The sequence below is a fragment of the Streptomyces sp. NPDC052773 genome (genome assembly GCF_044547145.1).
GTDB lineage: Bacteria > Actinomycetota > Actinomycetes > Streptomycetales > Streptomycetaceae > Streptomyces.
In genome coordinates, this window is record NZ_JBITZX010000013.1 from 1 (window position 1) to 54,275 (window position 54,275).

The following is a 54,275-nucleotide window of genomic DNA, read 5'->3' on the forward strand; positions in this document are numbered from 1 at the left end:
CTCCGGCTACGAGCTGTGCGAGAACACCCCGCTCAGGGAGGGCAGCGAGGAGTACCTCGACTCGGAGAAGTACCAGCTGCGGCCCCGCGACTGGGCGGCGGCCGAGCGCGAGGGGCGCACCATCGCACCCCTCATCACCCGACTGAACGACATCCGGCGCCGCCACCCCGCGCTGCACCGGCTGCGCACGCTGCACTTCCACCGGACCGACAACGACGCACTGATCGCGTACAGCAAGCGGTCCGGCTCCGACACGGTTCTGGTGGTCGCCAACCTCGACCCTCACCACACTCAGGAGGCCACGGTCACGCTGGACCTGCCGCAACTCGGCCTGGACCCGCACGCAGCCGTGTCGGTGCACGACGAACTGACGGGTGAGACCTATCACTGGGGCAGCACGAACTACGTGCGTCTGGAGCCGGGCCGCGCGCCGGCCCATGTGCTCCACGTCCAGCGGTCCCCCGCCGCGCCGCAGATCGGAGGGTCAGCAGCGTCATGACTGTCAACGAGCCCGTCCCGGACACCTTCGAGGACACACCCGCCCAGGACCGTGACCCCGAGTGGTTCAAGCGCGCCGTCTTCTACGAAGTGCTGGTGCGCTCCTTCCACGACAGCAACGGTGACGGCGTCGGTGACCTCAAGGGTCTGACCGCCAAGCTGGACTATCTGCAGTGGCTCGGCGTCGACTGCCTGTGGCTGCCGCCGTTCTTCAAGTCCCCGCTCAGGGACGGGGGTTACGACGTCTCCGACTACACCGCCGTGCTCCCCGAGTTCGGTGACCTGGCGGACTTCGTCGAGTTCGTGGACGCCGCCCACCAGCGCGGCATGCGGGTCATCATCGACTTCGTCATGAACCACACGAGCGACCAGCACCCGTGGTTCCAGGAGTCCCGCAAGGACCCGGACGGCCCCTACGGCGACTACTACATGTGGGCCGACGACGACAAGAAGTACCAGGACGCGCGGATCATCTTCGTCGACACCGAGACGTCCAACTGGACGTACGACCCGGTCCGCGGCCAGTACTACTTCCACCGCTTCTTCTCCCACCAGCCGGACCTCAACTACGAGAACCCCGCGGTCCAGGAGGAGATCCTGGCGGCCCTGCGCTTCTGGCTGGACCTGGGCATCGACGGCTACCGCCTGGACGCCGTGCCCTACCTCTACGCCGAGGACGGCACGAACTGCGAGAACCTGCCCGCGACGCACGAGTTCCTGAAGCGGGTCCGCCGCGAGATCGACGCGATGTACCCGGACACCGTGCTGCTGGCGGAGGCCAACCAGTGGCCGGAGGACGTGGTCGACTACTTCGGCGACTACGCCAGCGGCGGCGACGAATGCCACATGGCCTTCCACTTCCCCGTGATGCCGCGCATCTTCATGGCCGTGCGCCGCGAGTCCCGCTACCCGGTCTCGGAGATCCTGGCCAAGACGCCCGCGATCCCCTCCGGCTGCCAGTGGGGCATCTTCCTGCGCAACCACGACGAGCTGACCCTGGAGATGGTCACCGACGAGGAGCGCGACTACATGTGGGCCGAGTATGCCAAGGACCCGCGGATGCGCGCCAACATCGGCATCCGGCGGCGGCTCGCGCCCCTCCTGGACAACGACCGCCACACCATCGAGCTGTTCTCCGCCCTGCTGCTCTCCCTGCCCGGCTCGCCGATCCTCTACTACGGCGACGAGATCGGCATGGGCGACAACATCTGGCTCGGCGACCGGGACGCCGTACGCACCCCCATGCAGTGGACGCCCGACCGCAACGCGGGCTTCTCCACCTGCGACCCGGGCCGCCTCTCCCTGCCGACCATCATGGACCCGGTCTACGGCTACCAGGTCACCAACGTCGAGGCGTCCATGGCGTCGCCGTCGTCGCTGCTGCACTGGACCCGCCGCATGATCGAGATCCGCAAGCAGAACCCCGCCTTCGGACTCGGTTCGTTCCGCGAGCTCCAGTCGTCGAACCCCGCGGTGCTCGCGTTCCTGCGCGAGTACGAGGACGACCTGGTGCTCTGCGTGAGCAACTTCGCGCGTTTCGCCCAGCCGACCGAGCTGGACCTGCGCGAGTTCGCCGGCCGCCACCCGGTCGAGCTGTTCGGCGGGGTCCGCTTTCCCGCCATCGGCGAACTTCCGTACCTGCTGACCCTCGGGGGCCACGGCTTCTACTGGTTCCGGCTCGTCCGAGTCGCATCTCGCATCGGCCGCCGGCTGTGAGGCCGACGACCGTGAGCGTGCGCCGACGAAAGGAGGCGTCACCATGACGAAGACCGCATACCTCCGACCGAGTGGCAGCGGCAGGGCCGGGCTCACCCGGCCCATGGCCTCGCTCGACGGCCTGCTGCGGGCGTGGCTGCCGAGGCAGCGGTGGTTCGCAGGGAAGGACCGTCCCGTCACGGACCTGCGGCTGCTGTCCCTGACGGAGCTGTTCCCCGGCTGTCTGCACCTGCTGGTGCACGCCGGTCACGCGGGCGGCCACGGGGGTCACGCGGGTGTGCCCGCGCCCGGCGGCACTCCACCTCCGGGGGACATCTACCAGCTCATCCTCGGGGTGCAGGAGCACCCGTCGCCACGGCTGGGCCGGGCTCTGATCGGGCGCGCCCAGGAAGGCCCGCTGGCCGGTCTGACGATCTACGACGCTCTCCTCGACCCCCGTTCGGCGCAGCTGCTGCTGGAGCGGCTGCGGCACCCGGGCTCGGCGGGCCCGCTGCGCTTCGAGGCCGACCCGGCCCAGCCGGTGCCGGCCGGGCTCGTGCCGCGGGTGCTGGACGCCGAGCAGTCGAACTCCTCGCTGGTCTACGGCGACGAGTTCATCCTGAAGGTGTTCCGGCGGATCCAGCCGGGCGTCAACCCCGACCTGGAGGTGCCGGTCGCGCTGGCCGGACAGGGCTGTGCGCGGGTGCCCGCGCCGGTGGCATGGTTCCGCACCACCCAGCCGCAGCCCGCGACGCTGGGCGTGCTCCAGCCGTTCCTGCGGGACGCGGCCGACGGCTGGACGCTGTCCCTGAACGCCCTCGCCACCGGCGCCGACTTCACCCCTCACGCCCGCGAGCTCGGCCGGGCCACCGCCGACGTCCACCTGGCGCTGGCCGCAGCGTTCCCGACCGGCGCGCCCGGCGAGAACGCACGGACGGCGGCGGCGATGGCCGAACGGCTGGACGCCGCCGCGCACAGCGTGCCCGCGCTGCGGCCGTACGTGCCGGGGCTGCGCGGCGCGTTCAGCGCGCTCACGACCTGTGATCCGGGGCCGCCGGCCCAGCGGATCCACGGCGATCTGCACCTGGGTCAGGTGCTGCGCGCCGGCCGCGAGTGGTTCGTCATCGACTTCGAGGGCGAGCCGTCCCGTCCGCTCGCCGAGCGGCGCAGCGCCCAGTCCCCGGTGCGGGACATCGCGGGCATGCTGCGTTCCTTCGACTACGCGGCCCGGCAGCGCCGGCCCTGGCGCCCCGAGTGGGCGCGCCGCTGCCGGGAGGCGTTCTGCGCGGGTTACGCGGCGCGCGCCGGCTGGGACCCCCGCAAGAAGCACGGCCTGCTGCGGGCCTACGAGACCGACCGGGCCGTCTACGAAGTGCTCTACGAGGCCAGACACCGTCCGGACTGGCTCCCCGTGCCGATGGCGGCGATCGAACGACTCGCCGTGAGAGGAGACTGACACCGTGGCGCTGCCCGACACCTCACTCCCCGAGAACCCCGCACTCCCCGAGAACTCGGCCCCGCCCCCGGCCGCGCACCGGCCGGGCGGGGCGGCTCCCCCGCTGGACCCGGCCGACCGGGACCGGCTGCTGTCCGGGTCGCATCACGACCCGCACGCCCTGCTCGGCGCGCACCCCGTGCCGGGCGGGGTCGCCGTGCGGGCGCTGCGCCCGTTCGCCGAGTCGGTGACCGCCCTGGTCGACGGGGTGCGGCACCCGCTGGTCTCGGAGGGCGACGGCCTGTTCTCCACCGTCCTGCCCTGTGCGGAGATCCCGGCGTACACGCTGCTGATCTCCTACGGGGACGGCGAGCGGGAGACGCACGACCCGTACCGGTTCCTGCCGGCGCTCGGCGAGCTGGATCTGCATCTGATCCGCGAGGGCCGGCACGAGCAGCTGTGGAAGGCGCTCGGGGCCGAGCCGATGACCCACGAGGGCGTGGCCGGCACCCGGTTCACGGTGTGGGCGCCGAACGCGCGCGGGGTGCGGGTCGCCGGGGACTTCTGCCACTGGGACGGGACCGCGTTCCCGATGCGGTCGCTGGGCGCGTCCGGGGTGTGGGAGCTGTTCCTGCCGGGCATCGGTGAGGGCACCCGGTACAAGTTCGAGATCACCTCCCAGTACGGGGGCCGGTTCCTGAAGGCGGACCCGATGGCCCGCGAGGCGGAGCTGCCGCCGGACACGGCGTCGGTCGTCACGAGGTCGCGCTACGAGTGGGGCGACCAGGAGTGGCTGGCGCACCGCGCGGACACGCCGGTGCACGAGGCGCCGTTCTCGGTGTACGAGGTGCACCTGCCGTCCTGGCGGCCGGGGCTGACCTACCGGCAGCTCGCCGAGGAGCTGCCGGCGTACGTGAAGGACATGGGCTTCACGCATGTGGAGCTGATGCCGGTGGCCGCGCACCCGTTCAGCGGGTCGTGGGGCTACCAGGTGACGTCCTACTACGCGCCGACCCCGCGGCTCGGCAGCCCGGACGACTTCCGGTACTTCGTCGACTCCTGTCACCGGGCGGGCATCGGCGTGATCATGGACTGGGTGCCGGCGCACTTCCCGAAGGACGACTGGGCGCTGGCCCGCTTCGACGGGGACCCGCTGTACGAGCCCGGGAACGCGCAGCGGGCGGAGCACCCGGACTGGGGCACGTACGAGTTCGACTACGCGCGCACCGAGGTGCGCAACTTCCTCGTCGCCAACGCCGTCTACTGGTGCGAGGAGTTCCACATCGACGGGCTGCGCGTCGACGCGGTCGCCTCGATGCTCTACCTCGACTACTCCCGCGAGGACGGCCAGTGGTCGCCGAACGCCTACGGCGGCCGGGAGGACCTGGCGGCGATGGCGTTCCTCCAGGAGATGAACGCGACCGTCTACCGGCGGGTGCCCGGCGTGGTGACCATCGCCGAGGAGTCCACCGCCTGGGGCGGGGTGACGAAGCCGACCGAGTGGGGCGGGCTGGGGTTCGGGCTGAAGTGGAACATGGGCTGGATGCACGACTCGCTCCAGTACATGAGCAAGGAGCCGGTGCACCGCAAGTACCACCACAACGAGATGACCTTCTCGATGGTGTACGCGTACAGCGAGAACTACGTCCTGCCGATCTCCCACGACGAGGTCGTGCACGGCAAGCAGGCGCTGGTCTCGAAGATGCCCGGCGACTGGTGGCAGCGGCGCGCCAACCACCGCGCCTACCTGGGCTTCATGTGGGCCCACCCGGGCAAGCAGCTGCTCTTCATGGGCCAGGAGTTCGCCCAGGGCGGCGAGTGGTCGGAGGCGCACGGCCCCGAGTGGTGGCTGCTGGACGAGGGCTACTGCGCGGCGGGTGACCACCGCGGCGTCCAGGACCTGGTGCGCGACCTCAACACCCACTACCGGGGCACCCCCGCCCTGTGGCAGCGCGACACCGACCCGGCCGGTTTCCGCTGGGTGGCGTGTGACTCGGCCGACGACAACGTCTTCGCGTTCCTGCGTTACGCCGCCGACGGCAGCCCGCTGCTCGCGGTCAGCAACTTCTCCCCCGTCGTCCGCCACGACTACCGCCTGTGGGCCCCGGACGACGTGGTCGCCTGGCAGGAGATCCTGAACACCGACGCGGCCCGCTACGGCGGCAGCGACGTCACCAACCCGGGTTCGGTCAAGCCCGAGGACGACCACATCCGGCTCACCCTGCCGCCGCTGGCCACGGTCTGGCTGACGCCCGTGCCGGTGTGAACCGCCGCCGCCGGGGCAGTCGTGGCCTACGGGAGGAGGGTCCTCCCACCTAGGCAAGGCGTCGGAAAGGCGGGCACAAGTGCGCACCGTCGGTGTGGAGGAGGAGCTCCTCCTGGTGGATCCGGAGACCGGCGAGCCACGGGCCCGCTCGGCGGCCGTACTGGCCCGCGCGGTCCAGGAGGATGCCGAACAGGATGTGTTCGAGAAGGAACTCTACGATCAGATGCTGGAGTTCGCGACGCATCCGCAGTCGGACATGGCGGCGCTGGGCGCGGAGATCGTCCGCTGCCGCCGGGAGGCCGCCCGGCACGCGGAGGGGATCGGCTGCGCGGTCGCCGCGCTGGCCACCTCCCCGCTGCCGGTCAGCCCGTCCGTGGGCGCGAACGAGCGCTATCAGTGGATGGAGCGGGAGTACGGGATCGCCACCCGCGAACAGATGGTCCTGGGCTGTCATGTCCATGTGGCCGTCGACTCGGACGAGGAGGGCGTGGCGGTCGTGGACCGGCTGCGGCCGTGGCTCTCGGTGCTGTCCGCGCTGAGCGCCAACTCGCCCTTCTGGCAGGGAAAGGACACCGGTTACAGCAGCTACCGCAGCCGGGTCTGGCAGCGCTGGCCGTCGGCCGGCCCGACCGAGCTCTTCGGCTCGGCGGAGCGCTACCGGCGGCGCGTCGCGGACATGATGGCGACGGGCACCCTGCTCGACGAGGCGATGGTGTACTTCGACGCCCGGCTGTCCGAGCGCTATCCCACGGTGGAGATACGGGTCTCCGACGTCTGTCTGGAAGCGGACACCGCCGTGCTGATCGCCACCCTCGCCCGGGCTCTGGTGGAGACGGCGGCCCGGGACTGGCGGGCGGGACGGCCGCCGGCCGATCTCGGGGTGAGCGTGCTGCGGCTGGCCGGGTGGCGCGCCGCCCGCTCCGGGCTCACCGGCGACCTGCTGCTGCCCGCCGGGATGCATCCCGCTCCGGCCGAGACGGTCGTCGGGGCCCTGCTGGAGCACGTCGAGGACGCGCTCAAGGACAGCGGAGACCTGGACCGGGCGCGCGAGACCTGCGCCCGGCTGTTCCGGGAGGGCAACGGCGCCCGCGTGCAGCGGGAGCTGCTGGAACGGACGGACAGCCTCCGCGAGGTCGTCGCCGAGTGCGTGCGCCGGACCCAGGGCGAGACGGGCTGAACGCGGGCAACGGGCTGAGGTCGCCGCGGCGCGCCATGACGTGAGCGCGCCGCGGCGCGTGCGGGCACGACCCGGCGTGTGCGGGCACGGTTCCAACACGGCTCGCGGACACCACTCCGGTCACGGCACGCGGACGTCACTCCCCGGCACCGCGCGCGGACCCGGTCCGGGCGTGGTGCGCGTGGTCGATGCCGCGGACGCCGTGGGCTAGAGCATCAGCGTCAGGGCGTAGGCCAGGAAGAACGCCGCCACGAGGACCACCAGCACGATGATCACCGTCAGCGGGCCCTTGGCCCAGCCTTTGGGTGGGTTGTGCGTCTCCCGGGGGCCGGCCTCCGGCATGCTGCTCTCCGCGGGCGGGGTCTCCCCGGGGGGTACACCGCCACCCGGTTCGAGGCCTGTCGTCCGCTCGGGTTCTGGGTCTGGGTTGACATGACTCATGTGCTCCGAGTCCCCCGATCCCGCCGAGATCATCAAACGGGTCCCACTTCCGCGGACCGGCCACCATGCGGGCCCGCCGACCGCTAGATTCGACCAGCGCCGATAACGGTTCTCGTCGGCGACGTCACGGCCCGTACACCCCAGGAGCAGCGCATGCGCGATGTCGCACTCGCTCGCCCGACCATGCCGCCCGCGCTGACCGGCGGGCTCGCCGACAGCCTCTTCGAGAGGGCCGAACGCGACCCGGCCCTGCCCCTCGCCGCGTACCGTCCGGATCCGTACTCCGAGCACTGGGAGGAGGTGACCGCGGTGGAGCTGCGGGACGAGGTGGTCGATCTGGCGCGGGGGCTGATCGCCTCGGGGATCTCCCCCGGCCGGCGCGTCGCGGTCATGGCGCGCACCCGGTACGAGTGGACGGTGTTCGCCTACGCGCTGTGGGCGGTGGGCGCCGAGGTGGTGCCGGTGTATCCGAGCGCGTCCCGTGAGCAGGTCGAGTGGATCCTGCGGGACTCGGCGTGCGCGGCCGTGGTGGTGGAGGACGAGCACGGCGCGATGACGGTCGGCTCGGTGTGCGCGGGGCTGCCGGCGCTGCGGCATGTGTGGCAGCTCGACGCGGGCGGGATCGCGCAGCTGGCCAAGCGGGGCGAGGTGATCCCGCCGGAGACGGTCGACTCGCTGCGCCGGATCGTGCTGCCGGACGCCACCGCGGTCATCGCCTACACCTCGGGCGCCTCGGGCCGCCCGCTGGGCTGCGCGCTCAGCCACCGCGGGCTGGCGAGCGTCTGCGACACCCTGCTCGCGGGCTGGGGCCACACGGCTGCGCCGCCGGGCCGGCAGGGCCGGATCCTGGTCTTCCTGCCGTTCTCCCATGTGTACGGCCTGATGGTCCAGGGCCTGTGCGTGCGCGGCGGGATGGTGCTGGGCCATGAGCCGGAGATGAGCGAGGCGGCCCTGAGCAGCGCGCTGCGCTCGTTCCGGCCGACGTACTTCCACGCGGTGCCGTCGCTGTTCGAGAAGCTGTACAAGACGTTCCTGCGGACGGCGCAGCAGTCGGGCCGCGGGGCGCTGTTCGAGCGGGCCGCGGAGACGGCGCGGGCGTTCGCGGCGGCCGCCGAGCGGCAGCGGCTGGGCCGGGGTTCGGGGCCGGGCATGGAGCTGCGGCTCCAGCACGCGGTGTACGAGCGGGCGGTGTACCGGCGGCTGCGGGCGGCGCTCGGCGGCCGGGTGGGGCGGGCCACTTCGGGCGGCTCGCCGCTCAGCCGCGAGCTGTCGCTGTTCTTCGAGGGCATCGGCATCTATGTGCACGACGGCTACGGGCTGACCGAGACCAGCGGCGGGATCACCATGCAGCCGCTGGGCCGGGAGAAGTCGGGCACGGTGGGGCAGGCCCTGCCGAGCACGGAGATCCGGGTGGCCGCCGACGGGGAGATCCTGGTGCGCGGTCCGTCGGTGTTCCAGGGCTATCTGGGTGATCCGGCGGCGACCGTGGCCGCGCTGCGCGGCGGCTGGCTGGCGACCGGGGATCTGGGGCATCTGGACTCCGAGGGCTATCTGACGATCACGGGGCGCAAGAAGGACGTGATCATCACCAGCAGCGGCAAGAGCGTCGCCCCGGCGGCGCTGGAGCAGCGGCTGCGGATGCATCCGCTCATCCATCAGGCGGTCGTCGTCGGCGACAACCGGCCGTGTGTGGGCGCCCTGATCACCCTGGACCCGGAGTTCCTGGTGCACTGGCGGGCGGCGCTGGCGCTGCCGGGGGACGCGCCGTTGCGGGAGGCGCGGGAGGAGAACGCGCTGCGGGAGGAGGTCGCGCGGGCGGTGGCCGCGGCCAACAGCGCGGTGTCCCGGTCGGAGTCGATCCGGGTGTTCCGGGTGCTGCCGGAGCCGTTCGACGTGGCGAACGGGCTGCTGACGCCGTCGATGAAGCTGCGCCGGGACGCGATCGTGCGGCACTACGCGGCGGACATCGACGCGATGTACGCGGCGCGGGCACCGCTGCCCCGGCTCGCGGCCGAGGAACCGGCGCTCTGGGACGAGGCGGACGACGTGTTCCGCTGAGCCCGGCGCTCCCGGTTCGCATGGGCCCGGCGGCGGGGGGAACTCGCCACGTGGCGCACCTGGAAGAGGTGGCGACAGGCCTGCGAACCCTACGCGGGAATGGCGACATGACGACCGAGCCGGGATGGGACGACAGACTGGCTGCCCGAGGAATCCCCAGCCGCACGATCGGCTTTCCGGGCGAGCCGCGCGACGTTACGGGTGCGCGGCTCGCGGCCGAGGCGTTCTTGCGGGACCTCGCGCGGGTGGCGCCGCCCGCTCTGCCCGAGCACTGGGACGACGTCCTGCTCGTGGTCACGGAGCTGGCGGCGAACGCGGTGCAGTACGCACCGGGCCCCTTCGAGCTGCGGCTTCGCCGCGCGTTCGACGGGGTGCACGTCACCCTGCACGACACCAGCACCACGCCGCCGGCGCCGCGCCCGTTCCGCCCGAGCACGGGCGGCGGCGGCATCGGCTGGCATCTGCTGCACGCCCTGTGCGAGCAGGTGAGCGTGGTGACCGGGAAGGACGGCAAGGACGTGCACGCGTTCCTGCCGTGGTGACGGCCGCGGAGGTTACCCGCTGCCGCCGCGCAGCCCGCGGCGGCGGATGTCGAAGGGGGTGGCGGCACATGCCGTGCGGATAGCGATCGGCAGCCCAGTGAGGAACGACGTTCGAGGAAGTGAGGACTGGACCATTGGCCCGTGAAGAGCCGGCGCGGGTGCGGACGACCAGAGCGGTCATCTGCAAGCCGCGCCCGACTGGCGCTCCGGCGTCCGGCACGGTGGGATCGATGCGTACACCGCGGAAGGGATGGACGACGTGACACGACCCAGGATTCTGGTGGTGGGCGCGGGCTTCGCGGGGGTGGAGTGCGTACGGCGCCTGGAACGCCGGCTCGGCCCCGACGAGGCCGACGTCACGCTGGTGACCCCGTTCTCCTATCAGCTGTATCTGCCGCTGCTGCCGCAGGTCGCCTCCGGGGTGCTCACGCCCCAGTCGATCGCGCTGTCCCTGCGCCGCAGCCGTAAGTACCGCACCCGGATCATCCCGGGCGGAGCCATCGGCGTGGACCTCAAGGCGAAGGTCTGCGTGATCCGCACGATCACCGACCAGACCGTCAACGAGCCGTACGACTATCTCGTACTGGCCCCGGGGAGCGTGACCCGCACCTTCGACATCCCCGGGCTGACCGACCACGCCTTCGGCATGAAGACCCTCGCCGAGGCCGCCTACATCCGGGACCACGTCATCTCGCAGCTGGACCTCGCCGACGCCAGCCAGGACCCCGCCGAGCGGGCCTCCCGGCTGCAGTTCGTGGTCGTCGGCGGCGGTTACGCGGGCACCGAGACGGCGGCCTGCCTGCAGCGGCTGACCCACAACGCCGTGAAGCGCTATCCGCGGCTCGACCCGCGGCTGATCAAGTGGCATCTGATCGACATCGCGCCGAAGCTGATGCCCGAACTCGGCGACAAGCTGGGCCGCAGCGCCCTGGAAGTGCTCCAGCGGCGGGGCATCGAGGTCTCGCTCGGGGTGTCCATCGAGAAGGCGGGCCCGGAGGAGGTCACCTTCACCGACGGCCGGGTGGTCCCGACGCGCACCCTGATCTGGACGGCCGGCGTGGTGGCGAGCCCGCTCATCGCGACGCTGGGCGCGGAGACGGTGCGCGGGCGGCTCGCCGTGACCGCGGAGATGACCGTGCCGGGCCACGACGGGGTGTTCGCGCTGGGCGACGCGGCGGCGGTGCCGGACGTGGCCAAGGGGCTGGGCAATGTGTGCCCGCCCACCGCGCAGCACGCCATGCGGCAGGGCCGCAAGGTCGCCGACAACGTCATCGCGACGCTGCGGAGCCAGCCCCTGGAGCCGTACATCCACAAGGATCTCGGTCTCGTCGTCGACCTGGGCGGGAAGGACGCGGTGTCCAAGCCGCTCGGTGTGGAGCTGCACGGGTTGCCCGCGCAGGCGGTGGCGCGCGGCTACCACTGGTCGGCGCTGCGCACCAACGTCGCCAAGACACGGGTGCTGACCAACTGGGTGCTGAACGCGGTCGCCGGGGACGACTTCGTCCGTACCGGTTTCCAGGCGCGCAAGCCCGCCAAGCTGAAGGACTTCGAGTACACGGACGCCTACATGTCGCCGGAGGAGGTGCGGGCGCACGTCGAGAGCACGGGTGGCACAGGTCCGCAGACGTCCTGACCCGCCCGGACGGAAAAGGGAGGCCGGTCCGCACGGACCGGCCTCCCTTTTTTCCGGGGTACCCCTTCGGTGCCCCCGGAGCGCCCCTCCGGCGCTCCGGAGAGACCCCCTTCAGCGGCGGCGCCGCCCGTTGCACGAGGTCCCGGCCGACTTCCCGGCCGACTTCCCGGTGGCCTTGCGGGTGGCACCCGACCGACCGGCGCCGCGCCGGCCCAGGGCCTCGTCGCGGACGCGGGCGCAGCTGCGGCTGATGAGCCGGGAGACGTGCATCTGGGAGATGCCGAGCCGGTCGGCGATCCGGCTCTGCGTCATGTCCTCGAAGAACCGCATGTAGAGGATGGCGCGTTCGCGTTCCGGCAGGTTGCGCAGGCACTCCTTGGCGGACTCGCGGTCCACCACGACGTCATAGGCGTTGTCCGGCGCGCCGAGGGTGTCGGCGAGGCTGTACCCGTCCTCGTCGGAGGAGAGTTCGGCGTCGAGGGAGAGGGTGCTGAAGCTCTCCAGCGCCTCGATGCCGGTGGCGACCTCTTCCTCGGTGAGGCCGGTGTGGGCGGCGATGTCGGCGATGGAGGGCTCGCGGGTGCCGGGGCTCTGGGCGAGTTCGCGGCGGGCGACGCGCACCTTGTTGCGCAGCTCCTGCACCCGGCGCGGGACGCGCAGCGCCCACATGCGGTCCCGGAAGTGGCGCTTGACCTCGCCGGTGATGGTGGGGACGGCGTAGCTCTCGAAGGCCCCGCGTTCGGGGTCGTAACGGTCGATCGCCTTCACCAGTCCGAGGGCGGCCACCTGGCGCAGGTCCTCGACGGACTCGCCCCGGTCGCGGAACCGCCCGGCGATGCGGTGGGCCATGGGGAGCCAGGCGGTGACGAGTTCGTCGCGCACGGCGTCACGCTCGGGGCCGTCCGGCAGCTCGGCCAGCCGGGCGAAGAGGTGGGCGGTCTCGGGCGCGTCGTCGTGCTGTCGTCGGTTGGGGTGCGTGGTGGGGTTCCCGGAGGTGGTGGTGCGGCTGGTCGACGTGTCGATGCGCATGCGGAATCGCTCCTGAACGGTCTTCTCAGCGTCTTTCTCGGGACTGATGACCGCGGGAAGAGGATGCGTCCGGCCGACCCGGAGGCCCCGGAGCGCAGACCACTCCCCGCTGGCGCGCCTCCGGTCCGAAGCACGAAAGTGCGCTTGCCCGGTCGCCGGGGGAACAAACGCCGACTACTGCGCGGAAGTCCGCGTCGGCCGCTCAGAAGGCTTCCACCTGCGTCGATGTGCTTCAGAAGACGTCCACCTCGGCGGTGATGCGCTTGCCGCCCGTGGGCAAACCGGTGACCCGTACGTCGCGGGCCAGGCGGCAGACGATCGGCCAGCCCCGGCCGCCGAGCCGCCGGCGCCCGCGGGCGTCGAGCGGTCCCCTGACCTCGGGGAGCCGGTCACTGCGATCGCTCACCGACACCCGCACCCCGTGCTCGACGACGTCGACGTCCACCTCGGTGACGCCGCCGCCGTGCAGGATGGCGTTGGTGGTCAGTTCGGACGCCACGAGCAGGGCGTCCGCGAGGCCGTCCTCGTCGCAGCGGGCACCGGTGGCCATACAGCGCCGTGCCACCGCGTTCCGTACGGCTCCGCGCACGTCGGCCGGATGGCAGGCGTCCGGGCAGGTGGGCCCGTGCCGGCCGGACGGCTCGCCTCGCGGGTCGGTCCAGTGCTGGATGCTCACGTCACTCGCTCCCTGACTGCTCGGTCGGGAAAAACGGGAAGCTGGGGGCGATTCAGCCCGATTGCCCCCACTTTTCGGCTGACCGTCGAGGGCCGCCCCAAACCCGTGATGCCCCGTCCGGACGGCCATCGAGGCCCGGATCGCGGGGTACGCGGAGGTCATGACCGATGTCGTGGATTCAGACGAGCTGTTGCGACGCATCCAGCGGGGCAGGGCCTGGGCCGTGCGGGAGGAGAGCACCTGGCGGCAGCGCGGTGCCGAGGCGGCCGAGCCGGACCAGGCCCGCGAGGCCGCCGCTCGTGCGCTGGCGTTCCAGGCGGTGATCGGGGTGCTGGACGAGATCCTGAACCCCGGCAAACACGCGGAAGGGGGGTGAGCGGCATCCGGGTGGTGCCTCGATCGACGTCCGCGGGCGCCGGGCACCCGTAGGCCATGTCAGCCGATCACACCCGGGCGCCCGTGCTGGAAGCCCTCGCCCAGTACCGCCGCAGTGACCGCCTGTCCTTCACCCCGCCGGGGCACAAGCAGGCCCGCGGGGCCGATCCCGCGGGGATGCTCCCCACTCGGTGAAGGCGGCGATGCTGGCGGTCGCCGGACCGCACGAGAAGCTGCTGATCGGGCGGGACGCCCACAAGGCGGTGGTGTCGGGGCTGATCCTGTCCGGCGTGGAGCCGGTGTGGGTGGAGCCGCGCTGGGACGTGGCGCGGCGGCTGGCGCATCCGCCGTCCGCCGCCGCGTTCGAGGAGGCGTTCGCCGCGCACCCGGACGCCGAGGGCGCGTTGGTCACGAGTCCGACGCCGGCCGCGGACTGGCTGCGGGAGCGGCGCGGTGTGGTCGCGCACCTCACCGACCACCGCCGGATCGGGATGCAGCTCACGCACGCCGACGACCGGGAGACGACGGGCGAACTACTGTCGGCGCTCAAGGAACTGGCGCGGTCCGCACCGGAGCTGGACGAGGCGCCGCGGGTGGCGGTGCCGGTCCCCGCCGAGCTGCGGATGGAGCAGGCGATGCTGCCCCGGGACGCGTTCTTCGGGCCGGCCGAAGCGGTGCCGCTCGGCGCGGCGGACGGCCGGATCGCCGCGGAGATGATCACGCCGTATCCGCCGGGGATCCCGGCGGTGCTGCCCGGTGAGCGGCTGCGCGAGCCGGTGCTGCGCTACCTGCGCACCGGTCTGACGGCGGGCATGAACCTGCCGGACGCCGCCGATCCGTCGCTGGAGACGATCCGCGTCGTGGCGCGGTCCTGAGACCCGTCGGCGAGGGCACGGGGACACGTGGGCGAAACGGGAAGGAAACCCGAGTGAAACAGGTCACGTGACCCGGTTCCGGGTGGGGTGAGGGCCCTCACATGGTTTATTCTTCATACATACGTGGTGACGGAGTCGACGGCATCCTCCTCCGGCACCGCTGCGGCCCTGGCTGGTTTCCCCCGTCCAGCCAGGGCTTTTATTTTCCCGCCGGACGGGAAACTCTCCTCCGCCGAGGTGCCCGCGACGCCCGCAGCGGCTGAAATGGGCGTAGGCAACGCACCGGAACCGAGCGCCGGCGAGGAGCACCGCGTCATGACCAAAGCGACGAAACTGCTGACCGCCCTACCCCCGCCGCAGCGGCAGCGTCTGATGACACTGGCCCGGGAGGTGTCCTTCCCCGAGGACACCCGGATCTTCGAGGCGGACGGAGTCGCCGACCGGTTCTGGGTGATCCGCTCCGGCGCGGTCTCGCTCGACCAGCGGGTGTCGTCGCTCCAGAGGGTGACCGTGGCCAGCCTCGGCTCCGGCGATCTGCTCGGCTGGTCCTGGCTGTTCCCGCCGCACCGGTGGGACTTCGGCGCCGAGGCCTTCAGCCCCGTACGCGCCTACGAGTTCGAAGCCGAGCCCGTGCTCGCGCTGTGCCAGGAGGATCCGCGGCTCGGCATGACGCTGACGCGGATCGTCGCCGAGATCCTCGCCCACCGGCTGGAGATGACCCGCGTGCAGCTGTTGGAGCAGTACAGCATGCACCGGCGCTCCTCCTAGGGGGTGCCTCGTCGATCAGGCCGGATCAGCGGGAGCCCGGCATGATCGGCGAGACACCCCCTGGGCGCCGCCCGCCGCGGGGTTCAGACCCGGTGCCTGCGCAGCGCCGGGACCGCCGTGGCCAGGGTCAGCATCACCACGACGACGAGCAGCCCGCCGCCGACGACGGCGGCCCGCGGACCGAAGGCGGAGCCCGCCGTGCCGTGCAGCACGTCGGCGAGGCGCGGGCCACCCGCGACGACGACCGTGAAGACGCCCTGCATCCGGCCGCGCATCTCGTCGGTGGCGGCGGACAGCAGGATCGCCCCGCGGAACACCATCGAGACCATGTCCGCGACCCCGGCCAGCACCAGGAAGGCCACCGCGATCCACAGGCTGGTGCTCAGCCCGAACCCGGTGATGGCGACGCCCCAGACGACGACCGCGCCGATCACCATCAGTCCGTGCCGGCGTGCCCGGGAGAACGTCCCGGAGAACAGCCCGCCGGCCACCGCGCCGACCGGGATCGCCGCGAACAGCAGCCCGAGCGCGAGCCCTTCGCCGTACGAGGCGTAGGTCTCGGACGCGAGCTGCGGGAACAGGGCGCGGGGCATGCCGAGGACCATCGCGACGATGTCGGCGAGGAACGACAGCAGCAGCACCTTGTGCAGGGCGATGTACCGGAACCCGGCCGCTATCTCGCGCAGCCCCGCCCGCCGTGCGGCCGTACCGCCGAGCGGCGGCAGCGCGGGCAGCCGGTACACCGCCCACACGGTGACGCAGAGCGCGACGGCGTCGATGAGGTACAGCTCGGGCAGCCCGACGACCGGGATCAGGGCGCCCGCCAGGAGGGGCCCCGCGACCAGACCGGTCTGCATGACGGTGGAGCCCAGCGCGTTGGCGGCGGGCAGCTCGTCCTCGGGGACCAGCCGGGCGATGGAGGCGCTGCGGGCCGGGGAGTTCAGGCCGAAGAACGCCTGCTGCGCGGCGAGCAGCACCATCAGCACGCCCACCGACTCGACACCGGTCACCGCCTGGACCCAGAACAGCAGCGAGACGACGGCGATCCCGCTGTTCGTGATCAGCAGCAGGGTGCGGCGGTCCATGGAGTCGGCGACCGCTCCGCCCCACAGCGCGAACACCACCAGCGGCAGCAGTCCGGCGAGGCTCGCGTAACCGACCCACGCCGAGGAGCCCGTGATGTCGTAGATCTGCTTGGGCACGGCGACGGCCGTCAGCTGGCTGCCGACGGCCGTGACGACGGTCGAGGACCACAGTCTGCGGTAGGCGGGACGGCGCAGCGGGCGGGTGTCCATGGCCCAGCGGCGCCAGCCCCGGCGGGGCGGCTCGGCCGGCGCCGGGGCGGGCTGCTGTTGCTCGGTACTGCTCTCGCTGGTGTCCACGGGCTTCCTGGTTGCTCGATACACGTTTCGGGCAACCAGGGTGCACCATCCCCGCCGTGGCACGGGAGTTGGGGTGGACGACGTTGTCAGGTCGGGCGGTCGGTGGTGCGCGGCGGGCGCTCAGCCGCCGAGGATGAGCGAGAGGCCGAGGGCGATCATCGTGACCGCGACCAGGCCGTCCAGGACCCGCCACGCGGTGGGCTTGGCCAGCCGGCGGCCGAGGAGACGGGCACCGAAGCCGAGGGCGGCGAACCAGCACAGGCTGGCGAGCGCGGCGCCGGCGCCGAAGGTCCAGCGCAGCGGCCCCTGGTCGGCGGCGATCGAGCCGAGCAGGAAGACGGTGTCGAGGTAGACGTGCGGGTTGAGCCAGGTCATGGCCAGGCAGGTCAGGACCGCGCGGCGGCGTGAGGTCGCCGCCTCGCCCTCCGTGCGCAGCCCCGCCGTGCCCGGGCGCAGCACCCGGCGGGCGGCGAGCGCGCCGTAGCCGAGCAGGAACGCGCCCCCGATCCACGCGACCGCGGTCAGCGCGCCCGGCCAGGCCACCACGACCGCCCCGACACCGCCGACGCCGAGCGTGATGAGCAGCGCGTCGGACAGGGCGCAGATCCCGACGACGGCGAGGACCGCCTCACGGCGGACCCCCTGGCGCAGGACGAAGGCGTTCTGGGCGCCGATGGCGACGATGAGCGAGAGGCCGGTGCCGAATCCCGCGGCGGCGGCGGTGAGCGTGGAAGACATGTCCCCGACGCTAGAAAGACGCCGGGCTTACGTACAGCTAAAGATTCTTACGTATCTTTAGCGACCGTGAAGAACGAAGCGTTTGTGCCCGGAATGCCGGAGCTGCCGCTCGACCAGGTGCGCACCCTGCTCGCCGTGGTGGACGAGGGCACCTTCGACGCGGCCGCCGCCGCCCTGCACGTGACCCCGTCGGCGGTCAGCCAGCGGGTCAAGGCGCTGGAGCGTCGCACCGGCCGGGTCCTGCTGCTGCGCACCAAGCCGGTACGCCCCACCGAGTCCGGCGAGATCGTCGTACGGCTGGCCCGGCAGCTGGTCCGGCTGGAGCGGGACGCGCGCGCCGAGCTGGGCCTGAGCGGGGCCGGGGAGCCGACGCGGGTGTCGGTGGCGGTCAACTCCGACTCGTTGGCGACCTGGTTCCTCACCGCGCTCACCCGCGTCCCCGAGGAGCTGCGGCTCTGCTTCGAGCTGCGCCGCGAGGACCAGGACCACACGGCGGTGCTGCTGCGGGAGGGCCTGGTGATGGCGGCGGTGACGTCGTCCGCGGAGGCGGTGACGGGGTGCTCGGTGCGCGCGCTGGGCGTCATGCGGTACGTCGCCGTGGCCCACCCGGACTTCGCCGCCCGCCATCTCGACGGCCCCCTCGCCGAGACGCTGCCGCACGCGCCGGTCGTCGTCTTCGACCGGCGCGACGACCTCCAGGACGGGTTCGTGCGGCTGCTGCTGCGGGGCCGGGGCGGGGCGGGCCCGTTGCGCCACTCGGTGCCCACGTCGGAGGGGTTCGTCGAGGCCGTGGCCGCCGGACTGGGCTGGGGCATGGTGCCGGAGGTGCAGGCCGAGCCGCTGCTGCGGACCGGGCGGCTGGTGCATCTCGCGCCGGACCGCACGGTGGACGTCCCGCTGTACTGGCAGCAGTGGAAGCTGGACTCCCCCGCGCTCGCGGCGGTCGCCCGCGCGGTGACGGCGACGGCGGCCGAGGCACTGCGCCCGCACTGAGTGGGTTTCACCCGTGTGCCGACCGGTGACCCGGAACCGAGCAACCTACGGCACTTGTCCATTTCTTCTCACGGGTGACATCCATGACCAACTGGCGCGAGCAGGCCGCATGCCGGCACGAGGACCCCGATCTCTTCTTCCCGATCGGCACCTCCGGACCGGCGCTGATGCAGACCGAACAGGCGAAGGCGATCTGCCGGCGCTGTCCGGTCCGGGAGCCGTGCCTGCAGTGGGCACTGGAGACCGACCAGACCATCGGGGTGTGGGGCGGCACCAGCGAGACGGAACGCCGGGCCCTGAAGCGCAGGGCGTCCCGCCGCGCCTCTCGCTAGCGAGCTTCGCCCGGGCTGCTCGCTGGACGTCTCTGGTCCGGCTTCTCGGCCCGGGCTGCTCGCGGAACCTCTCTCGTCCGGCCTCTCGCCGGACGGCTTGCGCCTGGGCTTCTCGCTGGGCGCCGTTCGCCCGGCCGCCCCGCTGCTTCTCGCCGGGTTTCCTTTCGTCCGGCGTCCCGGCGGGTCGCCGGGCACCTCTCCTCCGGCTTCTCGCCGGACGGCTTTCGCTCGCCGGCGCTGCGCCGTCGCTGCCTCTGGCCGTCGCTACCTCTGAGAGCCGCGACGCAGCGGGCCCCATTCGTTCTCCTGCCGGGCCACCTCGGTCCGCGCCTCGTCGATCACCTCGTCGGTGAGGCGGCACAGCGGGCGGACGTGTTCGACCAGGGGCTCGTTGTCCGGGCCCCGGCCGTTCTCCCGGCCCTCCAGGACCCAGGGACGCACGCCGGGGCCCTTCTCGTGCGGCAGATGGGCGTAGTCATAGAGCCTGCGGGCCACCCACAGGCGTACCGAGCGGCCCTGCCACCAGTCCTCGACATCGAGCGGGTTGGCCGACAGTCCCGGCATGGGGACGCCGGTCAGGTCGTCGGTGCTCGACACCTCGCCCAGGTCGGCCTCGGGCCCCCGTGACCAGCGGATGTACAGCCCGCCCTGCCGTTCCTCGACCAGCTCGGTGAGCTCGGCCAGCGTGCGTACGACCGGCAGGTCGTCCCAGGCGTTCATGACGTGACCTCCCTCTTCGCCGTCAGGCGAACGGGGTACCCCGCTCGGCCGGATCGGAATCGGGCGGTCCGTCTCACAGCGGGTTAGGCTCCCGGCACCAAAAGCGCCGGAAGCCGCCCAGGAAGGACCCCGTATGAGCGTCCGTGTCCGCCGCGTCCACGAGCCCCCGGACCCCGACGACGGCCTGCGGGTCCTCGTGGACCGGCTGTGGCCCCGCGGCGTGTCGAAGGACGCGGCCCGGGTGGACGAGTGGCCCAAGGACCTCACCCCGTCGGCGGAGCTGCGCCGCTGGTACCACGCGGGCGAGGGGTCGTACGAGGAGTTCGCCCGCCGCTACGAGGGGGAGCTGGCCGCCCCGGAGGCGGCCGAAGCCCTCGCGCGCGCCCGGGCGTGGGTGCGCGCGGGCCCGGTGACGCTGCTGACCGCGGTGAAGTCCCCCGAGCGGAGCCACGCCGCGGTGCTGGCCGGTCTGCTGGAGCGCTGAACGGCCCCCTGACCAGCGCCCGTCTGGCGCGTCAGCCCGTCTGGCGAGCCGCCGCGCGCCCGGCCGCCCGGCCGGAGAAGAGGCAGCCGCCGAGGAAGGTGCCCTCCAGTGCGTTGTAACCGTGGACGCCGCCTCCGCCGAAGCCGGCCACCTCGCCCGCCGCGTACAGGCCCTCGATCGGCGTGCCGTCGGTGCCGAGGGCTCGCGAGTCGAGGTCGGTCTGGATGCCGCCGAGTGTCTTGCGGGTCAGGACGTGCAGCTTGACGCCGATCAGCGGGCCGGCGGCGGGGTCGAGCAGACGGTGCGGGCCGGCGACCCGGCCGAGCCGGTCGCCGATGTAGCGGCGGGCGTTGCGGATGCCCTGGACCTGGGCGTCCTTGGTATAGGGGTTGGCGATCTGGAGGTCGCGGGCCTCGATCTGGCGGCGGACCACGGCGGCGTCGAGGAGGGGCTTCTCGGTGAGGCCGTTCATCTTGTCGACGAGCTGTTCGAGGGTGGGCGCGGTCACGAAGTCGGCGCCGTGGCGCAGGAAGGCGTCCACCGGGCCGGGGGCGCCCTTGCCGAGGACGCGTTCGCGCAGGAACGCCGCGCGGTCCTTGGCGGTGATGTCGGGGTTCTGCTCGGAGCCCGACAGCGCGAACTCCTTCTCGATGATCTTCTGGGTGAGGATGAACCAGGAGTGGTCGTACGCGGCGACGTCCTCGGTGGTGCGCAGGTACCTGAGCGTGCCGAGGGTGTCGTAGCCGGGCAGGCAGGACCCGGGCAGCCGGCGGCCGAGCGCGTCGAGCCACATCGAGGACGGCCCGGGGAGGATGCGGATGCCGTGGCCGGGCCAGATCGGGTCCCAGTTGTGCAGGCCCTCGGTGTAGTGCCACATGCGGTCGCGGTTGACCAGCCGTACGCCCGCCTCCGCGCTGATGTCGAGCATCCGCCCGTCGACGTACGCGGGCACGCCCGTGACCATCTGCGCCGGCGGAGTGCCCAGGCGCTGCGGCCAGTGGCGGCGGACGATGTCGTGGTTGGCGCCGATGCCGCCGGTGGTGACGATCACCGCCTGGGCGGTGAGTCCGAACGCGCCGACGGCGTCCCGGTTGGAGGCCACTCCGCGCGGCGCGTCGTCGGGCGCGAGGACCGTGCCGCGCACCCCGCGCGCCGTACCGCCCTCGACGACCAGCTCGTCCACGCGGTGGCGGTGGTGGAAGGTGAGCAGTCCGTCGCGGGCGGCCTGCCGGGCGTACCGGACGAACGGCTCGACCACGCCGGTGCCGGTGCCCCAGGCGATGTGGAAGCGGGGGACGGAGTTGCCGTGGCCGTCCGCGGTGAGGTCGCCGCGCTCCGCCCAGCCGACCGTCGGCAGGAAGCTGATGCCGTGCCCGGCGAGCCAGGACCGCTTCTCCCCCGCCGCGAACTCGACGTAGGCGCGGGCCCAGCGCACCGCCCAGGAGTCCTCGTCGTCGACGCGGTCGAAGCCGGCGCTGCCCTGCCAGTCGTTCCAGGCCAGCTCGACGGAGTCCTTGATGCCGAGGCGCCGCTGTTCCGGGGAGTCCACGAGGAACAGCCCGCCGAACGACCAGAAGGCCTGGCCGCCGAGGTTGGCGGTGTTCTCCTGGTCCACCAGTGCGACCCTGCGGCCCCGGCTGGTCAGTTCGTGTGCGGCGACCAGGCCCGCGAGGCCCGCTCCGACGACGATGACGTCGGCGTCCATGGCGACCGTCCCTTTCTCATCCGGTGGTGCCGCTGCCGTCCGTCAGCAACGCGGTGAGCAGCTGTTTCAGCCAGGCCCGCGCGGCGTCGACGTCCTTGTCCAGCAGCAGTTGGGTGGTGACCCCGTCGTAGGCGGCGACCACCGCGTGGGCCGCGGCGTCGGTGTCGCCGAGCACGGCGGGCAGCTCGGTGTGGCCCCGCGCGCGGGCGAGCCGGTCGGCGACGGCGCCGCGCAGGCGGGCCCGGTGTTCCAGCAGGGTCGCGGCGACGCCGGGCCGGCGGGCGGCGTACACCAGGAAGTCCGTCTTCACGAGCAGCCAGTCCAGGTCGAGCAGCAGCACCTCGGTGACCCGGTCGACGGCGGCGGGCACGTCGAGGTCGGGGCCGTCCTGGGCGAGGGCGCCGGAGACCTGGTCGGCGATGAGTTCGGCGCGTTGCCGGTAGAGGGCGAAGAACAGCTCGTCGAGGCTGTCGAAGTTGGAGTAGAAGGCGCCCCGGCTGTATCCGGCGGCCTCGCAGACCTCCTCGATGGAGACCCGCCCGAAGCCCTTGGCGGCGAACACGGCGAACGCGGCGTCGAGCAGGTTGGCCCGGGTCCGCACGCGCCGCTTGGTGAGGCGTGGGGTGGTGCTGTCCGCCGCTGTCATGGTCCGGCCTCCGATTCGATGCGCGAATGTATCGGATACATCGGTGTATCGAAAGGGGTGCGGCGCGGTGCGGCGCCACCCGAACCCTCGGGTGGCGCACGATGGAACAAGCATTCGATTAGCGGAGTACGCTGGAGCCATGCACCTCCAGGGCTCCCTCTTCGACCAGACCGACCAGCTGCGGCTCGGCCCCCTGGACGGGATCCGCCGGACGGACCTCGGTTCCGGCGCCTGGATCGACGTCCTGCCGGGCTGGCTGAGCGGGTCCGACACGCTGTTCGAACACCTGGCGGCCGAGGTGCCGTGGCGGGCCGAGCGGCGGCACATGTACGACCACGTCGTGGACGTCCCCCGGCTGCTCGCCTACTACCGCGGGGGCGAGCCGCTGCCGCACCCCGTGCTGGCAGAGGCGCGCGACGCGCTCAGCGCGCACTACGCCGACGAGCTGGGCGAGCCGTTCACCACGGCCGGGCTGTGCTACTACCGCGACGGCCGGGACAGCGTGGCCTGGCACGGCGACCGGATCGGCCGGGGCGCCCGGGAGGACACCATGGTCGCCATCCTCTCCGTGGGCACCTCGCGCGATCTGCTGCTGCGCCCGGCGGGCGGCGGCGAGACCCTGCGCCGGCCGCTCGGGCACGGCGACCTCATCGTGATGGGCGGCTCCTGCCAGCGCACCTGGGAGCACTGCGTGCCGAAGTCGACCCGCGCGGCGGGTCCGAGGATCAGCATCCAGTTCCGCCCGGCCGACGTGAACTGAGCGGCCGTCTGCTTTGCTGTTCCACGTCGGGGACGGATCTCACCACGCGGGACGAAGATGCGGGCAGATGTGCGGCACGTCGCGGACGGCGCCTACCTGGTGCACGGCAGCAACACCAACTGGGTGATCCTGACGGAGGGGGACGCGGTCACGCTGGTCGACACCGGCTACCCCGGGGACCGGGAGCTGGTCCTGGACTCCCTCGCCGCGGTGGGGAGTTCACCGGAGGCGGTCGCGGCCGTGCTCATCACCCACGCCCACAACGACCACCTCGGGTCGGCGGAGTACCTGCGCGCGACCCACGGCACGCCCGTCCGTCTGCACGAGGCCGAAGTGCCGCACGCGCGGCGTGAGTTCCTGCACCAGGTGTCCATCGGGCGGGTGCTGCGCAACGGCTGGCGGCCGGGCGTGCTGCCGTGGGCGGTGCACGCGCTGCGCTCCGGCGGCACCGCGCACGTCCCCGTCGCCGCGCCCGAGCCGTTGCCGGCGGCGGGCCCGCTCGACCTGCCCGGACGCCCCGTGCCGGTGCACACCCCGGGCCACACCCTGGGCCACTGCGCCTACCACCTGCCGGACACCGGGGTGCTGATCACCGGCGACGCGCTGGTCAGCGGCCATCCCACGGCCCGCGCGAAGGGCCCGCAGCTGCTGCCGGACATGTTCCACCACGAGCGGGCCCGCGCGGTGGCCTCGCTGGACGTGCTCGCCGGGCTGGACGCGGACGTCCTGCTGCCCGGACACGGGCCCGTCCACCGCGGCCCGGTGCGGGACGCGGCGCTGCACGCGGCGGAACGGGCCGCCTGAGACCGGGCAGGCCCTGGTCCGTGCCGTCGCCGTTAAGGTCAGGCCATGGCTTTGCACATCAGCGCCACCAACCCGGAGCACCCCGCGCTCCTGCTCGAACTCCCCTGGCACCTTCCGCTGGAGGAGTGGCCGGAGGAGTACCTGGTCCCGCTGCCGCGCGGTATCTCCCGGCACGTGGTGCGGTACGCCCGGGCGGGCGACGAGGTGGTCGCCGTGAAGGAGCTGGCCGAGCGGCCGGCCCTGCGCGAGTACGAGCTGCTGCGCGACCTGGACCGGCTCGGCATCCCGGCGGTCGACGCCCTCGCCGTGGTCACTGGCCGTACGGACGCGGACGGCGAGCCGCTGGAGCCGGTGCTGATCACCCGGCACCTGGGCGGCTCGATGCCGTACCGCTCGATGTTCGAGACGACCATGCGGCCCGCGACCATGCACCGGCTCATGGACGCGCTCGCGGTGCTGCTGGTGCGGCTGCACCTGGCCGGGTTCGCGTGGGGCGACTGCTCGCTGTCCAACACCCTGTTCCGGCGGGACGCGGGCGCCTACGCCGCCTACCTCGTGGACGCCGAGACCGGTGAGCTGCACGCCCGGCTCAGCGACGGGCAGCGCGACTACGACCTGGACCTCGCCCGGGTCAACATCAGCGGTGAACTCCTCGACCTGGAGGCGTCCGGGGCGCTGCACCCGTCCGTCGACCCGATCGCGTTCGGCACCGAGATCTGCGCCCGCTACCAGGGGCTGTGGAAGGAGCTGACCCGCACCTCCGTCTACCCGGCGGGCAAGTACCACTACATCGAACGCCGGATACGCCGCCTCAACGACCTCGGTTTCGACGTGGCCGAGATGCAGATCGACCACTCCGCCAACGGCGACACCGTCACCTTCGTACCGAAGGTCGTCGACGCCGGCCACCACCAGCGGCAGCTGCTGCGGCTGACCGGGCTGGACACCGAGGAGAACCAGGCGCGGCGGCTGCTCAGCGACCTGGAGTCCTGGATGGCCACCCAGGACGACTACGCGCCCGGCGACCCCCTGGCGGCCCGCCCGGAGGTGCTGGCGCACCGCTGGGTGCGGGAGGTGTTCCGGCCCACCGTCCGCGCCGTGCCGCCGGAGCTGCGCGGCGGCATGGACCCGGCCGAGATCTACCACCAGCTGCTGGAACACCGCTGGTACCTCTCCGAGCGGGCCCAGCACGACATCGGCCTCGACACGGCCGTGAAGGACTACGTCGAGAACATCCTGCCGCGCGCCCGCAAGACCCTGGAGCCCCCGGCGCCCGAGTGATCAGGCGGGCGGCACCACCGCGACCGGGCACGGCGCGTGGTGCAGCACCCCGTGGGCGACGGAGCCGATCCGGGCGCCCACGGCGGTCCGCCGGGCGCGGCGCCCGACGACCACCAGCTGGGCCCGCGCGGACACGTCCAGCAGCACCTGCCCCGCGCTGCCCATCTCGACGTGCTCGACCACCGGGACCTGCGGGAACCGCTCCCGCCACGGCTGCAACGCCTCGCTCAGCGCCTTCTTCTCGTACGGCACCGGGCCGCCGGCCTCGTCGAGGAGCTTCAGGGAGGCCGGGCTGTAGGCGAAGACCGGCGGCAGCGTCCAGGCCCGCACCGCGCGCAGGGTCGCCCCGCGCGCCGCCGCCGTCTCGAACGCGAACCGCAGCGCGGCGGCGCCGTCCTCGGGATCGCCCTCCTGGCCGACGACGATCTCGCGGCCCTCCGCCTCGTCCGCGGCGCGGCCCCCGGAGCGGACCAGCACGACGGGCGCGGCGGCCTCGGCGATCACCTGCTGTCCGACCGAGCCGAGCAGGAAGCCCACGACCCGGCCGTGTCCACGCGAGCCGAGCACCAGCAGCTCCGCCTCCGCCGCGGCGGCGACCAGCGTCCCGACGGCGTCGCCCTCCGCCACCTCGGTCGTCACGTCGAGGCCGGTGTGCCGCTCGGTGACCTCCTGGACGGCGCTCTCCGTCGCCTTCCGCACCCAGCGGGCCTGGGTGTCCCGGTCGCCGTCCACGGTCTCGTGCGGTGCGAACCGCCAGGCGTGCACCACGCGCAGGCCCCGCCCGCGCCGGACGGCCTCCCGGGCCGCCCAGGCCAGCGCCGCGTGGCTCTCCTCGGTTCCGTCCACCCCTGCGGTGATCGGGCGTGTCATCCCGCCGCCTCCTCTTCCTCGACCGTCACTCGTCCGTTCGGCGATCACCGTCAGTGTTCCCTACGCTGCCGGCATGAGCCTTGTCTGGGAGCAGATCATCGTCGACGCCGCCGATCCCGTCGCCCTGGGCCGCTGGTGGGCCGACGCCCTCGGCTGGACCGTGATCAACGACTCCCCCGACGAGTTCGAGATCCGGCCGGAGCCGGAGCGGCTGCCGGGGCTGCTGTTCGTCCCGGTCCCGGAGGCCAAGTCGGTCAAGAACCGCCTCCACCTCGACTTCCGCCCCGACGACCAGGAGGCCGAGGTCGAGCGGCTGCTCGCGCTCGGCGCCCGGCACGCGGACGTGGGGCAGGGCGAGCAGTCGTGGGTGGTGCTCGCCGACCCGGAGGGGAACGAGTTCTGCGTGCTGGGCGCCCACACCGCCTGACCGGGCCTTTCGCATACCTGAGCGAAGCCGGGCCATCGCACCTACGATGGCGGAAGCCGCCCTGGTGACGACGGGGACACCGCGGCGGGATGTCCGACCGCCGGGGGTGGGAGACGTATGGCACAGGCCGCCGACACAGCGCGGACCGTCATTCTGACCGTGGACGACGACCCGGGGGTCTCCCGCGCCGTCGCCCGCGATCTCAGACGGCGCTACGGGGCGTCGTACCGGATCGTGCGTGCCGAGTCCGGGGAGTCCGCGCTCGAGGCGCTGCGCGAGCTGAAGCTGCGCGGCGACCTGGTGGCGGTGATCCTCGCCGACTACCGGATGCCGCAGATGAACGGCATCGAGTTCCTGGAGCAGGCCCTGGACGTGTATCCGGGGGCGCGGCGGGTCCTGCTGACCGCGTACGCGGACACGAACGCGGCGATCGACGCGATCAACGTCGTCGACCTGGACCACTATCTGCTCAAGCCGTGGGACCCGCCCGAGGAGAAGCTGTACCCGGTCCTCGACGACCTGCTCCAGGCATGGCGGGCCGGCGACCACCGGCCCGTGCCCAGCACCAAGGTGGTCGGGCACCGGTGGTCGGCGCGCTCCTCGGACGTACGGGAGTTCCTGGCCCGCAACCAGGTGCCGTACCGCTGGTACGCGTCCGACGAGCCGGAGGGGCGGCGGCTGCTGGCCGCGGCCGGGGAGGACGGCACCCGGCTGCCGCTGGTGGTCACCCCGGACGGGACGCCGCTGGTCGAGCCGGAGGCGCCGGACCTCGCCGCGCGGGTGGGACTCGCGACCACGCCGGCCGCCGAGTTCTACGACCTGGTGGTCGTCGGCGGCGGCCCGGCCGGGCTCGGCGCGGCGGTGTACGGGGCCTCGGAGGGACTGCGCACGGTGCTGGTGGAGCGGTCGGCGACCGGCGGGCAGGCCGGGCAGAGTTCCCGCATCGAGAACTATCTGGGCTTCCCCGACGGCGTGTCGGGCGCGCAGCTCACCGACCGGGCGCGGCGGCAGGCGGCCAAGTTCGGCGCCGAGGTTTTGACCGCGCGAGAGGTGACGGGCCTGGAGGTCAGCGGGTCCGCGCGGGTCGTACGGTTCTCCGACGGCTCGGCGGTCGCCGCGCACAGCGTGATCCTCGCGACCGGCGTGTCGTACCGGCAGCTCGACGCGCCGGGCCTGGCCGAGCTGACCGGGTGCGGGGTGTTCTACGGGTCGGCGCTGACCGAGGCGTCCGGCTGCCAGGGCCAGGACGTGTACATCGTGGGCGGCGCCAACTCCGCCGGGCAGGCGGCGATGTACCTGGCGCGCGGCGCGAAGTCGGTGACGCTGCTGGTGCGCGGCCAGTCGCTGGCCGCGTCCATGTCGCACTATCTGATCCAGCAGATCGAGCGGGCGCCGAACATCTCGGTGCGCTGCGGCACGGTCGTGGAGGCCGCGCACGGCTCCGGTCACCTGGAGGCGCTGACGCTGCGGGACACCGCGACCGGGCACAGCGAGCGGGTCGACGCCCAGTGGCTGTTCGTGTTCATCGGCGCGGCCCCGCTGACGGACTGGCTGGACGGCACCGTGGAGCGCGACGAGCGCGGGTTCATCCTCGCCGGACCCGACCTGACCCCGGACGGGCGGCCGCCCGCGGGCTGGGAGCTGGACCGGCCGCCGTACCACCTGGAGACCAATGTGCCCGGGGTGTTCGTCGCGGGTGACGCGCGCGCCGAGTCCGCGAAGCGGGTCGCGTCCGCCGTCGGAGAGGGAGCCATGGCCGTGATGCTCGTCCACCGCTACCTGGAGCAGTCGTGAGCGGGCAGCCGATGCCGTGCAGCCCGCGGGAGATCGGCTCGCTCTTCCTGTTCGAGAAGCTGGGCCCGGAGCAGCTGGGCCGGCTGTGCGCCGAGGGGCGGGTGGAGCGGTTCGAGCCGGGGCCCGTCTACACCGAGGGCGAGCCCGCGACCTGCTTCTACGTGATGCTGGAGGGCACCGTCGTGCTGTCCCGGCGGGTCGGCGGCGACGACGTCGAGGTCACCCGGACCTCACAGCGCGGGGTGTACGCGGGCGCCATGCAGGCGTACATCGGCGACCGGGTCCGGCAGGTCTACAACAACTCGATGCGGGTGACCGAGCCGACCCGCTTCTTCGTGCTGCCCGCCGACACGTTCGCGAGCATCATGCGCGAGTGGTTCCCGATGGCGGTGCATCTGCTGGAGGGCCTGTTCTTCGGTTCGAAGAACACCCAGCGGATGATCGGGCAGCGGGAGCGGCTGCTGGCGCTCGGTTCGCTGTCCGCCGGGCTCACCCACGAGCTGAACAACCCCGCGGCGGCGGCCGTGCGGGCCACCGAGGCGCTGCGCGAGCGGGTGGCGAAGATGCGGCACAAGCTGAGCGTCATCTCGGCGGGGCCGTATCCGCGCGAGGTGCTGGCGCATCTGATCGAGATCCAGGAGCGCACCGCCGAGCGGGTCGGCAAGGCGCCCGCGCTCAGCCCGCTGGAGGCCTCCGACCGCGAGGACGCCGTCGCCGACTGGCTGGACGACCACGGCATCCCGGACGGCTGGCGGCTCGCGCCCACCTTCGTGCAGGCCGGGCTCGACCTGGACTGGCTGGACCAGGTCGCCGCGGCCGTCGACGAATCGGTGCTGCCGGGCGCGATCGGCTGGCTCAACTACACGGTGGAGACCGAGCTGCTGATGGACGAGATCGCGGACGCCACCACCCGCATCTCCCACCTGGTCGACGCGGCCAAGCAGTACTCGCAGCTCGACCGCGCGCCCTACCGCATCGCCGACGTCCACGAACTCCTCGACAGCACCCTGCTGATGCTGTCCGGGAAGATCGGCGAGCGGATCGAGGTCGTCAAGGAGTACGACCGTACGCTCCCGCCGATCCCCGCCTACCCGGCGGAGCTGAACCAGGTGTGGACGAACCTGATCGACAACGCGGTCTCCGCGATCAACAGCGCGGGCGGGGAGGGGACGCTGACGGTGCGGACCGCGCTCGAACACGACCGGCTGCTGGTGGAGTTCCGGGACACCGGGCCCGGGGTGGCGCCGGAGATCCGCGACCGGATCTTCGACCCGTTCTTCACCACCAAGCCGGTCGGCGAGGGCACCGGGCTCGGCCTGGACATCTCCTGGCGGATCGTGGTCAACAAGCACCACGGCAGCCTCCAGGTGGACTCCGTGCCCGGCGACACCCGCTTCCAGGTGCTGCTCCCGCTCACCGCCACGGAGGACGAGACGCCTCCCCAACCCTTGGAGGAACCGGCATGACCGAGCCGAACGGAATCGACCCGAGCGTGCCGCCGAGCGGCGCCGGGTGCGTGGAGTGCGAGGCCGACGGCGGCTGGTGGTTCCATCTGCGGCGCTGCGCCCGGTGCGGGCACGTGGGCTGCTGCGACTCGTCGCCCGCGCAGCACGCCACGGCCCACTACCGGGCCACCGGGCATCCGCTGGTGCAGAGTTACGAGCCGGGCGAGGAGTGGTTCTGGGACTTCGCCACGGAGACGCTGTACGACTCCGGCCCGGCGCTCGCCCCGCCCGTCAGCCACCCCTCCGATCAGCCGGCGCCGGGACCGGCGGGGAGGGTGCCACGGGACTGGGCGAGGGTGCTGGGCTCGTAGCGGGCGGGCAGGGGGCGGGCGGGACGGAGACTGACCCGTCGTCAAAACTGCGCCGCCGGCCCGAATACACGCCCGCGCGTTGAACGCGCGCCGCCGTGACTCTCGTACCACTGGCAAAGGGTGAGAGCCGGGCGTTCAACGAGGGATGACCATGGGCGAGGCGTACGTCGGCGCGCAGCAGTCGGTGGCGGGGAGGTACCGGCTCCTCGACGTCGTCCACCGCGAGACGAACCGCGTCTGCTGGTACGGGGAGGACATCGAGGCCGGCCGGCCGTGTCTGGTCACCGGGACCCGGCTGCCGGAGGCGCCGGGCGGGGACGGGGGGCGGCGGATCGTCGGCCGGGTGATCCGCGTCTCGGAGACGGTGGAGCGGCTGTGCCCCGGGCGGGTTGCGCCGGTGCTGGACGCGGTCGTGGAGGACGACGTCCTGTGGACCGTCTCCGACTGGGTCGGCGGCACCCCGCTCGGCGAACTCCTCGCGGAGCGCGGGCCGTTCCACTACGTGCGGGCGGCGCGGATCGGGCTGGAGCTGCTGGACGTGCTGGACGCGGCGCACGCCGAGGGCGTCACGCACGGCGAGCTGAGCCCCGGCCAGGTCGTCGTGCCGGAGCGGGGCCCGGTCGTGGTCACCGGCTTCGGACTGGCGGGGGCGACCCTCGCCCCGCGGCTGACGGCACCGTCGTACGCCTCTCCCGAGCAGGCCCGCGACGAGCGCGTGGGCCCGGCGGCGGACCTGTGGGCGCTGGGCGCCGTGCTGTACACCCTGGTCGAGGGGCGTCCGCCGTTCCGTGAGCGGGACCGGCCGGAGGTGACGCTGCGGGGCGTGGACCGGCTCCCGCTGCGCACCCCGGTGCGCGCCGGGCCGCTCGCCCGGGTCGTCCAGGGGCTGCTGCGCAAGGACGCGCGGGAGCGGCTGACCCGGCAGGTGGTCCGCGCGGCCCTGCTGCGGGTGCTGCACGAGGACCCGGGGGCGCCCGTGCCGAGCGCGCCGCAGCCCCGGGTGCGGCGCGCCTACGCCGCCGTCTGCCATGCCGCGCCGGGGTGGAGCAGGCGCACCATGGTCGCCGGGACGGCCCTGGCGGTGGTCACGGTCGCGGTGGCCGTCCTCGTGACGACGATGGCCCTGCCGGACGGCGGCCCCACCGCGGCCGACGCCCCGCCGGCCCGGCCGTCCGCGTCCGGCGGGCCGGGCGGGCGGGGCGACTCCGGCACAGGCGCCGGCACCGGCCCGTCGGCGCCCGGCTCCGCCCGTCCGAGCCCGCCCGGTACCCCGCCCGCGGCCGAACCGCCCGCGCGTACGCCCGCGCCGGGCCCCACCGGGCTCCCCGAGGGATTCCGCACCTACGCCGCCCCGGAGGGTTTCTCCGTCGCCCTCCCCGACGACTGGCGTCCGCTGCGCACCACCCGCGTCTCGGACGTGGCGTACCGGGTGGTGCTCGGCACGGACGGCGACGACCGCACGCTCGCGGTGACCTACAGCGAGCGGGTCGGCCCGGACCCGGTGGCGGTCTGGCGTGACGACGTGGAGCCGGGGCTGAAGAGCGGCGCGGACGGGTACCGGCGGCTCGGCGCGATCCGGGCGACCACGTACCAGGGCCGCGAGGCCGCCGACATGGAGTGGGTCGCCGGGGAGGGCGGGACCCGGGTGCGCACGTTCGGGCGGGGCTTCCTCATCGGTGGCGGCCGGGGCTACTCGCTGCGCTGGACGGCCCCCGCCGACGACTTCGAGGCGGCGGCGAACCAGCGGGCCCTGGACACCGCCCTGCGCACCTTCCGCATCCCGCCGGACTGACGGACCGGCGAACCCCGCCCCCGTCAGGCAGACGGCGGACGCGGGGCGCGCCGGGTGCGCAGCGGGCCGCCGTGCAGGGGCTGGGTGCTCCAGCGGGCGGTGAACGTGCGGTCCGGGAGCGTGCAGGTGATCAGCAGGTGGTGCGGGGTCTCCAGGAAGAGCACGTCCAGGGCGAGCGTCCCGGGGTCCGTCCAGCCGCCGCTGACGGCCGTGGGGACGGGTTCCTCGGCCACGGTCCACCCCGCTCCGTCGCCGAGGCGCAGCACGAGGTCGTGGCCGTCGTCGGTGAGCGCCACCGTCCAGCCGTCCGCGTCCTCGCGTACGGCGACCGCCGACAGGCCGGGCTGGGCGGCGCAGACCCCGCCCTTCGGGATGAACGCGGCGGCGGCCCAGTCGTCCGCCCGCTGCGGGGGCGTCGTCCGGCCCGGGGCCGGGGCCAGTGCGAGGCGGGACAGCCGCTCGCGGAGGGCGGCCTCCGTTCGCTCGCGGCCGGTCGGGGGTGCTGTGCCGAAGGCGGGCAGGAGGTGTTCCCAGACCAGGTCGAGGAGCTGCTGCATGCGCTCGGTCTGGGCGGTCGTCACGACCACCGCGTCGTGTTCGGGCAGGACCAGGCAGAACTGGCCGTAGGCGCCGTCGCCGCGGTAGCCGTGCCGGGACATCCAGAACTGGCAGCCGTAGCCTTGGTCCCAGTCCGCGCGGTCGGTGTCGCCCATGCCTCCGGCGGTCGGTATGTGCGGGCGGGTGGCCTCGGCGACCCAGCCCTCGGGCAGGAGCCGTACGCCCTCCCAGACGCCGTCGTTCAGGTAGAGCTGACCGAGCCGGGCGACGGCGTCCGTCGTGGCGTGCAGTCCGCTGAAGCCGAGTTCGCGGCCGGTGCGGTCGCGCAGCCAGGCGGCCTCGCCGATGCCGAGCGGGTCGAACAGGCGCGGGCGCAGAAAGTCGGTGAGCGGTTGTCCGGTGACCCGCTGGACGATTGCCGCGAGGGTGTAGGTGGTGGGCTGGTTGTAGGCGAAGACGGTGCCGGGGTCGCGGTCGGGGGGCAGCAGCAGGAAGCCGCGCACCAGCTCCGCGGGGTCGAGGGCGCGGGCCGCGTCGAGGGTCTCGGCGAGGTGGCCGCCGGCCATGGTCGCCACGTGCCGGACCAGCATGGCGCGGCTGCGCGGGTCGGTGATGTCGGCGGCGAACTCGGGGAAGTACGAGATCACCGGGGCGTCGAAGTCGATCAGTCCCTCGGCGGCGGCGAGCGCGGCGGCGGTCGCCGTGAAGCTCTTGCTGAGCGAGTACAGCAGCTGGGGGCGGTCCGGGGTGTACGGAGCCCACCAGCCGGCGGCCACGACATGGCCGTGGCGCAGGATCATCAGGCTGTGCGGCTCGATCTCGGGGGCGGCGTCGAGGGCGTCGAGGAAGGCGAGGACACCGGAGGCGTCGACACCCTGGGCGGCGGGGGTGCTCGAAGGCAGCGGGCGCACACTCATGCGGTCATCCTCTCCCCCGCGATCAGCGGGTGGGGAGGGGCGGGTCGGACTGCTTTTCCCACGGGTCACACGTGTCCCGTTTTCGCTCCGCCCGGCCGGGGACTCGCCCGTTATGGTGCAAATCGGATACACGATGATGACCGAGCAGGCCGGGCCCCGTGAGCTCGTCGAGCATGTGGTGCGGGCCGAGGAGGCCGGCTTCGACTTCTCGGTGACCTCGGACCACTACTTTCCGTGGCTGCGTTCGCAGGGGCACTCACCGTACGCGTGGGCGGTGCTGGGCGCGGCGGCGCAGGCGACGTCCCGTATCCCGCTCATGACGTACGTGACCTGCCCGACCTTCCGCTATCACCCGGCGGTGGTGGCTCAGAAGGCGGCGACCCTGCAGTTGCTGACCGAGGGCCGGTTCCGGCTCGGGCTCGGCTCGGGCGAGAACCTGAACGAGCACGTGGTGGGCGGCGGCTGGCCTCCGGTGGACGTGCGCCACGAGATGCTGGAGGAGGCCGTCGAGATCATCCGGGCCCTGTTCGACGGCGGGCACGTCACCCACCGCGGTGAGCACTTCGACGTGCAGTCGGCCCGGCTGTGGGATCTGCCCGACGAGCCGCCGCCGATCGGCATCGCCGTCTCCGGGGACCGCTCCTGTGCGCTGGCGGGACGGCTGGCGGACCTGGTCATCGCCACCGAGCCCAAGTCGGGGCTGCTGGAGGCGTTCGACCGGCACGGCGGTGCGGGCAAGCCGCGGGTGGGCCAGCTTCCGGTGTGCTACGACACCGACCGCGACGCGGCGATCAAGCGGGCGCACGCCCAGTTCCGCTGGTTCGGCAACGGCTGGAAGGTGAACTCCGAACTGCCGCACCCCGACTCCTTCGAGTCGGCCACGCAGTTCGTCACGCCCGACGACGTGGCGGACTCCATTCCCTGCGGCGACGACCCGGAGGCCTTCGTCGAGGCCGTACGCCCGTACGCCGAGGCCGGCTTCACCGAGATCGCGCTGGTGCAGATCGGCGGCGAATCGCAGCCGGAGTTCCTGGACTGGTCGGCGAAGACGCTCCTGCCGGCGCTGCACGACGCCCTCGACTGAGGCGGACGAAGCCTTCCAGGGGAAGCGGGGAGAATCACCCGGAGGGCCGAGCATTGTGTGCGTGAAGGGGGTACTGGAAGGCTCTACGTCCTTTCTCCCCGGAGGCCTTGTGGTGAACCCCTTCGTGCACAGGACCCTGGTCGTGCAACTCCAGGCCGGCACCGCGGACCGCTTCCCGGTCCTCGCCCACCTGGGGTACGAAGCCGAGGACCCGTTCGCGGTCACCGCGGTGTTCAGCCATGACGGCCGGGTGCTCGCCCGGTGGCGGCTGGACCGCGAGATGCTGGCCGACGGCCTGCGCCGGCCCGTCGGCGTGGGCGACGTCCGGATGCGGCCGGTCGCGACGGGTCGGTGGGAGGAGCTGCGGCTCGACTTCTTCGGCGACCCGCGCGCCGGCGGCGGGCACCATCACGCCGCGGTCTTCGCCTGGGCGCCCGCGGTCGCGGCCTTCCTGCGCGACACCTACGCCGTGGTGCCGCCCGGCCGGGAGCGGATCCGGGTGGACGACTTCCTGGCCGAGGTCATCGCGGAGGGCTGAGCACGGGCCGCGAGCGCGGAGCGCTGAGCGGGGCCCGCGCTCGTGGAGTGCTGAGCGGGGGCCGCGAAGGCCCGGTCGGCCGTAGGTCTCCGCGGGCACGTGGGGCGTCCGGGGAGACCTACGGCCGACCGGTGGCGCTCAGCGGCTGGTGTGCCGGTGCCGGGCCCACAGCGGTATCCCGAACCAGCACACCAGGTACCACAGCAGGACACTGGTGACCAGCCACGGAACGAAGGGATCGTGGGTCGCCACCCGCAGGATGAGCAGCAGCGACGCGGTGGTGGTGGCGAGCAGCAGAAAGAGGCCGACGATGGTCATCCGGGAGGCCCAGCTGACCGCCTGCGGCTTGATCCGGCGGCCGGAGACCAGCCGGTGCAGGGAGACCGGGCCGATCAGGGCGCCGGTCGCGGCGGCACCGAGGACGACGGTGACGATGTAGATCGTGCGGTCGGTGTCCGGGAGCTCGCGGTACGTCGGGGTGAAGACCACGGTCAGCAGGAATCCGAACAGAATCTGCACGCCCATCTGGGCGACGCGCACCTCCTGGATCAGCTCGACCCACATCCGGTCGGCTCTCTCCTCCTCCGTCTCGTTGCGTCCCCTGGGCCTCTTCGCGTTGTCTTCGGCGGCCGACACGACTCTGCCTCCCCGGTGGTGAACGATCTGATGTCTTCCACCCCGGGTTCCCCCTCGGCGGCGGAACTGTCCCCGCCGAGGGGGCATCGGTGCGCGGGGCGCTACCAGCGGCTCTCGACCTGGTCCTTGATCCGCCGGTCGTAGAGGTCCCGGATCGCCTCCAGCGTGGCGTCGGACAGCGGCGGCAGGGTGGCGGCGGCCGTGTTGGCGCGGGCCTGTTCCGGCGAGCGGGCGCCGGGGATCACGGTGGTCACTCCGGGCTGCTGGGCGATCCAGCGCAGCGCCAGCTGGGCCGGGGTGTACCCGTCGGGGGCGAGGGCGGCGAACTCGGCGGCGGCCTCGACGCCGGTGGCGAAGTCGACGCCGGAGAAGGTCTCGCCCTGGTCGAAGGACTCGCCGTGCCGGTTGTAGGTGCGGTGGTCGTTCTCCGGGAAGACCGTGTCCTTGGTGTACTTGCCGGACAGCAGGCCGGAGGCGAGCGGCACCCGGGCGATGATGCCCACGCCGGCCTCCCGCGCGGCCGGGAGGACCTCGCGCAGGGGCTTCATCCGGAACGGGTTGAGGATGATCTGCACGCTGACCACGTTCGGCCGGGCGATGGCGGTGAGCGCCTCCTCGCAGGTCTCCACGCTGACGCCGTAGGCGGCGATCCGCTCCTCGGCGACCAGGGTGTCGAGGGCGTCGAACACCTCGTCGGAGGAGTAGACGGGGGTCGGCGGGCAGTGCAGCTGCACCAGGTCGACGCGGTCGACGCCGAGATTGCGGCGGGACCGGTCGTTCCAGGCGCGGAAGTTGTCGAGGACGTAGTTCTCGGGGATCTGGTCGACGCGGCGGCCCATCTTGGTCGCGACGAGGACGTGCAGATCGGGACGGCCGCGCAGGAACGTGGCGATGGTCTGCTCGCTGCGGCCGTCGCCGTACACGTCGGCCGTGTCGAAGAAGGTGACGCCCGACTCCGCGGCCGCCTCCAGCACCGCGAGGGCTTCCTTGTCGTCGACGTCGCCCCAGTCGGCGCCCAGTTGCCAGGTCCCGAGGCCGATGACGGACGCCCGCTGGCCCCATCTTTCGAATACACGCTCTTCCATGGCGTCAGTGTGTCACCCGCGTCCGCCCGCCACGGTGCGGGCGTGCACGGCGCGGGCGACCCTCGGCCCCAGCCAGCGTTTGAACCGGCGCAGCGGCTCCAGGCTGCCTGCCGCCCGGTCGAGGCGGTAGTAGAGCTGCGGCGGGACGTGCGGGAGCAGGGGCGAGTGGCGCTGGCCGAGCAGGGCGAACATGCGCTCGGGCGGGAGGTGGATGTAGCGGGGCAGGTTCTCGTACCACTGGGCGCTGTAGCGGGCGGCGCTCTGCGCGGGCAGCAGGGCCGCCTTGCGCTGCCGTTCGTAGCGGGCGAGGGCCTCGGGCACGGTGGTCGGTTCGCGCAGGGCGTCGGCCAGGGCGATGGCGTCCTCCAGGGCGAGGGTGGTGCCGGCGCCGATGGAGTAGTGGGTGGTGTGCGCGGCGTCGCCGACGAGGACGACGTTGCCGCGGTACCAGGTGCGGTTGGTGAGGGTGCGGAAGGTCAGCCAGGGGGCGCTGCCGTCGCCCGAGGAGCGGCCGATGAGCCGGTGCCCGTCGAGGACGTCGGCGAACAGCTTCTCCAGCAGGACCAGGCCCTCGGCCTCGTCCGCCCGGTCCAGTCCCAGGCCGGTCCAGGTCTCGGGGGCGCACTCGACCACGCAGGTGCTGCGGTCGGGGCCGTAGCCGTAGCCGTAGCACCAGATCCAGCCGTGGTCGGTCTCGGTGAAGCCGAAGGTGAACGCGTCGAAGACCTTGGTGGTGCCGAGCCAGATGTAGGAGTTGCGGCCGGCCGTCACCTCGGTGCCGAAGTGGTCGGCCCAGCGGGTGCGCAGGGCGCTGCGGACGCCGTCGGCGGCCACCACGAGGTCGGCGTCGGGCAGCCGGTCGGCGGTGATCTCGTGGTCGTACTCCAGGCGGACGCCGAGGGAGCGGGCGCGGGCCGCGAGGATCTCCAGCAGGCGGTGGCGGCCGATGCCGAAGCCCTGGTCGCCGGTGTGCCGGACGGTGCGGTCGCCGACGTGGGCGACGCCGTCGGTCCAGCGGACGGACGCCTCGCCGAGGGCGCGCGCCGACTCGGGGTCGTGCAGGTGGAGCCGGTCGAGCAGGCCGCGCCAGTAGGTGACGCCCCATCCGTAGGTGGAGCCCTCCGGGTTGCGCTCGTGGACGGTGATCTCGTGAGCGGGGTCCTGGAGCTTCAGCAGGATCGACAGATACAGGCCGGCGGGCCCGCCGCCGACGCAGGCGACCTTCACGCGCACCTCTGGTGACTACCGGTTGCGGTCATGGGGCAACGCAGGGTAGCAGGCGCCGGGGCGGATCTTTGCGTCAGCTTCACGGCGTGAGCCGCGCCACTCCGGTCGCCGAGCCGGGGCAAGTTACCTCGTGAAACAGGGCCCCTCGGGAAGGAATTGCCCGTTCCGCCACCACCGGACCAACACGGACAGCAAGATCAACTTCGTTCAACGCTGTACGACATGTGGGTAATTGTCCGGATCGTAGCCAACCGTTCGCACAGGTACCGAGCGCCCCGATAGGCATGCGGAGTCATCCGACCCACCGCATCCTGGAGGTCCGCATGCCGGAACTCAGCCGTCGCCGTGTCCTCGGCGCAGCCGCCGCCCTCGCCGCGGCGGCCGGTACCCAGGCGGTCGCCGCCCCGGCCGCCACCGCCGACGCACCCCACCACGGCTCACCCGACTCCTCCCACTCCCCCGCCGCCCCGGCCGCCCCCGCCCCGTTCGACGAGGTCTACAAGGGCCGCCGGATACAGGGCCGCCCGGCCGGCGGAGGGGGCCATCACCAGCACCACGGCGGCGGCTACGCGGTGTTCGTCGACGGGGTGGAGCTGCATGTGATGCAGAACGCCGACGGCACCTGGATCAGCGTCGTCAGCCACTACGACCCGGTGCCCACCCCGCGAGCCGCCGCACGGGCCGCGGTCGACGAACTCCAGGGCGCGCGGCTGCTGCCGTTCCCCGCCAACTGATCCGCCCCGCAACGCCTTTTGGAGCACGCAGCACATGACCGTCCGCAAGAACCAGGCCACCCTGACCGCCGACGAGAAGCGGCGCTTCGTCGCCGCCGTCCTGGAACTCAAGCGCAGTGGCCGCTACGACGAGTTCGTCACCACCCACAACGCCTTCATCGTCGGTGACACCGACAACGGTGAACGCACCGGCCACCGTTCACCCTCGTTCCTGCCCTGGCACCGCAGATTCCTGCTGGAGTTCGAACGCGCCCTGCAGTCGGTGGACGCCTCGGTCGCGCTGCCGTACTGGGACTGGTCCACGGACCGCACCGCGCGGTCCTCGCTGTGGGCGCCGGACTTCATGGGCGGCACCGGGCGCAGCCTGGACGGCCGGGTGATGGACGGCCCGTTCGCGGCGTCCACCGGCAACTGGCCGATCAACGTGCGCGTGGACGGGCGTACGTATCTGCGGCGTGCGCTCGGCACCGCCGTGCGGGAGCTGCCGACGCGGGCGGAGGTGGAGTCGGTGCTCGCCATCGCGACGTACGACATGGCGCCGTGGAACAGCGGCTCGGACGGGTTCCGCAACCATCTGGAGGGCTGGCGCGGCGTCAATCTGCACAACCGCGTGCACGTCTGGGTGGGCGGGCAGATGGCGACCGGGATGTCGCCCAACGACCCGGTGTTCTGGCTCCACCACGCCTACATCGACAAGCTGTGGACCGAGTGGCAGCGCCGCCACCCCGACGCGGGCTATCTCCCCGCCGCCGGGACACCGAACGTGGTGGACCTCGACGAGACGATGAAGCCGTGGAACGACACCACCCCGGCCGCCCTCCTGGACCACACCCCGCACTACACCTTCGACACCGACTGACCGCCGGACGCCCTGGTCACTCCGCGTGCATCCCCGCGCCGGTCACGGGTACCCGCCCCGGACCCGTCCGACGAACGACGAAAGGAGTGACCGCGGCATGTCGCAGGTCGAGGAATCCATCGAGGTCGCCGTCCCCGTGCGCACCGCGTACAACCAGTGGACGCAGTTCGAGACCTTCCCCGAGTTCATGAGCGGGGTGGAGCGCGTCGAGCAGCGCACCGACACGCTCACGCACTGGGTGACCAAGGTCGACGGGGTCCAGAAGGAGTTCGACGCGCGGATCACCGAGCAGATCCCGGACGAGCGGGTCGCCTGGACGACCGTCGCCGGCGACGCCCGGCAGGCCGGCGTGGTGACCTTCCACCGTCTCGACGCCGACCACACCAAGGTGATGCTGCAGATGGAGTTCCAGCCGGAGGGCGTCACCGAGAACGTCGGTGACAAGCTGGGCTTCGTCAAGCGGCAGGCCAAGGGCGACCTGGAGCGCTTCAAGCGGTTCATCGAGCAGCGCGGACAGGAGACCGGGGGCTGGCGCGGCGAGGTGTGACGCACGTACGTTCCCGGCGCGGCGTGCCCTGTGCACGCCGCGCCCTGTGCGTTGTGGACCGTGCGCCGGGGCCGGTTCTCTGCCTCCCCCTGCCTCAGCCGACGGGCGCGGTGCGGCACTCCGGGTGGCCCCAGCCTTGGTCGTTCTTGGCGATGGGCTCACCCGCCGCATAGGAGCGGCCGCACAGACAGCGGCCGGGGAACTTGGCCTTGATGGTGCGCGTGGAGCCGCCGCCGCTCTTGCGGGCCCCCGGGGCGCGGCGGCCGCGCTGCGCCTTGACCGGGGCGTCCGGGGCGGGCGGCGGCTCCGGGGAGCCGAGGGCGCTGCCCGCCGGTTCCTGGACGGAGGCGGCCTGGCTGGCGGCGCGGTCGGCGAAGTCGTTGAGGCGGTCGCCGTCCACCTGGTGGGCGGGGACGTAGCGGAACTCGACCGAGCGGCCGTCGAGCAGCTCGTCGATCCGCACGACCAGGTCCTGGTTGGCGACCGGCTTGCCGGCGGAGGTCTTCCAGCCGTTGCGCTTCCAGCCGGGCAGCCATGTGGTCACGGCCTTCATCGCGTACTGCGAGTCCATCCGGATCTCCAGCGGCACGGCCGGGTCCGTCGCCGCCAGCAGCCGCTCCAGAGCGGTCAGTTCGGCGACGTTGTTGGTGGCCCGGCCGAGCGGGCCCGCCTCCCACCGGGCGGGAGTCTCCGTCTCGTCGGCGACGACCCAGGCCCAGCCCGCCGGCCCGGGGTTTCCCTTCGATGCCCCGTCGCACGCGGCCACCACTCGTTCACGCATGCGCCCGATCATGCCATGGCCGGGCCGGGCGCCGGTCGCCGGAGTCGGTCAGGACACCTCGGTGAGCTGCGGCATGTCCCCCTCGGTGGTCGTGGTGTCGATCACCGAGAAGTTCGCGCCCTGCGGGTCGGTGAGCGCGGCGAACCGCCCGAAGGGGCTGTTCATCGGCCCGAACCGGAGCACGGCACCGAGCTTGGTGGCCTTGGTGATGGCGTCGTCGCAGTCGGCGACGCTGAAGTAGACGTTGATGTACGGCGGCACGTCGGGCGGGAAGTCGTCGGTCATCCTCATCCGGCCCAGCACGGGCGCGCCCGCCGCGTTGAAGACCCGGAAGTCGATGTCGTCGTCCTCCATCTGCTGGGCCGTGTACGGGAAGACGGCCGGGAAGAAGGCGTCGGACTTCTCGGGCTCCCGGGTGAAGACCTCCGCCCAGCAGTAGGCGCCGGGGGTGCCCATCTCGGCTTGGAACCCCTCGTGGCTGCCCGCCTGCCACACCCCGAAGACCACGCCGCCGGGGTCGCGGGCCAGGCACATGCTGCCGACGTCGCCGACCGACATCGGCCCCATGATCAGCTCGCCGCCGTTCTCCCTGATCTTTCCGGCGGTGGCGGCGGCGTCCGGGGAGGCGAAGTACAGACACCACTGCGACCGGTCCTCCTCCTGGCCGGGCATCGGCGGGACGATGGCGGCGACCGCCTTGCCGTCGCGGTAGGCCTCGGTGTAGCTGCCGTAGTCCGTCTGCGCCTCGCCGAAGGTCCAGCCGAGGACGTCGCCGTAGAAGCTCTTGGCGCCGTCGATGTCGGTGAACATCGCGTCGGCCCAGCAGGGGTGTCCCTCAGGTTTCACGGCCATGATCGTGGCCCTCTCCCAATCTCGCCGGATGGTCCGCTTCCTCACGCTAGCCACGCGAACGGCGCGCCGCGCGGCGAGTCCGCCGCCGGGCGCCGTGTGCGCCGCCGGCTCGTTCTCCGGCCGCTCCCGGCCAATCTCGGCCACTCTCGGCCGCTTCCGGCCGAGCGCGTCCGGCGTGTGTCTTCCGTCCGACACCGGGCTGTGCTTGCCTGGGGAGCCCTGTCGGTGGCGGGGCGGGAGTGGCCGGATGCGCGGACGGTGGGCGGCGGGGTGGGCCCTGGCCGGTGCGGTGCTGCTCGGCGGGTGCGGGGACCCCTCGTCGGGACCCGCCGGACCGCAGGCCGCGCCGTCGGCGCCCGCCGTGCGGTCGCCCGGGGCATCGGCTTCCGGGGCAGCGGCGCCCGGGCCTTCGCCCACCACGCACCGGCAAGCTCCCGCCGAGCCGCCGGTGGTGCTCTACCTCGGCGACTCGCTGGCGATGGAGAACCAGCGGGTCCTCGGGCAGGAGCTGCGCCGCGAGCTGAAGGCCCGCTACACCAGCGCCCCGTACTCCGGCACCACCCTCTGCGACTACCTGGAGGGCACCGGCGAGCGGTCCCTCGTGCCCGACGCGGACAAGGCGGCGGCGCTGGTGCGCTCGGTGCGGCCGGACGTCGTGGTGCTCCAGTTCTGGGGGAACGCCTGGGGCTACACCCCCTGCATGGACGGGATCACCTACGACGCCGCACCGGACCGCTATCTCCGGCGGTACGCCGCCGACGCGCGGCGGCTCGCCGGGCAGATCGCGCGGGCCGGGGGCCAGTCCCCACCGCGGATCGTGTGGGTCCTCCAGGGGCCGGACCCGATCACCCCGGAGCGGGTGCGAAAGGTGAACGCCGTCTACACGGAGCGGGCCGCCGCATCCGGCGACGCGGTGGCCGACGCGGGCCGGGCGGTCAGCCCCGCCTCCGGCCGTTACACCTGGGTCCGGTACCTGCCGTGCACCGCCTGGGAGCGCGCGCACCCGGACTACTGCACCGAGCCGGGCAGCGGCCGGACCGCCCTGCACCGGGACGACGACCACCTGCACTTCTGTCTCGCCCCGACGACGTCCACCCCGAAGCCGTGCCCGGTCCGCTCCCCCGGTGTCCTGCGCATCGCCCGGGAGATCACCGAGGCGGTCGGCACGGCGGCCCGGGGCGGCGGCTGAGCCGTCACTGACCCGCGTACGCCTTCTCCAGGGCGGCGATGTCGAGCTTGCCCATCTTCAGCATCGCCGTCATCGCGCGCTGTGCCTTCGCCGGGTCCGGGTCGCTGACCATCTCGTCGAGCCGGTCCGGGGTGACCTGCCAGGACACGCCGTACTTGTCCTTGAGCCAGCCGCAGGGGCCGGGCTCGCCGCCGTTCTCCGTCAGCTTGGTCCAGTAGTAGTCGATCTCCTCCTGGTTCTCGCAGTGGATGATGAAGGAGACCGCCTCGTTGAACTTGAACTCCGGGCCGCCGTTCAGCGCGAGGAACCGCTGGCCGTTGGCCGTGAACTCGACGGTCATGACGGTGCCGGCCGGGCGGGGGGCCTCCTCTGGGTAGCGGGCGACCGTGCCGATGGCGGAGTTCTTGAAGATCGAGACGTAGTAGTGGGCGGCTTCCTCGGCCTCGGTGTCGAACCAGAGACAGGTGGTGAATCCGTCGGCGGCCATGAGTACCTCCAGGGGTGGAACGCGGTCATCGGTCGTGAGTGTCGACCGCCGCCGGCCGGAAAACTCATCGGTCGGCCCGGGGTTCGATCCCGAGGGCCCGGTCGGCCGGGGTTGGTCCCTACCGCTCGGTCAGCCGCGGATTCATCCCTACCGCTCAGTCGGCCACGGATTCATCCCTACCGCTCGGTCGGCCACGGATTCATCCCTGCGACCCGGTCGGCCCGGATTAATCCCTGCGGCGCCGTCGCCCCAGGCAACTAGCATCGCGGCCATGACGACGTCACCGTCCCCGGACGCGATCCGCCCCTTCCGTCTCGCCGTTCCCGACGCCGAGCTCACCGACCTCCACGACCGCCTGGACCGCACCCGCTGGCCGGACCAGCTGCCGGGGGTGGGCTGGTCGTACGGGGTGCCCGCGGACTATCTGCGGGAGCTGGTGCGCCACTGGCGGCACGACTACGACTGGCGGGCCGCCGAGGCACGGCTGAACGAGTGGCCGCAGTTCACCACCACGATCGACGGGGCGAACGTGCACTTCGCGCACATCCGCTCCCCCGAGCCGGACGCCACTCCGTTGATCCTCACCCACGGCTGGCCGGGATCGATCGTGGAATTCCTGGACGTCGTCGGGCCGTTGACCGATCCCGCCGCGCACGGCGGGGACCCGGCCGACGCCTTCCACGTGGTGGTGCCGAGCCTTCCCGGGTTCGGGCTGTCCGGGCCGACGGCCGAACCGGGCTGGGAGGCCGGCCGGATCGCCGACGCCTGGGCCGAACTGATGCGGCGGCTCGGCTACGAACGGTTCGGCGCGCAGGGCGGCGACTGGGGCGCGGCCGTCTCCCGCGAGCTGGGCCGCGCCCACCCGGACCGGGTCCTCGGCGTCCACCTGAACCTGCTGCCGGGTGCGCAGGCGACCACCGAGCCCACCGAGGAGGAACTGGCGGCGCTGGACCCCGAGGAGCGGGAGCGCACGCTCGCCTCCTGGCGCGGGTGGAGCGACTGGTCCCGCGAGGGCACCGGATACGCCGTGCTCCAGGCCACCCGGCCGCAGACCCTGGCGTACGCGCTGACCGACTCGCCCGTCGGCCAACTCGCCTGGATCGTCGAGAAGTTCCGGGAGTGGACGGACTCCGAGGAGCTGCCCGAGGAGGCCGTGGACCGGGACCGGCTGCTGACCAACGTGATGCTGTACTGGCTGACCGGCACGGCCGGTTCCTCGGCCCGCGTCTACTACGAGCGGGCGCACGCCACCGGCCGCGCCGCCGCGCCCGCCGAGCCGTCGACGGTGCCGACCGCCGTGGCCCTGTTCCCGGCCGAACTCCAGCTCCCGCTGCGGCACAAGGCCGACCGCACCGAGAACATCGTCCGCTGGACGGAGCTGGAACGGGGCGGGCACTTCGCCGCCATGGAGGAGCCGGACCTGCTGGTGGCGGACGTACGGGCGTTCTTCCGGCAGTTGCGCGAGCAGGGCTGAGCGCGGACTCTGCCCGTGGCGAATCTGCCGCGGGCAGAGAAAACGTCTGAGGGCCCCGTCCGCGGCCGAGAGTGGAGTCGACGGCATGCGAGCCACGACCAGGAGGACCGATGACTCCACTCAGCACGCTTACGCCGCGGGCCGAGGAGGGCGACACCCCCCGGACCCGCTTCGACGACCATCTAGCCGCACAACTGCTCGGGCAGCGGATCGTGCTGCTGGGCACCCAGGTCGACGAGGTCTCCGCGAACCGGGTCTGCAGCCAGCTGCTCATCCTGTCCGCCGAGGACCCGCGGACCGACATCAGCCTGTTCATCAACAGCCCGGGCGGCTCGGTGCACGCCGGTCTCGCCATCTTCGACACGATGCGGCTGATCCCCAACGACGTCTCGACGCTCGCGATGGGATTCGCGGCGAGCATGGGGCAGTTCCTGCTCAGCGTGGGCGCGCCCGGCAAGCGGTACGCCCTGCCGAACGCGCGGATCATGATGCACCAGCCGTCGGGCGGCATCGGCGGGACGACGGCGGACATCGAGATCCAGGCGGAGAACCTGGAGTTCACCAAGCGCACCATCGAGCGGATCACCGCGGAGCACACCGGGCAGAGCGCGGAGACCATCGCCCGGGACGGGGACCGCGACCGCTGGTTCACGGCCGAGGAGGCCAGGGAGTACGGCATGGTGGACCGGATCGTGGACTCCTTCGCGGAGATCCTGCCGGCCGCGACGCGTCGACGGACGGGGCTGTAGTCATGGGGGGTTACACGATTCCGCACGTGGTCGAGCGCACCCCGCAGGGCGAGCGGTCGTACGACGTGTTCAGCCGGCTGCTGTCCGAGCGGATCATCTTTCTCGGCACCGAGATCGACGACGGCGTGGCCAACGTCGTCATCGCGCAACTCCTCCATCTGGAGTCGGCGGCGCCGGAGAACGAGATCGCGGTCTACATCAACTCGCCCGGCGGCTCGTACACCTCGCTGATGGCGATCTACGACACCATGACGTTCGTGAAGGCGCCGATCTCCACGTTCTGCGTCGGCCAGGCGGCCTCCACGGCGGCCGTGCTGCTGGCGGGCGGGGACAAGGGGCGGCGGTTCGTGCTGGAGCACGCGCGCGTGCTGCTCGGGCAGCCGGCCTCCGGCGGACGCCAGGGCACGGCCGCCGATCTGTCGCTCCAGGCGAAGGAGATGGTGCGGATCCGCTCCCAGGTGGAGGAGGTGCTGTCCCGGCACACCGGCCACGACATCGCCACGCTGCGGGCCGACATGGACCGGGACAAGGTGTTCACCGCGGCGGAGGCGGTGGCGTACGGGCTGGCCGACGAGGTCCTGAGCCGGCGCCTCACGACGGTCTGAGACGGCGTCGCGCGACGGTCCGAGCCGGCGTCTGGCGACGGTCCGAGACGCCGGCAGCCGGGCTCGGCAGCCGGACCGGGCGGCCGGGCCCGGCCCTCAGGCGGCCAGGCAGAGCCCGTCGTGCGACGAGGTGGTGGTCGTACGGCCGCGCTGGGCGGACCGGGAGGTGACCCGGACCAGCTCCCGCTGAGCCAGCGTCAGCAGGTCGCCGAGACCGAGTCCCAGCGCCTGGGCGGCAGCCGCCAGCACCTCCGAGGAGGCCTCCTTGCGGCCCCGCTCCACCTCCGACAGATACGGCATGGAGATCCGCGCCGCGTCGGCGACGTCCTTCAGCGTCCGCTCCTGCGCGAGGCGTTCGCGCCGCAGGACGTCCCCGACGAGGTCGCGCCACAGGGGCTCCCTGGGGGCCTGCCGCGGGGCGGGGCCGCGCTGGGCCGGTTCGGTGGGGCGGGGGCGCAGCGGGATGACACGGGCTTCGTTCGGCGCTTGGTTCGTCACCTCTTCAGCCTAGGAGCGGGGCGCCGCGCGGGAAGGGCGCGGCGTTCCGCCCTCGGTGGAATCGGACGTATCGCCCGGCGGGTCAGGATCCGGACGAGACGGGGTACGTCGGCCGCCCCGGGAGCGTGCCCGCCCGCGCGGTGCTCTCCGTACGGGTGGTGTGGGGGCGCGCTGGGTGCGCGCGGTCCGGCTCGCGCAACCAGCCCGGTCCCGGGGCGTCCACCCGGGCGTCGGGAGCCCGTCCGGGACCGTCGAACCACCCGGCTGCGGCGTGGGTCGCCGGCCTGCGCAACCCGGTCGGCAGGGCCGCTACCAGCCATCTCGTCGCCGTCGTCGCGCGTTCCCCGATACGCCGCTCGCCCGCCCGGTGCAGGGAATGCAGCGCTCCGGAGGGGGCCCGGGAGGGCGTGCGCAGCGAATGTTTCACGCCGCCCCGGCACCAAGAGTGCATGGTCGGGCACACCCCGGGTACCCGCACGGGTGCGTCACCATCGACGCGAGGACAGAGAATGACAGCATCATCCGGAAGAGGCAGACGTCGCACCATGACTTTCGTGGGAGAGGTAATGGACACCGCCACCGCCGTGACCGGGTCTCAGGCTCCGCTCGTCGAGGAAAACACGCGGGCCGGGACGGATGGGGGGCAGGAGCAGGTGGTCGTGGACCCGCGCGCCGTGGCGCCTCGTGACGCCCGGGAGCTGTCCCGTCAGTTCTTCCGCCGGCTGCAGGAGCTCGAGGAGGGGACGCACGAGTACCAGTACGCGCGCAACACCCTCATCGAGATGAACATGTCGCTCGTGCGGTTCGCCGCGGGGCGGTTCCGGGGCCGCGGGGACGACATGGAGGACGTCGTCCAGACCGGCATGATCGGCCTGATCAAGGCCATCGACCGGTTCGACCTCTCCCGCGAGGTGGAGTTCACCTCCTTCGCGCTGCCGTACATCGTCGGCGAGATCAAGCGGTTCTTCCGGGACACCACCTGGGCGGTGCACGTCCCGCGCCGGCTCCAGGAGCTGCGCGTGGAGCTGGCCAAGGCGCGCGAGGAGCTGTCCAGCCGGCTCGACCGGGAGCCGACGGTGGCGGAGCTGGCCACGCTGATGAACCTCTCCGAGGACCAGGTCGTGGAGGCCCAGATCGCGGCCAACGGCTACAACTCCTCGTCGCTGGACGCCGCGCTGACCGGTGACGGGCCGGAGAACGGCGAGGCCGTGCTGGCCGACTTCATCGGCGTCGAGGAACACGGGCTGCGGCTCGTCGAGGACTTCCAGTCGCTGGCCCCGCTGATGGCCGAGCTGGACGAGCGGGACCGGCGGATTCTGCACATGCGGTTCGTGGAGGAGGCCACCCAGGCCGAGATCGGTGAACAGCTCGGCTGCTCGCAGATGCATGTGTCACGGCTGCTGAAGCGGATCATCGTGCGCTTGCGGGAGGGCATGCTCGGGGAGCTGGACCGGGTCTGAGAACCGGGTCTGAGAGCCGGGTCTGAGACGCGGGGCCCTCGGGGCGGGCCGACGGCGTCCGGGGCGTGCTCCCGCCGGTTCACGCTCCGGGGGGCCTGCTCCGGGGCCCTGCCCTGGTGCGCTTGTGCCGTTCGCGCGCTGGGTGCCTGTGCACTTTCACGCTTGTGCGCTTGTGTATTTGTCTTGTGTGCTTGTGACGCGCGGGTCGCCCCGCGATCGCCGCGACGCGGCGCTCAGCTCACCCCTCGCCCAGCTCCACCACGGCCCAGACGCGCTTGCCGACCGGCACCCGCTCGACCGCGACGCGGGACGCAAGGGCGTGGACGATCTCCAGGCCGTGCCGGCCGATGCGCTCGGGGTCCCGGGGGAAACGCCGGGGCAGGGCGTCACTGCTGTCGTAGACGGAGACCGTGACCGAGCCGTCCGTGCCCTCGAGGTCCAGGATGTACGGGCCGTCGCTGTGCCGGTCCGCGTTGGTGACCAGCTCGCTGACCACCAGCAGCACCGTCTCCTGGGCATGCCTGGTGATGTCGGCGCACCACTCCGTGCCGAGCTGATTCAGGAACTGCGCGGCGAACGCGCGCGCCTCCGCTATGCACCCGGGTTCGCCCGTGTAGTGCGCCGCCCGCCGGAGCGGTTCCACGGACACGTCGAAACCGGAGGGTGCGACCGTGCCGTCCCGGTGCTCGATCATGCGTTCTCTCTCCCAAACCGGCTTGGCCGGATAAAGCTGCACCAGTCCTCGTACCCCGAGCCCGGCGGACCAGTCCACAGTGCAGCGGTCGTCACACCGGCGACGCGGACGGCCCTCCCGGCGGGCGCGGCCGACGAGTGCTGTTTAGCGTGGGCCTGTGAGTCTGCCAAACTCCGCCGCCCGGGCCGGCGCCCGCCCCGGGTGGGCGCTCGCCCTGGCCGTGACGCTGGCCGGGGTGCTCGCCATGGGCGTCGTCGCCACGCTCGGACTGTGGGCGGCCGGAGCGACCGACATCCCGGACGGCGCCTTTCCGAAGGTGGTCGTCGCGACCGTCGTCGCCGCCGTCGGCGGCAGTGTCGAGCTGTCGGGCAGCGCCGGGCGGCTGGCCGGGGCCGAGGGCGGTCTCACGGTGATTCCGCTGTCGGTGACGCTCGTCGGCGCCCTGGTCTTCGGCGCCGGTTTCCTGTGGCCGCTGCGGCACCGGGCGGTGGCCGGGGCCGGTGAGCTGGCCGGCTGGGCCGCGCGGATCGGCGCGCTGTGGCTGCTCGCCCTGATGGGGCTGGCGCTCGGCGCCCGGCACACCTTCACCCTCTCCCTCGGCGACGGGCTGATCAGCGACCTCGGGGAGCTGTTCGGCCTCGAACCGGAGGTGGGGTTCACCACGGACGCGCCGCTGACCCTCGTCTTCGGCGTGCTGTGGCTGGCCGGGGTGCTGGTGTTGGCGCTGCTCGTCACGCGCGGGGTGCCGCTGCCGGGACGCGTGCTGCGGTTCCAGGAGGCGGCGCGTCCGGCGGCGTACGCGATGGTGGCCCTGCTGCTGGCCTACGTCGTGCTGGGCGTCGTCATCGCTCTGGTGGTCGCGGTGACGCGCGGGCAGCCCGTGGAGACGCTGGCGGTCGTCCTGCTCGGGCTGCCGAACCTGGTGTGGCCGGCGCTGACGATCGGGACGGGTGCCACCTGGGACGGGCGGGTGGAGGGGCCGTTCGCCCTGCCGATGCCGAACGTGCTGGACCGGGTGATGCGGTCGGGGGAGGTGAGCGCCGTCAACCTGGGCACGCTCGGCGAGCACGACGGCCGGGTCTGGTGGCTGCTGCCGCTGGCCGCGGTGCTGCTGTCGGCGGCCGCGTGTCTGATGGCGGTCCGCTCACCGGCCGGCGTCCCGCTGTGGCGCCAGGCCGCGCACATGGCGGTGGCGCTTCTGCTCACGGTCCTCATGATCTGCCTGCTCGGCCGGATCTCCGCTGCCTTCGGACTGACCGTGCTGGGCATCGGCGACCTGGGCGGGGATCTCTCCCAGCAGCTGTTCCTGCGGCCCCGCTGGTGGGGTGCGCTGGGCCTCGCCCTGCTGTGGGGCCTGGTGACCGGTTTCCTGGGCGCGCTGGTCGCCCGGTGGCTCCGCAGGCCCGGCGAGCTACGGGACGCGCGCTAGGGGTGTCTCGGGAGGTCCGCACGGTCGCGCCTGCCTCACGACGCCCGGCACGGCTCGCGGCTACTTGCGCATCACGGCGGGTTCCCGGCGGCGCAGCAGGTGGGAGACCAGCAGGCCGAGGGCCAGGGACAGGACGATCATCATCCCGACGTCGAGGAGCCAGACCCAGATGGTGTGTTCGAAGAGCGGATCGCCGGTGAGGTCGCCGGGCGAGAGCCGGGCGAGGTCGACGGTGGCGGCCATCGCGCCGAACGCCCAGCGGGAGGGCACCAGCCAGGCCGCCTGCTCCAGGACCGGCACGTCGTCGAGGGTGAGCAGCGCGCCGCAGAAGACGACCTGAACGAGGGCGAGCAGGACCAGCAGCGGCATCGTCACCTCCTCCTTGCGGACCAGGGCGGAGACCGTCAGGCCGAGCATCATCGCGGTGAAGGCGAGCAGTGCGACGGCGATGGTGATCTCGGTCAGCGGCCGGGTCACCACCCCCTCGCCGCCGGGGGCGCCGAGGTCCACGCCGAGCAGCGCCACCAGGGTGAGCACGACGGCCTGGAGCACGGTGATCGTGCCGAGCACCACCACCTTGGACAGCAGGTACGCCGGTCTGGACAGGCCCACGGCCCGTTCCCGCCGGTAGATCACCCGTTCCTTGACCAGTTCCCGCACCGCGTTGGCGGCGCCGGTGAGCACGGCGCCGACGCAGAGGATCAGCAGCACGTTCAGCGCGTTCCGGCGGGTCAGTTCGCCGCCCGCGAGGGCGCGTGCCATGGCGCCCATCACGAACGGCAGGGCGACCATGACGGCGAGGAAGACCCGGTCGGCGGCGAGGACGGCGCAGTAGCGGCGGACCAGGGTGCGCAGCTGGGCGCCCGTGCCGCGGGGGCTGGGCGGCGGCCCCATGATGACCGGGCCGGCGCGGGGCAGCCGGGGCTGGGCGCTGGCCTCGGCGACGTAGCGCCGGTGGAAGGGCGAGTCTCGGTACTCAGCCGCCCAGTCGCGGTCCCTGCCGAGGTCGAACGCCTCGAAGGCCTCCGGCCAGTGCTCGAAGCCGAAGAAGGCGAGGGCGTCGCCGGGCGGGCCGTAGTAGGCGACCCTGCCGCCGGGGGCGAGGAACAGGAGCCGGTCGCAGACGTCGAGGCTGAGCACGCTGTGGGTGACGACGATGACGGTGTGGCCGTCGTCGGCGAGGCCGCGCAGCATGTTCATCACCGAGCGCTCCATGCCGGGGTCGAGGCCGGAGGTCGGCTCGTCGAGGAAGAGCAGCGAGGGCCGGGTGAGCAGCTCCAGCGCCACGCTGACCCGTTTGCGCTGGCCCCCGGAGAGGCTGTGCACGCGCTGCCCCGCGCTGGCCTCGAGACCCAGCTCGCGGATGACCTCCTCGACCCGGGCCCGGCGCTCGGCCTTGGCGGTGTCCTGCGGGAAGCGCAGTTCGGCTGCGTAGGAGAGGGCGGCGCGGACGGTGAGCTGGGTGTGCAGGATGTCGTCCTGCGGGACGAGTCCGATGCGCTGGCGCAGCTCGGCGTAGTCGTGGTAGAGGTCGCGGCCGTCGTAGAGGACGGTGCCGTGGTCGGCGGGGCGCTGGCCGGTGAGCGCGTTCATCAGGGTGGACTTGCCGGCGCCGCTCGGTCCGACGACGGCGAGCAGGCACTTCTCCCCCACCGGGAAGGAGACGTGGTCGAGCAGCCGTTTGCGGCCGCGGTCGACGGTGACGGTGAGGTCCTGGACGTCGAGGGAGATCTCGCCGGTGTCGACGTACTGCTGGAGCTGGTCGCCGACGAGGCAGAAGTCGGAGTGGCCGATGCCGACGATGTCGCCGGGGCGGACCTCGGCGCTGGTGACGAGGACGCCGTTGAGGTACGTCCCGTTGTGGCTGCCGAGGTCGACGATCTCGTAGGTGCCGTCGGTGTGCGCGTGCAGTTCGGCGTGGTGCCGGGAGACGATCAGGTCGTCGACGACCAGGTCGTTGTCGGCGCCGCGGCCGATGCGGACCGTGCGGGCGGGCAGCGCCCGGACGCTGGCCGGCCGGCGGAAGGTGTGGGTGAGGGCGGGCCGGGAGACCGCCGCGGGGCGTTCGGCGGGCGGGCCGGTGAGTCCGCTCAGCACGATGCGGGGCCCGTCGGTGGGGCTGCCGAGGCGGATGACGGTGCCGGGTCCGACCCACCGATGGTCGACGCGACGGCCGTCGGCGTAGGTGCCGTTGGTGCTGTGCTCGTCCTGGAGCGTCCAGTGGTCGTCCTCGGGGTGGAGCACCGCGTGGTGCCAGGAGACGCGGTCGTCGTCGAGGACGATGTCGCTGCGGGGGTCGCGGCCGACGCGGTAGTCGTGGACGGGGGTCATCACGGTGATCCCCGTCTCGGTCTCCAGGATCAGTTCGGGTGCCGTGGACGCGCCCGGCCGCTCCGCCATGCGCAGAATTCTACCGATCGGCCCACATACGTGCTTGACCGTCCCAGGTCACCAACCCGGGGTGGGGTCAGGCCACGGGCACGATCAGCGCCGGGATGGTCCGCTGCATGCGCAGGGCGTCGACGGACTCGGCCAGCAGCTCGTACTCGGTGGTGTCGTCGCTGACCGCGATCCGCACCAGCCGTCCGGCCGCCAGCTCGTCGGCGACCAGCTCCTGCCGGTCCGCGTCCGCGCACCAGGAGCGCAGTACGGCGGGCACGTCGGGCACGGTGTCGCCTACGGGGACCAGCGCGTTCGGCGGGTAGGGGGCGTCGCCGGGGTGGGGGTCGAGCCGTTCGGCGATCCAGGTGGCGCGGTCGCGCAGCCACCACAGGGCGAGGGCCAGGGTGGGCGCCCGGTAGGTGCCCAGCGGTACTCCGATGCGCTGTCCGCCGCAGGTCCCGTACGCGGTGACATGGCACAGGAATTCGTCGTGCACGTTCTCCTCCCCCGTCGCGTCGCTCGCTTGCCGGTGGTGGCTCGCTTTCCGTGCGGCTCCTGTGCGGTGAACTGCCCCTGACGTCGAGTATCTTCACTCTTGAACCACTGTCACCATGCCTTTCCGGCCACTCTCCTGGCATATTCCGCAGCCGTGATTGGCCGGAAGGCGACGGCCTCGATGAGTTTCGCCGCGGGCCGGAGTCCTCATGGGTATGGACGCGACTGGAAAAGTGGACGTGGAATTCACCGCGGTGCTCCGCAAGAGCCCGGAGCAGGGTGGCTGGACGTATGTCGTCTGGCCGGAATCGGCCGCCTATTTCGGCACCCGTGGACTGATCAGGATTCGCGGGACGGTCGACGGACATCCCTTCCGCAGCTCTTTCATGGCTCTCGGCGACGGAACCCACAAACTGCCGGTGAAAGCGGAGGTGCGGCGGGCGATCGGCAAGGAGGAGGGCGATTCGGTGACCGTGCGGATCGAGGAGCGCCTCGGTCGGTGATCCGAATGCCGGATGCCCGGAGACGGACGCCGCCGGGCGGCCGTCTCCGGGCATCGGAAAAAGATCGGAACTACGCCGTCACGACCGCGTCGATGCGGGCCAGCTCGTCCGCGTCGAAGTCCAGGTTCTCCGTCGCGGCGACGGAGTCCTCCAGCTGCCGCGGGCTGCTCGCGCCGACCAGCGCGGAGGTCACCCGGCCGCCGCGCAGCACCCAGGCGAGCGCCATCTGCGCCAGGGACTGGCCGCGGGACTTGGCGATCTCGTCGAGCGCGCGCAGCTTGCCGACCAGCTCCTCGGTCAGCGCGTCGGAGTTCAGGAACGGACTGTCGCTCGCGGCCCGCGAGTCCTCCGGGATGCCGTCGAGGTAGCGGGCGGTGAGCACGCCCTGCTCCAGCGGGGAGTAGGCGATGGAGCCGACGGCCAGCTCGTCCAGCGTGTCGAGCAGGCCCTCCTCCTCGGGGCGGCGGTCGAGCATCGAGT

At 72.7% G+C, this 54,275-nt stretch carries 54 protein-coding genes and 1 pseudogene (1 of these 55 running past the window's edge); 34 read left to right on the forward strand and 21 right to left on the reverse strand.

Features of this window, described 5'->3' with window-relative positions; all coding sequences use genetic code 11:
* From ACIG0D_RS25820 to ACIG0D_RS25840, 5 genes are all read left to right on the forward strand, one after another.
* Window positions 1-499: DUF3459 domain-containing protein (locus ACIG0D_RS25820; protein ID WP_399805303.1), on the forward strand; the 499-nt coding region annotated here is incomplete at its 5' end.
* Window positions 496-2,214 carry a maltose alpha-D-glucosyltransferase gene (gene treS / locus ACIG0D_RS25825; RefSeq protein ID WP_399805306.1) on the forward strand — a complete coding sequence of 573 codons (1,719 nt, stop codon included), beginning with the start codon at window positions 496-498 and terminating at the stop codon, window positions 2,212-2,214. The genes ACIG0D_RS25820 and treS, both read left to right, overlap by 4 nt.
* A gap of 43 nt (window positions 2,215-2,257) precedes the next feature.
* A complete protein-coding gene (locus tag ACIG0D_RS25830) occupies window positions 2,258-3,649 on the forward strand; it encodes a maltokinase (RefSeq protein ID WP_399805309.1) in 1,392 nt (463 codons plus the stop codon).
* A gap of 4 nt (window positions 3,650-3,653) precedes the next feature.
* Complete coding sequence (glgB, locus tag ACIG0D_RS25835; protein ID WP_399805312.1) at window positions 3,654-5,894, forward strand: 1,4-alpha-glucan branching enzyme; 2,241 nt, start codon at window positions 3,654-3,656, stop codon at window positions 5,892-5,894.
* A gap of 79 nt (window positions 5,895-5,973) precedes the next feature.
* Window positions 5,974-7,071: a glutamate--cysteine ligase gene (locus ACIG0D_RS25840; RefSeq protein WP_399805315.1), complete on the forward strand. Its 1,098-nt coding sequence runs from the start codon at window positions 5,974-5,976 to the stop codon at window positions 7,069-7,071.
* A 207-nt stretch (window positions 7,072-7,278) separates the two neighbouring features.
* On the opposite strand, the gene ACIG0D_RS25845 is transcribed toward ACIG0D_RS25840, so the two are convergent.
* Entirely contained in the window at window positions 7,279-7,512 is a 234-nt protein-coding gene (locus tag ACIG0D_RS25845) for a DUF6480 family protein (protein WP_399805318.1), read from the reverse strand.
* 153 nt (window positions 7,513-7,665) lie between these two features.
* Between ACIG0D_RS25845 and ACIG0D_RS25850 the strand changes: the two genes are divergently transcribed.
* The 3 genes from ACIG0D_RS25850 (at window position 7,666) to ACIG0D_RS25860 (ending at window position 11,745) form a co-directional block, all read left to right on the forward strand.
* Window positions 7,666-9,570, forward strand: coding sequence for an AMP-dependent synthetase/ligase (locus ACIG0D_RS25850; RefSeq protein ID WP_399805321.1), 1,905 nt, complete (start codon window positions 7,666-7,668; stop codon window positions 9,568-9,570).
* Window positions 9,571-9,677: 107 nt separating this feature from the next.
* Window positions 9,678-10,112 carry an ATP-binding protein gene (locus ACIG0D_RS25855; protein ID WP_365766508.1) on the forward strand — a complete coding sequence of 145 codons (435 nt, stop codon included), beginning with the start codon at window positions 9,678-9,680 and terminating at the stop codon, window positions 10,110-10,112.
* Window positions 10,113-10,362: 250 nt separating this feature from the next.
* Window positions 10,363-11,745, forward strand: a complete 1,383-nt coding sequence (locus ACIG0D_RS25860) for an NAD(P)/FAD-dependent oxidoreductase (protein ID WP_399805324.1) — start codon at window positions 10,363-10,365, stop codon at window positions 11,743-11,745.
* Between the two features lie 111 nt (window positions 11,746-11,856).
* Here the strand turns inward: ACIG0D_RS25860 and ACIG0D_RS25865 are convergent, their stop codons facing one another.
* Together ACIG0D_RS25865 and ACIG0D_RS25870 are read right to left on the reverse strand one after the other, a co-directional pair.
* Window positions 11,857-12,774 (reverse strand): RNA polymerase sigma factor SigF, encoded by a 918-nt coding sequence (locus ACIG0D_RS25865; RefSeq protein WP_399805327.1) that lies wholly within the window; start codon window positions 12,772-12,774, stop codon window positions 11,857-11,859.
* 232 nt (window positions 12,775-13,006) lie between these two features.
* Entirely contained in the window at window positions 13,007-13,444 is a 438-nt protein-coding gene (locus ACIG0D_RS25870; RefSeq protein ID WP_399805698.1) for an ATP-binding protein, read from the reverse strand.
* Window positions 13,445-13,610: 166 nt separating this feature from the next.
* Here ACIG0D_RS25870 and ACIG0D_RS25875 point away from each other — a divergent pair, with 166 nt between their 5' ends.
* The 3 genes and pseudogenes from ACIG0D_RS25875 to ACIG0D_RS25885 all read left to right on the forward strand — a co-directional run bounded on the left by ACIG0D_RS25875 (window position 13,611) and on the right by ACIG0D_RS25885 (window position 15,468).
* The gene (locus ACIG0D_RS25875) at window positions 13,611-13,826 is read left to right on the forward strand and encodes a hypothetical protein (RefSeq protein WP_399805330.1); all 216 of its coding nucleotides are present in this window, start codon (window positions 13,611-13,613) and stop codon (window positions 13,824-13,826) included.
* A 56-nt stretch (window positions 13,827-13,882) separates the two neighbouring features.
* Window positions 13,883-14,700 (forward strand): annotated as a pseudogene (locus tag ACIG0D_RS25880) (hypothetical protein).
* 315 nt (window positions 14,701-15,015) lie between these two features.
* Window positions 15,016-15,468, forward strand: a complete 453-nt coding sequence (locus tag ACIG0D_RS25885) for a cyclic nucleotide-binding domain-containing protein (RefSeq protein WP_399805333.1) — start codon at window positions 15,016-15,018, stop codon at window positions 15,466-15,468.
* Between the two features lie 83 nt (window positions 15,469-15,551).
* Here ACIG0D_RS25885 and ACIG0D_RS25890 read toward each other — a convergent pair whose 3' ends face one another.
* Window positions 15,552-16,850, reverse strand: a complete 1,299-nt coding sequence (locus ACIG0D_RS25890) for an MFS transporter (protein WP_399805337.1) — start codon at window positions 16,848-16,850, stop codon at window positions 15,552-15,554.
* A gap of 120 nt (window positions 16,851-16,970) precedes the next feature.
* Window positions 16,971-17,588 (reverse strand): LysE/ArgO family amino acid transporter, encoded by a 618-nt coding sequence (locus ACIG0D_RS25895; RefSeq protein WP_399805340.1) that lies wholly within the window; start codon window positions 17,586-17,588, stop codon window positions 16,971-16,973.
* Window positions 17,589-17,681: 93 nt separating this feature from the next.
* Here ACIG0D_RS25895 and ACIG0D_RS25900 point away from each other — a divergent pair, with 93 nt between their 5' ends.
* The gene (locus ACIG0D_RS25900; protein ID WP_399805700.1) at window positions 17,682-18,581 is read left to right on the forward strand and encodes a LysR family transcriptional regulator ArgP; all 900 of its coding nucleotides are present in this window, start codon (window positions 17,682-17,684) and stop codon (window positions 18,579-18,581) included.
* Between the two features lie 83 nt (window positions 18,582-18,664).
* Entirely contained in the window at window positions 18,665-18,913 is a 249-nt protein-coding gene (locus ACIG0D_RS25905) for a WhiB family transcriptional regulator (RefSeq protein WP_365766499.1), read from the forward strand.
* 264 nt (window positions 18,914-19,177) lie between these two features.
* Here the strand turns inward: ACIG0D_RS25905 and ACIG0D_RS25910 are convergent, their stop codons facing one another.
* Complete coding sequence (locus ACIG0D_RS25910) at window positions 19,178-19,633, reverse strand: DUF6098 family protein (RefSeq protein WP_399805343.1); 456 nt, start codon at window positions 19,631-19,633, stop codon at window positions 19,178-19,180.
* 133 nt (window positions 19,634-19,766) lie between these two features.
* Between ACIG0D_RS25910 and ACIG0D_RS25915 the strand changes: the two genes are divergently transcribed.
* The gene (locus ACIG0D_RS25915; RefSeq protein WP_399805346.1) at window positions 19,767-20,117 is read left to right on the forward strand and encodes a DUF488 domain-containing protein; all 351 of its coding nucleotides are present in this window, start codon (window positions 19,767-19,769) and stop codon (window positions 20,115-20,117) included.
* 31 nt (window positions 20,118-20,148) lie between these two features.
* Here ACIG0D_RS25915 and ACIG0D_RS25920 read toward each other — a convergent pair whose 3' ends face one another.
* Both ACIG0D_RS25920 and ACIG0D_RS25925 read right to left on the reverse strand, forming a co-directional pair.
* Window positions 20,149-21,822, reverse strand: a complete 1,674-nt coding sequence (locus ACIG0D_RS25920) for an FAD-binding dehydrogenase (protein ID WP_399805349.1) — start codon at window positions 21,820-21,822, stop codon at window positions 20,149-20,151.
* A gap of 16 nt (window positions 21,823-21,838) precedes the next feature.
* On the reverse strand, window positions 21,839-22,468 hold the full coding sequence (locus ACIG0D_RS25925) for a TetR/AcrR family transcriptional regulator (RefSeq protein WP_399805352.1): 630 nt from the start codon (window positions 22,466-22,468) through the stop codon (window positions 21,839-21,841).
* A 139-nt stretch (window positions 22,469-22,607) separates the two neighbouring features.
* Here ACIG0D_RS25925 and ACIG0D_RS25930 point away from each other — a divergent pair, with 139 nt between their 5' ends.
* From ACIG0D_RS25930 to ACIG0D_RS25940, 3 genes are read left to right on the forward strand one after another with little or no spacing between them, the layout of a single operon-like run.
* Window positions 22,608-23,228, forward strand: coding sequence for an alpha-ketoglutarate-dependent dioxygenase AlkB (locus ACIG0D_RS25930; RefSeq protein WP_399805354.1), 621 nt, complete (start codon window positions 22,608-22,610; stop codon window positions 23,226-23,228).
* A gap of 57 nt (window positions 23,229-23,285) precedes the next feature.
* A complete protein-coding gene (locus ACIG0D_RS25935; protein ID WP_399805356.1) occupies window positions 23,286-24,032 on the forward strand; it encodes an MBL fold metallo-hydrolase in 747 nt (248 codons plus the stop codon).
* Between the two features lie 45 nt (window positions 24,033-24,077).
* Window positions 24,078-25,313, forward strand: coding sequence for a DUF4032 domain-containing protein (locus tag ACIG0D_RS25940; RefSeq protein WP_399805358.1), 1,236 nt, complete (start codon window positions 24,078-24,080; stop codon window positions 25,311-25,313).
* Here ACIG0D_RS25940 and ACIG0D_RS25945 read toward each other — a convergent pair whose 3' ends face one another.
* Window positions 25,314-26,183 carry a universal stress protein gene (locus ACIG0D_RS25945; RefSeq protein WP_399805360.1) on the reverse strand — a complete coding sequence of 290 codons (870 nt, stop codon included), beginning with the start codon at window positions 26,181-26,183 and terminating at the stop codon, window positions 25,314-25,316.
* 73 nt (window positions 26,184-26,256) lie between these two features.
* Here ACIG0D_RS25945 and ACIG0D_RS25950 point away from each other — a divergent pair, with 73 nt between their 5' ends.
* The 5 genes from ACIG0D_RS25950 to ACIG0D_RS25970 all read left to right on the forward strand — a co-directional run bounded on the left by ACIG0D_RS25950 (window position 26,257) and on the right by ACIG0D_RS25970 (window position 32,012).
* A complete protein-coding gene (locus tag ACIG0D_RS25950) occupies window positions 26,257-26,610 on the forward strand; it encodes a VOC family protein (protein WP_399805362.1) in 354 nt (117 codons plus the stop codon).
* 117 nt (window positions 26,611-26,727) lie between these two features.
* Window positions 26,728-28,404 (forward strand): FAD-dependent oxidoreductase, encoded by a 1,677-nt coding sequence (locus tag ACIG0D_RS25955; protein WP_399805364.1) that lies wholly within the window; start codon window positions 26,728-26,730, stop codon window positions 28,402-28,404.
* Window positions 28,405-28,415: 11 nt separating this feature from the next.
* Window positions 28,416-29,870, forward strand: a complete 1,455-nt coding sequence (locus tag ACIG0D_RS25960) for an ATP-binding protein (protein ID WP_399805702.1) — start codon at window positions 28,416-28,418, stop codon at window positions 29,868-29,870.
* Window positions 29,867-30,220 (forward strand): UBP-type zinc finger domain-containing protein, encoded by a 354-nt coding sequence (locus ACIG0D_RS25965; RefSeq protein WP_399805366.1) that lies wholly within the window; start codon window positions 29,867-29,869, stop codon window positions 30,218-30,220. Before ACIG0D_RS25960 ends, ACIG0D_RS25965 begins: the two co-directional genes overlap by 4 nt.
* 145 nt (window positions 30,221-30,365) lie before the next feature.
* Entirely contained in the window at window positions 30,366-32,012 is a 1,647-nt protein-coding gene (locus ACIG0D_RS25970) for a serine/threonine protein kinase (protein WP_399805368.1), read from the forward strand.
* 23 nt (window positions 32,013-32,035) lie between these two features.
* Here the strand turns inward: ACIG0D_RS25970 and ACIG0D_RS25975 are convergent, their stop codons facing one another.
* A complete protein-coding gene (locus ACIG0D_RS25975) occupies window positions 32,036-33,487 on the reverse strand; it encodes a serine hydrolase domain-containing protein (RefSeq protein WP_399805369.1) in 1,452 nt (483 codons plus the stop codon).
* A 112-nt stretch (window positions 33,488-33,599) separates the two neighbouring features.
* Between ACIG0D_RS25975 and ACIG0D_RS25980 the strand changes: the two genes are divergently transcribed.
* Together ACIG0D_RS25980 and ACIG0D_RS25985 are read left to right on the forward strand one after the other, a co-directional pair.
* Window positions 33,600-34,571, forward strand: a complete 972-nt coding sequence (locus ACIG0D_RS25980; protein WP_399805371.1) for an LLM class F420-dependent oxidoreductase — start codon at window positions 33,600-33,602, stop codon at window positions 34,569-34,571.
* A gap of 112 nt (window positions 34,572-34,683) precedes the next feature.
* Window positions 34,684-35,109 (forward strand): SsgA family sporulation/cell division regulator, encoded by a 426-nt coding sequence (locus ACIG0D_RS25985; RefSeq protein ID WP_399805373.1) that lies wholly within the window; start codon window positions 34,684-34,686, stop codon window positions 35,107-35,109.
* Between the two features lie 138 nt (window positions 35,110-35,247).
* Here ACIG0D_RS25985 and ACIG0D_RS25990 read toward each other — a convergent pair whose 3' ends face one another.
* The 3 genes from ACIG0D_RS25990 to ACIG0D_RS26000 all read right to left on the reverse strand — a co-directional run bounded on the left by ACIG0D_RS25990 (window position 35,248) and on the right by ACIG0D_RS26000 (window position 38,063).
* A complete protein-coding gene (locus tag ACIG0D_RS25990; RefSeq protein WP_399805375.1) occupies window positions 35,248-35,745 on the reverse strand; it encodes a DUF6328 family protein in 498 nt (165 codons plus the stop codon).
* Window positions 35,746-35,846: 101 nt separating this feature from the next.
* Window positions 35,847-36,830 carry an aldo/keto reductase gene (locus ACIG0D_RS25995; RefSeq protein ID WP_399805377.1) on the reverse strand — a complete coding sequence of 328 codons (984 nt, stop codon included), beginning with the start codon at window positions 36,828-36,830 and terminating at the stop codon, window positions 35,847-35,849.
* A gap of 12 nt (window positions 36,831-36,842) precedes the next feature.
* Window positions 36,843-38,063 carry an FAD-dependent monooxygenase gene (locus ACIG0D_RS26000; RefSeq protein WP_399805379.1) on the reverse strand — a complete coding sequence of 407 codons (1,221 nt, stop codon included), beginning with the start codon at window positions 38,061-38,063 and terminating at the stop codon, window positions 36,843-36,845.
* Window positions 38,064-38,380: 317 nt separating this feature from the next.
* Here ACIG0D_RS26000 and ACIG0D_RS26005 point away from each other — a divergent pair, with 317 nt between their 5' ends.
* The 3 genes from ACIG0D_RS26005 (at window position 38,381) to ACIG0D_RS26015 (ending at window position 40,197) form a co-directional block, all read left to right on the forward strand.
* A complete protein-coding gene (locus tag ACIG0D_RS26005; RefSeq protein ID WP_399805381.1) occupies window positions 38,381-38,791 on the forward strand; it encodes a tyrosinase cofactor in 411 nt (136 codons plus the stop codon).
* Between the two features lie 34 nt (window positions 38,792-38,825).
* Complete coding sequence (locus ACIG0D_RS26010) at window positions 38,826-39,650, forward strand: tyrosinase family protein (protein ID WP_399805383.1); 825 nt, start codon at window positions 38,826-38,828, stop codon at window positions 39,648-39,650.
* 97 nt (window positions 39,651-39,747) lie between these two features.
* Window positions 39,748-40,197, forward strand: a complete 450-nt coding sequence (locus ACIG0D_RS26015; protein ID WP_399805386.1) for an SRPBCC family protein — start codon at window positions 39,748-39,750, stop codon at window positions 40,195-40,197.
* A 94-nt stretch (window positions 40,198-40,291) separates the two neighbouring features.
* Here ACIG0D_RS26015 and ACIG0D_RS26020 read toward each other — a convergent pair whose 3' ends face one another.
* Window positions 40,292-40,990, reverse strand: a complete 699-nt coding sequence (locus ACIG0D_RS26020; RefSeq protein ID WP_399805388.1) for a ribonuclease H — start codon at window positions 40,988-40,990, stop codon at window positions 40,292-40,294.
* Window positions 40,991-41,026: 36 nt separating this feature from the next.
* Window positions 41,027-41,830, reverse strand: a complete 804-nt coding sequence (locus ACIG0D_RS26025; RefSeq protein ID WP_399805390.1) for a VOC family protein — start codon at window positions 41,828-41,830, stop codon at window positions 41,027-41,029.
* Window positions 41,831-42,077: 247 nt separating this feature from the next.
* Between ACIG0D_RS26025 and ACIG0D_RS26030 the strand changes: the two genes are divergently transcribed.
* Window positions 42,078-43,019 carry an SGNH/GDSL hydrolase family protein gene (locus ACIG0D_RS26030; protein ID WP_399805392.1) on the forward strand — a complete coding sequence of 314 codons (942 nt, stop codon included), beginning with the start codon at window positions 42,078-42,080 and terminating at the stop codon, window positions 43,017-43,019.
* A gap of 4 nt (window positions 43,020-43,023) precedes the next feature.
* Here ACIG0D_RS26030 and ACIG0D_RS26035 read toward each other — a convergent pair whose 3' ends face one another.
* Entirely contained in the window at window positions 43,024-43,506 is a 483-nt protein-coding gene (locus ACIG0D_RS26035; protein WP_399805394.1) for a VOC family protein, read from the reverse strand.
* Between the two features lie 271 nt (window positions 43,507-43,777).
* Between ACIG0D_RS26035 and ACIG0D_RS26040 the strand changes: the two genes are divergently transcribed.
* The 3 genes from ACIG0D_RS26040 (at window position 43,778) to ACIG0D_RS26050 (ending at window position 46,334) form a co-directional block, all read left to right on the forward strand.
* Window positions 43,778-44,980 carry an epoxide hydrolase family protein gene (locus tag ACIG0D_RS26040; RefSeq protein WP_399805396.1) on the forward strand — a complete coding sequence of 401 codons (1,203 nt, stop codon included), beginning with the start codon at window positions 43,778-43,780 and terminating at the stop codon, window positions 44,978-44,980.
* 110 nt (window positions 44,981-45,090) lie between these two features.
* Window positions 45,091-45,729, forward strand: coding sequence for an ATP-dependent Clp protease proteolytic subunit (locus ACIG0D_RS26045; RefSeq protein WP_399805398.1), 639 nt, complete (start codon window positions 45,091-45,093; stop codon window positions 45,727-45,729).
* A 2-nt stretch (window positions 45,730-45,731) separates the two neighbouring features.
* A complete protein-coding gene (locus tag ACIG0D_RS26050) occupies window positions 45,732-46,334 on the forward strand; it encodes a ClpP family protease (RefSeq protein WP_399805400.1) in 603 nt (200 codons plus the stop codon).
* 96 nt (window positions 46,335-46,430) lie between these two features.
* Here ACIG0D_RS26050 and ACIG0D_RS26055 read toward each other — a convergent pair whose 3' ends face one another.
* Window positions 46,431-46,832 carry a helix-turn-helix domain-containing protein gene (locus ACIG0D_RS26055; RefSeq protein WP_399805402.1) on the reverse strand — a complete coding sequence of 134 codons (402 nt, stop codon included), beginning with the start codon at window positions 46,830-46,832 and terminating at the stop codon, window positions 46,431-46,433.
* 566 nt (window positions 46,833-47,398) lie between these two features.
* Between ACIG0D_RS26055 and ACIG0D_RS26060 the strand changes: the two genes are divergently transcribed.
* Window positions 47,399-48,292, forward strand: a complete 894-nt coding sequence (locus tag ACIG0D_RS26060; RefSeq protein WP_399805404.1) for an RNA polymerase sigma factor SigF — start codon at window positions 47,399-47,401, stop codon at window positions 48,290-48,292.
* Window positions 48,293-48,530: 238 nt separating this feature from the next.
* Here the strand turns inward: ACIG0D_RS26060 and ACIG0D_RS26065 are convergent, their stop codons facing one another.
* Entirely contained in the window at window positions 48,531-48,986 is a 456-nt protein-coding gene (locus tag ACIG0D_RS26065) for an ATP-binding protein (RefSeq protein WP_399805406.1), read from the reverse strand.
* 157 nt (window positions 48,987-49,143) lie between these two features.
* Between ACIG0D_RS26065 and ACIG0D_RS26070 the strand changes: the two genes are divergently transcribed.
* On the forward strand, window positions 49,144-50,415 hold the full coding sequence (locus ACIG0D_RS26070; RefSeq protein WP_399805407.1) for a streptophobe family protein: 1,272 nt from the start codon (window positions 49,144-49,146) through the stop codon (window positions 50,413-50,415).
* Window positions 50,416-50,475: 60 nt separating this feature from the next.
* Here ACIG0D_RS26070 and ACIG0D_RS26075 read toward each other — a convergent pair whose 3' ends face one another.
* Window positions 50,476-52,815: an FHA domain-containing protein gene (locus ACIG0D_RS26075; RefSeq protein WP_399805409.1), complete on the reverse strand. Its 2,340-nt coding sequence runs from the start codon at window positions 52,813-52,815 to the stop codon at window positions 50,476-50,478.
* A 67-nt stretch (window positions 52,816-52,882) separates the two neighbouring features.
* Window positions 52,883-53,293, reverse strand: coding sequence for a hypothetical protein (locus ACIG0D_RS26080; RefSeq protein ID WP_399805411.1), 411 nt, complete (start codon window positions 53,291-53,293; stop codon window positions 52,883-52,885).
* A gap of 214 nt (window positions 53,294-53,507) precedes the next feature.
* Here ACIG0D_RS26080 and ACIG0D_RS26085 point away from each other — a divergent pair, with 214 nt between their 5' ends.
* Complete coding sequence (locus ACIG0D_RS26085) at window positions 53,508-53,795, forward strand: DUF1905 domain-containing protein (RefSeq protein ID WP_399805704.1); 288 nt, start codon at window positions 53,508-53,510, stop codon at window positions 53,793-53,795.
* Window positions 53,796-53,865: 70 nt separating this feature from the next.
* Here the strand turns inward: ACIG0D_RS26085 and mgrA are convergent, their stop codons facing one another.
* Window positions 53,866-54,275, reverse strand: partial view of an L-glyceraldehyde 3-phosphate reductase gene (gene mgrA, locus ACIG0D_RS26090; RefSeq protein ID WP_399805413.1) — the 3' end only. Its footprint extends 583 nt past the window's final position; 410 of the gene's 993 nt are visible here — the last part of the coding sequence; its start codon lies beyond the right edge, outside the window; its stop codon occupies window positions 53,866-53,868.

Excerpts from the sequence above, each read along its gene's own strand:
- treS (WP_399805306.1), top strand. The coding sequence starts at position 496 with ATGACTGTCAACGAGCCCGTCCCGGACACCTTCGAGGACACACCCGCC.
- ACIG0D_RS25830 (WP_399805309.1), top strand. The coding sequence starts at position 2,258 with ATGACGAAGACCGCATACCTCCGACCGAGTGGCAGCGGCAGGGCCGGG.
- ACIG0D_RS25845 (WP_399805318.1), bottom strand. The coding sequence starts at position 7,512 with ATGAGTCATGTCAACCCAGACCCAGAACCCGAGCGGACGACAGGCCTC.
- ACIG0D_RS25850 (WP_399805321.1), top strand. The coding sequence starts at position 7,666 with ATGCGCGATGTCGCACTCGCTCGCCCGACCATGCCGCCCGCGCTGACC.
- ACIG0D_RS25855 (WP_365766508.1), top strand. The coding sequence starts at position 9,678 with ATGACGACCGAGCCGGGATGGGACGACAGACTGGCTGCCCGAGGAATC.
- ACIG0D_RS25860 (WP_399805324.1), top strand. The coding sequence starts at position 10,363 with ATGGACGACGTGACACGACCCAGGATTCTGGTGGTGGGCGCGGGCTTC.
- ACIG0D_RS25865 (WP_399805327.1), bottom strand. The coding sequence starts at position 12,774 with ATGCGCATCGACACGTCGACCAGCCGCACCACCACCTCCGGGAACCCC.
- ACIG0D_RS25875 (WP_399805330.1), top strand. The coding sequence starts at position 13,611 with ATGACCGATGTCGTGGATTCAGACGAGCTGTTGCGACGCATCCAGCGG.
- ACIG0D_RS25885 (WP_399805333.1), top strand. The coding sequence starts at position 15,016 with ATGACCAAAGCGACGAAACTGCTGACCGCCCTACCCCCGCCGCAGCGG.
- ACIG0D_RS25895 (WP_399805340.1), bottom strand. The coding sequence starts at position 17,588 with ATGTCTTCCACGCTCACCGCCGCCGCCGCGGGATTCGGCACCGGCCTC.
- ACIG0D_RS25900 (WP_399805700.1), top strand. The coding sequence starts at position 17,682 with ATGCCGGAGCTGCCGCTCGACCAGGTGCGCACCCTGCTCGCCGTGGTG.
- ACIG0D_RS25905 (WP_365766499.1), top strand. The coding sequence starts at position 18,665 with ATGACCAACTGGCGCGAGCAGGCCGCATGCCGGCACGAGGACCCCGAT.
- ACIG0D_RS25910 (WP_399805343.1), bottom strand. The coding sequence starts at position 19,633 with ATGAACGCCTGGGACGACCTGCCGGTCGTACGCACGCTGGCCGAGCTC.
- ACIG0D_RS25915 (WP_399805346.1), top strand. The coding sequence starts at position 19,767 with ATGAGCGTCCGTGTCCGCCGCGTCCACGAGCCCCCGGACCCCGACGAC.
- ACIG0D_RS25920 (WP_399805349.1), bottom strand. The coding sequence starts at position 21,822 with ATGGACGCCGACGTCATCGTCGTCGGAGCGGGCCTCGCGGGCCTGGTC.
- ACIG0D_RS25925 (WP_399805352.1), bottom strand. The coding sequence starts at position 22,468 with ATGACAGCGGCGGACAGCACCACCCCACGCCTCACCAAGCGGCGCGTG.
- ACIG0D_RS25930 (WP_399805354.1), top strand. The coding sequence starts at position 22,608 with ATGCACCTCCAGGGCTCCCTCTTCGACCAGACCGACCAGCTGCGGCTC.
- ACIG0D_RS25935 (WP_399805356.1), top strand. The coding sequence starts at position 23,286 with ATGCGGGCAGATGTGCGGCACGTCGCGGACGGCGCCTACCTGGTGCAC.
- ACIG0D_RS25940 (WP_399805358.1), top strand. The coding sequence starts at position 24,078 with ATGGCTTTGCACATCAGCGCCACCAACCCGGAGCACCCCGCGCTCCTG.
- ACIG0D_RS25945 (WP_399805360.1), bottom strand. The coding sequence starts at position 26,183 with ATGACACGCCCGATCACCGCAGGGGTGGACGGAACCGAGGAGAGCCAC.
- ACIG0D_RS25950 (WP_399805362.1), top strand. The coding sequence starts at position 26,257 with ATGAGCCTTGTCTGGGAGCAGATCATCGTCGACGCCGCCGATCCCGTC.
- ACIG0D_RS25955 (WP_399805364.1), top strand. The coding sequence starts at position 26,728 with ATGGCACAGGCCGCCGACACAGCGCGGACCGTCATTCTGACCGTGGAC.
- ACIG0D_RS25960 (WP_399805702.1), top strand. The coding sequence starts at position 28,416 with ATGCCGTGCAGCCCGCGGGAGATCGGCTCGCTCTTCCTGTTCGAGAAG.
- ACIG0D_RS25965 (WP_399805366.1), top strand. The coding sequence starts at position 29,867 with ATGACCGAGCCGAACGGAATCGACCCGAGCGTGCCGCCGAGCGGCGCC.
- ACIG0D_RS25970 (WP_399805368.1), top strand. The coding sequence starts at position 30,366 with ATGACCATGGGCGAGGCGTACGTCGGCGCGCAGCAGTCGGTGGCGGGG.
- ACIG0D_RS25975 (WP_399805369.1), bottom strand. The coding sequence starts at position 33,487 with ATGAGTGTGCGCCCGCTGCCTTCGAGCACCCCCGCCGCCCAGGGTGTC.
- ACIG0D_RS25980 (WP_399805371.1), top strand. The coding sequence starts at position 33,600 with ATGGTGCAAATCGGATACACGATGATGACCGAGCAGGCCGGGCCCCGT.
- ACIG0D_RS25995 (WP_399805377.1), bottom strand. The coding sequence starts at position 36,830 with ATGGAAGAGCGTGTATTCGAAAGATGGGGCCAGCGGGCGTCCGTCATC.
- ACIG0D_RS26005 (WP_399805381.1), top strand. The coding sequence starts at position 38,381 with ATGCCGGAACTCAGCCGTCGCCGTGTCCTCGGCGCAGCCGCCGCCCTC.
- ACIG0D_RS26010 (WP_399805383.1), top strand. The coding sequence starts at position 38,826 with ATGACCGTCCGCAAGAACCAGGCCACCCTGACCGCCGACGAGAAGCGG.
- ACIG0D_RS26015 (WP_399805386.1), top strand. The coding sequence starts at position 39,748 with ATGTCGCAGGTCGAGGAATCCATCGAGGTCGCCGTCCCCGTGCGCACC.
- ACIG0D_RS26020 (WP_399805388.1), bottom strand. The coding sequence starts at position 40,990 with ATGATCGGGCGCATGCGTGAACGAGTGGTGGCCGCGTGCGACGGGGCA.
- ACIG0D_RS26025 (WP_399805390.1), bottom strand. The coding sequence starts at position 41,830 with ATGGCCGTGAAACCTGAGGGACACCCCTGCTGGGCCGACGCGATGTTC.
- ACIG0D_RS26030 (WP_399805392.1), top strand. The coding sequence starts at position 42,078 with ATGCGCGGACGGTGGGCGGCGGGGTGGGCCCTGGCCGGTGCGGTGCTG.
- ACIG0D_RS26035 (WP_399805394.1), bottom strand. The coding sequence starts at position 43,506 with ATGGCCGCCGACGGATTCACCACCTGTCTCTGGTTCGACACCGAGGCC.
- ACIG0D_RS26040 (WP_399805396.1), top strand. The coding sequence starts at position 43,778 with ATGACGACGTCACCGTCCCCGGACGCGATCCGCCCCTTCCGTCTCGCC.
- ACIG0D_RS26045 (WP_399805398.1), top strand. The coding sequence starts at position 45,091 with ATGACTCCACTCAGCACGCTTACGCCGCGGGCCGAGGAGGGCGACACC.
- ACIG0D_RS26050 (WP_399805400.1), top strand. The coding sequence starts at position 45,732 with ATGGGGGGTTACACGATTCCGCACGTGGTCGAGCGCACCCCGCAGGGC.
- ACIG0D_RS26060 (WP_399805404.1), top strand. The coding sequence starts at position 47,399 with ATGGACACCGCCACCGCCGTGACCGGGTCTCAGGCTCCGCTCGTCGAG.
- ACIG0D_RS26065 (WP_399805406.1), bottom strand. The coding sequence starts at position 48,986 with ATGATCGAGCACCGGGACGGCACGGTCGCACCCTCCGGTTTCGACGTG.
- ACIG0D_RS26075 (WP_399805409.1), bottom strand. The coding sequence starts at position 52,815 with ATGGCGGAGCGGCCGGGCGCGTCCACGGCACCCGAACTGATCCTGGAG.
- ACIG0D_RS26085 (WP_399805704.1), top strand. The coding sequence starts at position 53,508 with ATGGACGCGACTGGAAAAGTGGACGTGGAATTCACCGCGGTGCTCCGC.